This is a genomic window from Flavobacterium quisquiliarum, assembly GCF_019308285.1.
Classification (GTDB): Bacteria; Bacteroidota; Bacteroidia; order Flavobacteriales; family Flavobacteriaceae; genus Flavobacterium; species Flavobacterium quisquiliarum.
On the sequence record NZ_WWEM01000035.1, the window covers coordinates 173,015 to 230,685 of the forward strand.

General features: G+C 33.9%; 45 protein-coding genes (2 of these 45 running past the window's edge). 28 read left to right on the forward strand and 17 right to left on the reverse strand.

All coding sequences use genetic code 11. From position 1 onward, the window contains the following. Nucleotides 1-664, reverse strand: the 5' portion of a protein-coding gene (locus tag GSY47_RS18110) for a DUF58 domain-containing protein (RefSeq protein WP_179003948.1). Its footprint begins 263 nt before the window's first position; the window shows 664 of its 927 coding nt (coding positions 1-664); it begins with the start codon at nucleotides 662-664; the stop codon falls past the left edge of the window. Beyond that, on the reverse strand, nucleotides 661-3,228 hold the full coding sequence (locus GSY47_RS18115) for a M1 family aminopeptidase (RefSeq protein WP_179003947.1): 2,568 nt from the start codon (nucleotides 3,226-3,228) through the stop codon (nucleotides 661-663). The genes GSY47_RS18110 and GSY47_RS18115 overlap by 4 nt, the downstream gene beginning before the upstream one ends. Nucleotides 3,229-4,178: 950 nt before the next feature. Between GSY47_RS18115 and GSY47_RS18120 the strand changes: the two genes are divergently transcribed. Genes GSY47_RS18120 through GSY47_RS18135 form a run of 4 tightly spaced genes read left to right on the forward strand, consistent with a single transcriptional unit; the run spans nucleotide 4,179 to nucleotide 9,075 of the window. Beyond that, nucleotides 4,179-5,099, forward strand: coding sequence for a DUF4625 domain-containing protein (locus tag GSY47_RS18120; protein WP_179003945.1), 921 nt, complete (start codon nucleotides 4,179-4,181; stop codon nucleotides 5,097-5,099). Nucleotides 5,100-5,114: 15 nt separating this feature from the next. Beyond that, entirely contained in the window at nucleotides 5,115-5,585 is a 471-nt protein-coding gene (locus tag GSY47_RS18125; protein ID WP_179003944.1) for a DUF4625 domain-containing protein, read from the forward strand. A gap of 10 nt (nucleotides 5,586-5,595) precedes the next feature. Continuing rightward, on the forward strand, nucleotides 5,596-7,803 hold the full coding sequence (locus GSY47_RS18130) for a TonB-dependent receptor (protein WP_246611351.1): 2,208 nt from the start codon (nucleotides 5,596-5,598) through the stop codon (nucleotides 7,801-7,803). Nucleotides 7,804-7,854: 51 nt separating this feature from the next. Beyond that, entirely contained in the window at nucleotides 7,855-9,075 is a 1,221-nt protein-coding gene (locus tag GSY47_RS18135; RefSeq protein WP_179003943.1) for a hypothetical protein, read from the forward strand. Between the two features lie 322 nt (nucleotides 9,076-9,397). Here GSY47_RS18135 and GSY47_RS18140 read toward each other — a convergent pair whose 3' ends face one another. Both GSY47_RS18140 and GSY47_RS18145 read right to left on the reverse strand, forming a co-directional pair. Next, complete coding sequence (locus GSY47_RS18140) at nucleotides 9,398-9,979, reverse strand: DUF4082 domain-containing protein (RefSeq protein WP_179003942.1); 582 nt, start codon at nucleotides 9,977-9,979, stop codon at nucleotides 9,398-9,400. A gap of 40 nt (nucleotides 9,980-10,019) precedes the next feature. Beyond that, a complete protein-coding gene (locus GSY47_RS18145) occupies nucleotides 10,020-10,559 on the reverse strand; it encodes a hypothetical protein (protein WP_219071498.1) in 540 nt (179 codons plus the stop codon). A gap of 194 nt (nucleotides 10,560-10,753) precedes the next feature. Here GSY47_RS18145 and GSY47_RS18150 point away from each other — a divergent pair, with 194 nt between their 5' ends. Further along, nucleotides 10,754-11,461, forward strand: coding sequence for a LytR/AlgR family response regulator transcription factor (locus tag GSY47_RS18150; RefSeq protein ID WP_179003940.1), 708 nt, complete (start codon nucleotides 10,754-10,756; stop codon nucleotides 11,459-11,461). Continuing rightward, complete coding sequence (locus tag GSY47_RS18155; RefSeq protein ID WP_179003939.1) at nucleotides 11,458-13,539, forward strand: ATP-binding protein; 2,082 nt, start codon at nucleotides 11,458-11,460, stop codon at nucleotides 13,537-13,539. The genes GSY47_RS18150 and GSY47_RS18155 overlap by 4 nt, the downstream gene beginning before the upstream one ends. Before the next feature lie 240 nt (nucleotides 13,540-13,779). Here GSY47_RS18155 and trxA read toward each other — a convergent pair whose 3' ends face one another. Continuing rightward, nucleotides 13,780-14,097: a thioredoxin gene (gene trxA / locus GSY47_RS18160; protein ID WP_008466289.1), complete on the reverse strand. Its 318-nt coding sequence runs from the start codon at nucleotides 14,095-14,097 to the stop codon at nucleotides 13,780-13,782. Between the two features lie 232 nt (nucleotides 14,098-14,329). Between trxA and GSY47_RS18165 the strand changes: the two genes are divergently transcribed. The 4 genes from GSY47_RS18165 (at nucleotide 14,330) to GSY47_RS18180 (ending at nucleotide 20,363) form a co-directional block, all read left to right on the forward strand. Continuing rightward, nucleotides 14,330-16,804 carry an AsmA family protein gene (locus GSY47_RS18165; protein ID WP_179003938.1) on the forward strand — a complete coding sequence of 825 codons (2,475 nt, stop codon included), beginning with the start codon at nucleotides 14,330-14,332 and terminating at the stop codon, nucleotides 16,802-16,804. 96 nt (nucleotides 16,805-16,900) lie between these two features. Beyond that, nucleotides 16,901-18,136, forward strand: a complete 1,236-nt coding sequence (gene dcm, locus GSY47_RS18170) for a DNA cytosine methyltransferase (protein ID WP_179003937.1) — start codon at nucleotides 16,901-16,903, stop codon at nucleotides 18,134-18,136. Continuing rightward, nucleotides 18,133-19,446: a phospholipase D-like domain-containing protein gene (locus GSY47_RS18175; protein WP_179003936.1), complete on the forward strand. Its 1,314-nt coding sequence runs from the start codon at nucleotides 18,133-18,135 to the stop codon at nucleotides 19,444-19,446. The genes dcm and GSY47_RS18175 overlap by 4 nt, the downstream gene beginning before the upstream one ends. 143 nt (nucleotides 19,447-19,589) lie before the next feature. Further along, nucleotides 19,590-20,363 carry an HNH endonuclease gene (locus GSY47_RS18180; protein WP_179003935.1) on the forward strand — a complete coding sequence of 258 codons (774 nt, stop codon included), beginning with the start codon at nucleotides 19,590-19,592 and terminating at the stop codon, nucleotides 20,361-20,363. A gap of 31 nt (nucleotides 20,364-20,394) precedes the next feature. Here GSY47_RS18180 and GSY47_RS18185 read toward each other — a convergent pair whose 3' ends face one another. Next, entirely contained in the window at nucleotides 20,395-20,628 is a 234-nt protein-coding gene (locus GSY47_RS18185) for a hypothetical protein (RefSeq protein ID WP_179003934.1), read from the reverse strand. Nucleotides 20,629-20,958: 330 nt separating this feature from the next. Between GSY47_RS18185 and GSY47_RS18190 the strand changes: the two genes are divergently transcribed. After that, nucleotides 20,959-21,273 (forward strand): HPF/RaiA family ribosome-associated protein, encoded by a 315-nt coding sequence (locus GSY47_RS18190; RefSeq protein WP_179003933.1) that lies wholly within the window; start codon nucleotides 20,959-20,961, stop codon nucleotides 21,271-21,273. Nucleotides 21,274-21,369: 96 nt separating this feature from the next. On the opposite strand, the gene GSY47_RS18195 is transcribed toward GSY47_RS18190, so the two are convergent. Continuing rightward, complete coding sequence (locus GSY47_RS18195) at nucleotides 21,370-22,023, reverse strand: hypothetical protein (RefSeq protein WP_179003932.1); 654 nt, start codon at nucleotides 22,021-22,023, stop codon at nucleotides 21,370-21,372. A 255-nt stretch (nucleotides 22,024-22,278) separates the two neighbouring features. Between GSY47_RS18195 and GSY47_RS18200 the strand changes: the two genes are divergently transcribed. From GSY47_RS18200 to GSY47_RS18220, 5 genes are all read left to right on the forward strand, one after another. Continuing rightward, a complete protein-coding gene (locus tag GSY47_RS18200; RefSeq protein WP_179003931.1) occupies nucleotides 22,279-22,767 on the forward strand; it encodes a nuclear transport factor 2 family protein in 489 nt (162 codons plus the stop codon). A 263-nt stretch (nucleotides 22,768-23,030) separates the two neighbouring features. Then, nucleotides 23,031-24,413, forward strand: a complete 1,383-nt coding sequence (locus GSY47_RS18205; protein WP_179003930.1) for an ammonium transporter — start codon at nucleotides 23,031-23,033, stop codon at nucleotides 24,411-24,413. Nucleotides 24,414-24,639: 226 nt separating this feature from the next. Next, nucleotides 24,640-25,317 (forward strand): tRNA (guanosine(46)-N7)-methyltransferase TrmB, encoded by a 678-nt coding sequence (trmB, locus tag GSY47_RS18210; RefSeq protein ID WP_144215838.1) that lies wholly within the window; start codon nucleotides 24,640-24,642, stop codon nucleotides 25,315-25,317. Between the two features lie 41 nt (nucleotides 25,318-25,358). Continuing rightward, nucleotides 25,359-25,997 carry a LysE family transporter gene (locus GSY47_RS18215; protein ID WP_179003929.1) on the forward strand — a complete coding sequence of 213 codons (639 nt, stop codon included), beginning with the start codon at nucleotides 25,359-25,361 and terminating at the stop codon, nucleotides 25,995-25,997. Between the two features lie 173 nt (nucleotides 25,998-26,170). Then, nucleotides 26,171-26,497: an MGMT family protein gene (locus tag GSY47_RS18220; RefSeq protein ID WP_179003928.1), complete on the forward strand. Its 327-nt coding sequence runs from the start codon at nucleotides 26,171-26,173 to the stop codon at nucleotides 26,495-26,497. Nucleotides 26,498-26,621: 124 nt separating this feature from the next. Here the strand turns inward: GSY47_RS18220 and GSY47_RS18225 are convergent, their stop codons facing one another. Together GSY47_RS18225 and GSY47_RS18230 are read right to left on the reverse strand one after the other, a co-directional pair. Continuing rightward, on the reverse strand, nucleotides 26,622-27,947 hold the full coding sequence (locus GSY47_RS18225) for a sensor histidine kinase (RefSeq protein WP_179003927.1): 1,326 nt from the start codon (nucleotides 27,945-27,947) through the stop codon (nucleotides 26,622-26,624). Between the two features lie 132 nt (nucleotides 27,948-28,079). Continuing rightward, nucleotides 28,080-29,432, reverse strand: a complete 1,353-nt coding sequence (locus tag GSY47_RS18230) for a sigma-54-dependent transcriptional regulator (RefSeq protein WP_179003926.1) — start codon at nucleotides 29,430-29,432, stop codon at nucleotides 28,080-28,082. A gap of 114 nt (nucleotides 29,433-29,546) precedes the next feature. Between GSY47_RS18230 and GSY47_RS18235 the strand changes: the two genes are divergently transcribed. From GSY47_RS18235 to GSY47_RS18245, 3 genes are all read left to right on the forward strand, one after another. Continuing rightward, nucleotides 29,547-30,836 (forward strand): efflux RND transporter periplasmic adaptor subunit, encoded by a 1,290-nt coding sequence (locus GSY47_RS18235; protein WP_317197940.1) that lies wholly within the window; start codon nucleotides 29,547-29,549, stop codon nucleotides 30,834-30,836. Nucleotides 30,837-30,942: 106 nt separating this feature from the next. Then, nucleotides 30,943-31,650, forward strand: a complete 708-nt coding sequence (locus GSY47_RS18240; RefSeq protein ID WP_135221442.1) for an ABC transporter ATP-binding protein — start codon at nucleotides 30,943-30,945, stop codon at nucleotides 31,648-31,650. Nucleotides 31,651-31,782: 132 nt separating this feature from the next. Then, nucleotides 31,783-34,212 carry an ABC transporter permease gene (locus GSY47_RS18245; protein WP_179003925.1) on the forward strand — a complete coding sequence of 810 codons (2,430 nt, stop codon included), beginning with the start codon at nucleotides 31,783-31,785 and terminating at the stop codon, nucleotides 34,210-34,212. 70 nt (nucleotides 34,213-34,282) lie between these two features. Here the strand turns inward: GSY47_RS18245 and GSY47_RS18250 are convergent, their stop codons facing one another. Continuing rightward, entirely contained in the window at nucleotides 34,283-35,881 is a 1,599-nt protein-coding gene (locus GSY47_RS18250) for a L,D-transpeptidase family protein (RefSeq protein ID WP_179003924.1), read from the reverse strand. A 420-nt stretch (nucleotides 35,882-36,301) separates the two neighbouring features. Between GSY47_RS18250 and GSY47_RS18255 the strand changes: the two genes are divergently transcribed. The 3 genes from GSY47_RS18255 to GSY47_RS18265 all read left to right on the forward strand — a co-directional run bounded on the left by GSY47_RS18255 (nucleotide 36,302) and on the right by GSY47_RS18265 (nucleotide 38,260). Continuing rightward, a complete protein-coding gene (locus GSY47_RS18255) occupies nucleotides 36,302-37,432 on the forward strand; it encodes an Mrp/NBP35 family ATP-binding protein (protein WP_109191476.1) in 1,131 nt (376 codons plus the stop codon). Nucleotides 37,433-37,507: 75 nt separating this feature from the next. Then, on the forward strand, nucleotides 37,508-37,747 hold the full coding sequence (locus GSY47_RS18260; protein ID WP_057116000.1) for a NifU family protein: 240 nt from the start codon (nucleotides 37,508-37,510) through the stop codon (nucleotides 37,745-37,747). A gap of 195 nt (nucleotides 37,748-37,942) precedes the next feature. Continuing rightward, on the forward strand, nucleotides 37,943-38,260 hold the full coding sequence (locus GSY47_RS18265; protein ID WP_091490641.1) for a 2Fe-2S iron-sulfur cluster-binding family protein: 318 nt from the start codon (nucleotides 37,943-37,945) through the stop codon (nucleotides 38,258-38,260). Nucleotides 38,261-38,358: 98 nt separating this feature from the next. Here GSY47_RS18265 and GSY47_RS18270 read toward each other — a convergent pair whose 3' ends face one another. The 4 genes from GSY47_RS18270 to GSY47_RS18285 all read right to left on the reverse strand — a co-directional run bounded on the left by GSY47_RS18270 (nucleotide 38,359) and on the right by GSY47_RS18285 (nucleotide 43,032). After that, nucleotides 38,359-38,760, reverse strand: a complete 402-nt coding sequence (locus GSY47_RS18270; protein ID WP_179003923.1) for an SMI1/KNR4 family protein — start codon at nucleotides 38,758-38,760, stop codon at nucleotides 38,359-38,361. Between the two features lie 188 nt (nucleotides 38,761-38,948). Beyond that, the gene (locus tag GSY47_RS18275) at nucleotides 38,949-39,938 is read right to left on the reverse strand and encodes an aspartate-semialdehyde dehydrogenase (protein ID WP_219071499.1); all 990 of its coding nucleotides are present in this window, start codon (nucleotides 39,936-39,938) and stop codon (nucleotides 38,949-38,951) included. Between the two features lie 176 nt (nucleotides 39,939-40,114). Beyond that, the gene (gene mscL / locus GSY47_RS18280) at nucleotides 40,115-40,492 is read right to left on the reverse strand and encodes a large conductance mechanosensitive channel protein MscL (RefSeq protein WP_179003922.1); all 378 of its coding nucleotides are present in this window, start codon (nucleotides 40,490-40,492) and stop codon (nucleotides 40,115-40,117) included. A gap of 68 nt (nucleotides 40,493-40,560) precedes the next feature. Then, complete coding sequence (locus GSY47_RS18285; RefSeq protein WP_179003921.1) at nucleotides 40,561-43,032, reverse strand: bifunctional UDP-N-acetylmuramoyl-tripeptide:D-alanyl-D-alanine ligase/alanine racemase; 2,472 nt, start codon at nucleotides 43,030-43,032, stop codon at nucleotides 40,561-40,563. Between the two features lie 132 nt (nucleotides 43,033-43,164). Here GSY47_RS18285 and GSY47_RS18290 point away from each other — a divergent pair, with 132 nt between their 5' ends. After that, the gene (locus GSY47_RS18290) at nucleotides 43,165-43,770 is read left to right on the forward strand and encodes a hypothetical protein (RefSeq protein ID WP_246611352.1); all 606 of its coding nucleotides are present in this window, start codon (nucleotides 43,165-43,167) and stop codon (nucleotides 43,768-43,770) included. Here GSY47_RS18290 and GSY47_RS18295 read toward each other — a convergent pair. Further along, nucleotides 43,765-44,469, reverse strand: a complete 705-nt coding sequence (locus GSY47_RS18295; RefSeq protein ID WP_179003920.1) for a porin family protein — start codon at nucleotides 44,467-44,469, stop codon at nucleotides 43,765-43,767. The two genes, GSY47_RS18290 and GSY47_RS18295, sit on opposite strands and share 6 nt — an antisense overlap. A gap of 225 nt (nucleotides 44,470-44,694) precedes the next feature. On the opposite strand from GSY47_RS18295, the gene GSY47_RS18300 reads away from it, so the two are divergent. The 4 genes from GSY47_RS18300 (at nucleotide 44,695) to GSY47_RS18315 (ending at nucleotide 50,993) form a co-directional block, all read left to right on the forward strand. Continuing rightward, nucleotides 44,695-45,048 carry a hypothetical protein gene (locus GSY47_RS18300; RefSeq protein ID WP_179003919.1) on the forward strand — a complete coding sequence of 118 codons (354 nt, stop codon included), beginning with the start codon at nucleotides 44,695-44,697 and terminating at the stop codon, nucleotides 45,046-45,048. A 157-nt stretch (nucleotides 45,049-45,205) separates the two neighbouring features. After that, entirely contained in the window at nucleotides 45,206-47,413 is a 2,208-nt protein-coding gene (locus GSY47_RS18305) for a TonB-dependent receptor (protein WP_179003918.1), read from the forward strand. Between the two features lie 237 nt (nucleotides 47,414-47,650). Next, entirely contained in the window at nucleotides 47,651-49,759 is a 2,109-nt protein-coding gene (locus GSY47_RS18310) for a prolyl oligopeptidase family serine peptidase (protein ID WP_179003917.1), read from the forward strand. Between the two features lie 238 nt (nucleotides 49,760-49,997). Beyond that, a complete protein-coding gene (locus GSY47_RS18315) occupies nucleotides 49,998-50,993 on the forward strand; it encodes a Gfo/Idh/MocA family protein (protein WP_179003916.1) in 996 nt (331 codons plus the stop codon). 209 nt (nucleotides 50,994-51,202) lie between these two features. On the opposite strand, the gene GSY47_RS18320 is transcribed toward GSY47_RS18315, so the two are convergent. Both GSY47_RS18320 and dnaE read right to left on the reverse strand, forming a co-directional pair. Then, a complete protein-coding gene (locus GSY47_RS18320) occupies nucleotides 51,203-52,123 on the reverse strand; it encodes an outer membrane beta-barrel protein (RefSeq protein ID WP_179003915.1) in 921 nt (306 codons plus the stop codon). Nucleotides 52,124-52,301: 178 nt separating this feature from the next. Then, nucleotides 52,302-56,831, reverse strand: coding sequence for a DNA polymerase III subunit alpha (dnaE, locus tag GSY47_RS18325; RefSeq protein WP_179003914.1), 4,530 nt, complete (start codon nucleotides 56,829-56,831; stop codon nucleotides 52,302-52,304). A 661-nt stretch (nucleotides 56,832-57,492) separates the two neighbouring features. Between dnaE and leuC the strand changes: the two genes are divergently transcribed. Then, nucleotides 57,493-57,671, forward strand: partial view of a 3-isopropylmalate dehydratase large subunit gene (gene leuC, locus GSY47_RS18330; RefSeq protein WP_179003913.1) — the start only. Its footprint extends 1,216 nt past the window's final position; 179 of the gene's 1,395 nt are visible here — the first part of the coding sequence; it begins with the start codon at nucleotides 57,493-57,495; the stop codon falls past the right edge of the window.

Genomic DNA, 57,671 nt, shown 5'->3' on the forward strand with positions numbered 1-57,671 from the left:
ATAAAACTACTTTATGTTTGTTGTGTTTAAGATGCTGTAAAGCGTTGAAAAGCTTTTCATCGTCTTCCGTCTGAAACATATCGGTAAACAAAATAATCATCGAACGACGGTGCATTTTCTCTGCTATTTGATGTAAATACGTAATCGTATCAGTCGTTTTTTTGACTTTTGGCTGAACCAATAATTCTTCCAATTTATTCAAAAGCATTCTATGATGACGATCGCTTCCTTTCTCTGGTGCGTAATATTCGTATTTATCCGAGAAGACACTTAAACCCACGGCATCGCGCTGTTTCTTTAAAATATTCATTAAAACCGCCGAAGCCAAAACCGCAAAACCAATCTTCTTTTCATAAAATGGTTGATTCGATTTCAGTTCCGGATAATGCATTGACGACGAATTATCGACAATTAAATGACAGCGTAAATTGGTTTCTTCCTCAAAACGTTTTGTGTACAAACGATCGGTTTTAGCAAACAATTTCCAATCGATATGTTTGGTGCTTTCGCCTGCATTATAGACTTTATGCTCCGCAAATTCAGCCGAAAATCCATGAAACGGACTCTTGTGCATTCCCGATATAAAACCTTCCACAACCTGGTTCGCCAGCATTTCGAGATGCTGAAAACTGGAGACTTTCTCTATTTCCGATTCAATTTTCATTCGGTTTCCTTTTTAATATTTTGTGCTTTATAAAGCAAATCTGTCGCCTGAAACAATTTACGCTTCAAGATCGGACTAAAATTAGGGTTTTCTTTTAAGAATCGCTGTACTTCATCAAAAGCAAATTTCGATGAATATTTCCCAACCGTATTATCCAACCAGTCTTTCGGAAAAAAAATATCTCCTGTTCGCTGAATTTCATCAACCAAATCTAATGAAAATCTAATATATTTCTGCGCACTTTCCTGACGAAGCGGATGATGAATATTCGCCAATCCAACAGAAACCCAGGATTCTTTTTCACGGTTTGCATCGTCTTTTAACGATTCCATAAAAGCATTTCGAACCGATTCGTCTTTGGATAATGAAGGTAATAAAAACTCAAAACGCTTTTGTTTATCCGGATTGGTGAAAGATGTTCTGGTTTTCTCCAAAATCTCATCGGCTTTTGGATGTTTGAAAATAGCCAGATTCATGGCCATATTGGTATAATCGTCTTCATTTAATTTCAAATTCGGAATCGAGATTTCTCTATTCCAAACCTTATATAAACTGGCTTTCGCCGAATTTGAATACGCAATCGAACTAAATAATCCGAATAATGTCTTTTTGATATTAGCAGATAAATTAGCCTGCAAACGTTCATTCAAAATACCTTCAAGCTGTTTCTGAACTTTATTCTGTTGTTTTTCGGTAAAAAATCTCCAATAAATTGTATTCAGACTATTTGAGGCAATTCTCAAAACCAATTCGTTTTGTTCTGTTTCAATCGCCTTTAAAAAACAGTCAAAAGCCTGATTTGGAGAAACATTCCCAATCAATGTATTTTCATAAAGATTGCTGTAACTCGAAGCTCTTGCAACCTCATCTTTCAGCGTAGCAATATAATTTAAATTATTCCCGTCAAGCGGAAAAACTCCGTATCCAAAACCGTTATAATTGTACAAAACGGCAAGCGGTTTTTCAAGTCCGACAGCTTCTTTTACAAGGGTATTTTTGTCATTAATATTGACCGATAAAATCTTTACCTCTTTAGCATAAACTAAACCAATCTGAAAAACCTGAGGCCAGACATTCTCTGATTTATCCTCGGCTTGTTGTTGAATTTCAAAACTCTTAATTCGGTTTTTAGAATCGTATTCGACTTTATCTGTAAAAATGGCTCTTCCGGATTTGTTTACCCAAACCTCGCTCCATTTTTTCATATCAAGCGGAGTTTCGGCATCGAGAAGTTCTACTAGATTATTCCAATCGGCGTTGTCGTTGGCGTATTTCTGAATGTATTTTTGAATTCCTTTCTGAAAAGCTTCCTTTCCCATCGAAGCTTCTAGCTGACGCATCATAATGGGTGCTTTGTTGTAAATAATCGCACCATAAAGCGAACCTGCATTTTTTAAATTCGCCAAATGCTGTTTGATAGGATGTGTTCCCAAAGATCGGTCTTCCGCGTAAGCGCTCGGATAATGCGCCGTGAAAAACTGCAGATTATGATTGACTTTTGGAAAAATTGGATTCATAATTTTATCCGCCATGAAGTTGGCAAAAACCTCTTTCATCCAAACATCGTCAAACCATTTCATAGTTACCAAATCTCCAAACCACATATGCGAAGTTTCGTGCGCGATCAATTTTGCACGATTTAGTTTTTCGCTGTCGGTTGCACTGTTATCCAAAAACAAAGTTGATTCTCTGTACTGAATTGCGCCGACATGCTCCATTCCGCCATATTGGAAAACCGGAATTGAAGCAAAATCTAATTTCTGAAACGGAAATTTACGATCAGTATATTTTTCTAAAAAGTCTAACGATTGCTGATGTAAATTAAAAATAGTATCAGCGCTTACACGAAATTTCTCCGGGCTGTTTTCACGATATAGCATCGTCATTTCTAAACCTGGTTTTTGGGTCGCGCTTTTAAATTTTCCGGCTACGAAAGAAAATAAATAAGTACTCATTTTGTCTGATTCTCCAAAGGTATAAGCTTTAAAATCTCCTTTTTCGAGTTTCTCTACCACATCGGCTCCAGCCAAAACCGACCAGTCTTTTGGCACAGAAAGTCTTAATTTATAAGTTGCTTTTAAATCGGGCTGATCGAAACACGGAAACAATGTACTTGCGCGATCCGGAACTAACAAAGTATACAAGAAATCATCATTTCTGTTTAAGGACAAATTCCCGGCGATAAATGAAATGGAAATTGTGTTTTTTCCTGAAACCAATGCTGAAACCGGAATTACGATATGACCGTTTTCATGAACAATCGAAAGCTTTTTCCCGTTGGCTTCAACCGTTTTTATGTTAGTAGTTTTTTCTTTAAAATCAAAAAGTAAGGGCTGACTTAAATCAGATAAATTCAGATTTACGAATAACTGAGAATTTATATTCTCCACTTTTTGATTCGGAATTTCGAAAAACAAAGTGTACTGAAGATCTGAAATCTGTTTTTTACGAAAGTGCGCCAACTGCTCTGAAACACCATTTTCAAATAATTCATTTTCTTTTGACTGCGAAAAAGCATTGGAAATCAAGACAACAAAACAAACAAGGCTGTAGAAAATTTTCATTTTTAAGGAATATAAGATTTGCTAAAAGTAGCAAAAGCATTGATTTTTCGCAAACAATTACTGCAACAACATTGCATTTAAAAATAAGATTTCTATATTTGCAACACTATTGCATTAATTCTGATTTTAAATGAGTCGGAAATAATCTTAACGAATGAAAAAGAAACTTAAAATTATTAATCTCTTAATGCCTTTAATTGTATTGTTTGCAATACTTTTTCCGGCTGTCCATTCGTACGAGCATATTTTAGATACTCATTCGTCAAAAGAAAAATTAGAATTTTCTGTTTCCGAAAAACCGCAATTTAAGGCCAAACTGCATTCGTTTCATAAATGTTCGATTTGTGATTTTAAGTTCAGCGCGGTTGGTACGTTTGAATTTAGTGTTTTTCAGTTTTTCAAAAATAATCCTGTTGTAAAACACCTTACTTTTTACAACAAACCGCATTTTGCATTTTTTAAGGGCTCCTTATTTTCCCTTCGAGCCCCGCCTTTTACATTTTAGTATTTTTTGTGTTCAGTTTTGCTTTGGCGATTCGGCTATTTAATTGTTTAATGATTTTAAAATCTTAAAACATTAAAAAGCTACTCCATTCGTTTTAAGCAATTAAACAATTATTGATATTGATATTGTCATTATTATTGATCTCTGCTTTTTCTGCACAAAAGAACTCCCCTTTTTATCGATTAACACATTCAAACTAAATCCTAATTCAGGTCTAGTTACGGCTTTGCTGTTTTAAGCATTTGTTTGTTCTCGCAAAGTCGCGAAGACGCAAAGTTTAGAACCATTTTCTTTGCGCCTTCGCGACTTTGCGAGAGCTAATCAAAGAAAACCTTAAAGAAAAAATCTTAACCTAATGTCTTTAGCGTAAAAGCTTAAAGGCATTAAAAAACTCTTTCGTAACCCAAATACTCCTTATAAAATGATCAAAATCAAATCAGAAAAAATGAAAACAACAAAACTCATTCTGGCTTCGCTTTTTGCTTCCATTGCTTTTACAAGCTGTAGCAACGACGATTCAGAAAAAGAACAAGCCATTCCAGCTATTGACAAAATTGAACTGGGTCTAGGCAACAACGAAACAGCAACTATTGGTCAGGATTTCCATTTTAATGCTGAAATCATAGCTTCAGATAAAATCGAAAATGTTCAGGTTAAAATTGTACAAAAAAGTACCGAAACGTATTCAAAACCCTGGTCGCATGAAATTACCTGGACACAATATGCAGGAGCAAAAAATGCAATAGTGCATAAACATTTTGATATTCCTGAAGATGCTGTAGAGGGAAAATACGATTTCATCATTATCATAAACGATCAAAACGGAACGAAACTGGAAATCAAGAAAAACCTAACGATTTATAAGTTAGAAAATATTCCCGTAAATCCAGTGGCTTCGATATTTACGCTTTTTATAAACGATTCTTTTATGTACAGAAAAGGCAAGTTTTCTGATGAGACTGTTAAATATAAAAACAATGATATTTTCAGTTCACAGGTAACGCTTGAAGGCGTAAAAGGCGACGGAATTATGTATTTGCTTTTGATTAATAAAAACACCAAACACAATCCGGAAAGTGTGGATCAGATTGATTTTAGCAAAGTGATTGTATACGATGTTTTTGAACATAAAAATATGACGGAAGCTGGTCAGTTTTCCAACATTCCGTGGGACGGGACAAAGTTTTTGAGAGAAACACCAAAACTTACAATCGGCGCATCTAAAGACAATAATTTACCTGTCCCGCAGGATTTGGTAGCCAATAAATCCTGGGCTTCCGGCAATTACACTTTCTTGGTTTTGTATAAAAATACGACTTACAACATCAATTTTTCGCAATCTCTTGAACTTCCATTTGCACTTTAATTCCAATCAAAAAATATGAAAAAAATAAAGTTTCTCTTTGGTGTTTTGGCTCTTGCTTTTATTTCATCCTGCTCCAGCGATAATACAGAAATCGATACGGAATATCCTGTAATTGATATTACCGGATCGAATGCTTTTCCTATTCAATGCAGTACAATTGAACGCGGTCAAACTATCACATTTAAAGCCACTTTTAATGACAATGTTTCTTTGGGTTCTTACAGCCTTGACATTCATCACAATTTCGATCATCACACGCACAGTACAGAAGTGACGAACTGTGAAATGGAAGCGGTAAAAAAGCCTGTAAAACCAATGCTTTTCATCAACAATTACACAATTCCAAATGGTGTAAAAAGCTACGAAGCAACGACACAAATTACCATTCCTGCAGATGTTGATCCCGGAGATTACCATTTTATGATTCGCCTGACGGACAAAGAAGGCTGGCAAACGCTGAAAGGTTTAAGTATTAAAATTTTATAAGATCAGATTAATGAAGAATGCCCTATCCATGTATTGGAAATATTGTTTTTTACTTATCAGTTTATTGGTTTCAGCGGAAGCTTTTTCTCAAAATCAGCCTTCTGAAAAAAAACAGGAAATCAAGGAACTTGAAGAAGTTTTAATCAGTAATAATGCTGTCCACAAAAGCAAAAAAGAAGAATCGCTGAATGTCGAAACTGTAAACAATAGTTTTATTCAGCGTAATCTTGGCGGAAGCCTGATGCAGTCTTTACAGCGATTACCGGGCGTTAAAACTATTTCGATTGGTTCTGGAGGTTCTAAACCGCTTATTCGTGGTTTGAGTTTCAATCAGGTTATTGTGGTGGAGAACGGTTTGAAACACGAAGGCCAGCAATGGGGTGCGGATCACGGACTGGAAATCGATCAATATGCAGTTAATCGGGTAGAAATTATAAAAGGCCCTTCTTCATTTATCTATGGATCTGATGCTGTGGGCGGTGCAATTAATATTAAACCGCTTCCTCTTCCGTCTCAAAACACTTTTGGCGGAAGCGTTGATCTTACCGGAAAAAGCAACAATGCACAATTTGGAAGTTCAATCAATTTATTCGGAAGAAACGAAAAATGGTTCTTTGATTCGCGTGTGACCACAATGGATTATGGCGATTATCGTGTTCCGACCGATGTGGTTCATGTCTATAGTTACGCTGTTCCGTTATACAAAAATCATCTGCGAAATACGGCTGGACGTGAACTTGATTTTCATTTGAGTACTGGTTATTTGGGAGAGCATTTTAAATCGGTTTTCTATTTCAGTAACGTGCATACCAAAAGCGGATTTTTTGCGAATGCGCACGGACTCGAACCTAGAAATGTAGATCTGGAATTACACAATAAATCGAGCCGTGATATTTTGATGCCGTATCAACAAGTCAATCATTTGAAAGTTAGCAATACGACTTCTTTTCAGTTGGGAAATCATGCTTTTGAGACACAGATTGGTTTTCAAAATAATTTTAGAAGAGAATATAGCCATTATGTTAATCATGGTTATATGCCTCCAATTTATCCTGAAGATATGTACGCCCCGCAAGATTTGGAACGTCAATATGATAAAGATGTATGGTCGTTTTCTGCTAAAGATGAATTTAGAATTGATAACCATCAAATTACGGTTGGTTCGAATGTGGTTTTCCAGCAAAATGAAATTGGCGGATGGAGTTTTTTAATTCCGTCTTTCACACAATTCAACGCGGGTTTATTTGCTTATGACAAAATGGAACTGAATGAAAAATGGTTTTTAAACGGCGCTGTTCGTTACGATTACGGAAAAATCAACATGAAATCCTATTACGACTGGTTTCAAAGTCCCGTTTCTGAAAACAATCAGATGGAAATGGAATATTTACAGCGTTCTCAGGATTTGACTAAAAATTTCAACAGTTTTACGTGGTCGGTTGGAGCAAATTACAATCCGGGAAAACTTTCGCTTAAAGCCAATTTGGGTTCCAGTTTTAGAATGCCGATTGCCAAAGAACTGGCTTCAAACGGCGTCAATTATCATTATTTCCGATTCGAAAAAGGAAATCCGAATTTGGATGCAGAACGTTCCTATCAACTGGATTTGGGAATGGAATGGAAAGACCAGAACTTCTCTTTTCAGTTTACTCCGTTTGCCAATTATTTTCCGAATTTTATTTATCTGAATCCAACGGCAGCGCATGATATTTATTACGGCGCAGGAAATCAGGTTTTTGAATACGAACAAAGTAAAGTCTTTCGCTACGGTGCAGAATTGCAGACAAGATATTATTTCCTGAAATCTCTGAGCGCAGAAATCGGTGCCGAATATCTTTATTCAGAACAAAAATCAGGAAGCAAAAAAGGATATACGCTTCCATTTTCGCCACCGCCTTCGGTTTTGTTTGGATTGAATTACGAACCTCAAATCTCCTTTTTAAAAGAACCTTATTTTTCTGTTGATTATCGTTTTACGGCACAGCAAAACCATATCGTTCCACCGGAGAAAAAAACGGCTGAAAGTCATGTTTTTAATCTGGCCTTTGGCTCAAAAGTAAAAACAGGAAAACAGGATATCAGCATCAATATTCAGATCCAGAATTTATTTAATACAAGATATTTAAATCACACCAGCTTTTACCGACTTATCGAACTTCCTGAAGCGGGAAGAAACATTATTGTTTCTATGAAGATTCCGTTTTTGGTTTCTCGATAAATCCGGCAATTCAAAACTCAAATATTTACAAATTTTTAATCCTTTATTACAATGAAAAACAATTTTTACAAAGCACTTTTTTTATTCACACTGTCGCTTTTTGCGGTTTCGTGTAGCAATGACGATGATAATCATGATGATCACGATCACGACCATGATTCGGCAGAACATACTTATGTTAGAATTTTACTTTCTGACGAAAAAACTACAGAGTTAACGCTTTTTGATCCCTCAGAAGATAAAATCAGTTCTTTTACGGCTAAATTTCCAAAATCCTCTTTGTACACTACAGAATCGGGACGTTTTGCGGGAATCATTCACAGAGATAATAATTTAATCGAAACTTTCGACAGCGGACTTGAAATGCACGGCGACCATATTGACGTAGATGATGTTCCGAAATTTGGTTTCTTAACTGGAAGTGCTCAAAAACCAACACATTTTAAAAGTAAAATTGGCGAAGTTCTGACATTCAACGACGGAGACGGAACGCTTTCTGTTGGAAAAGAATCTGAGATCAATAAATCTGGTGCGGTTTTCAAAACTGTAAATGCTGGTTTATTGGCACATCACGGTGCAATGGCGACTTTTACAAACGGAACTTATGCTATTACTGAAAAAGATAATTCGGTTACAGGAACACTTCCTGAAAAAGTAAAAATCATTGACAACACCGGAAAAACACTTTTTGATGCTAAAATTCAAACAAAAGGAATTCACGGAAATGCTTCAGATGGCGTTTATGCTGTTTTTGGTTCTTCAAGCGGCATTTTGGTAGTGGAAAGCAACGGAAACCAGAAGTTAATCGATCATCCGGCAGATTTTGGAACAGCTTGGTTCGGAAGTATTTTGGAAACGGCTTCTGCTGGAAAATTCATTGGTTATACTGCCGCAAAAGGTGCTTATTTAATCGATGTTGTTGCTGGCACAATAAAACCAATTATTGCCAACACGACTATTATGCAGTGTAAAGTAAGTTATGATCTTAAAAAACTGGCTGTTCTTTTACATTCAGGAGATCTTAAAGTTTTCAACATCAGCAGTCAGCAAGTAGAAAAAGAAATTAAAGCCACTACCGCAACGGCAACAGATGCAACATTAAAACCTCAAATGGCTGTTACAGACAAATTTGCTTACATCACTTCGCCAACAACCGGAGAATTATTGCAGGTAAATCTTTCTTCATCTGAAATTAAAAAGACAAAGGTTTCTAGCACGCCTTATATGATTACGGTTATTGGGTATGAAAACAGCGAAAGCCATAGTCATTAATTAATTTTTGGGAAAAAGAGGTTGTCCCAAAAGGCAGCTTCTTTGCAATTAGTCAACAAGTAGTTTTCTAACCGCAAAGTGCGCTAAGACATTTCAATCTGAAGCGCAAGCAATATCTAAATATTAAGTTCGCGAAGCTTTATCTAGACAAAGCTTTGCGAACTTTTAATCTAAAGATTTACTCCACAAAACTTTGCGTACTTTGCGTAAATCTCAACGTACTTTGCGTTATAATTAATTTGAAAAACTCTTAGCCAACGAAAAAGGCCTGACTCCCGTCAAACCTTTTCCTTTACTAATTCAAAGCTATCCAAAAAAAGAATTATTCTGTTTGTTGAAAATCAAAGCTTAAATCTCCTGCATTATAATTTGAAGAAACATTTGTTGGGAAAGTCTGTGCTGTTCCAGAAATCCATCTGTATTCATCAATCCTAATGTTTCCGGCAGTTATTGGGTACGTAACATTGGTAAGATCTGCTTTGTTCTTTTTGTACCAATCATTGGAGTTCATGGTAATCAGGTATTTTTTATCTTTATCTAAAATCAGTTCGCTGATTTCTTTTTTCACCTCAACATCTGCTGTTGCGACATTTAAAGTCTCAGAACGCAATACTGCTTTTGATGTATAATCCCAGATTGTTACTCGAACGCTGGGATTTGTCGCGGGAAGTTTCAGCGTAATGGCTTTAATCTTCCCTTTTACTGTTGGCGTAAATGCCAAACCGAATTCGTAATCACCAGAATTAATAAAGTTACTTACAGTACTAAAACCTGTCGCTGTATAATAAGCCGCTAACGGATTTTCGGTATCATATGTTGGTGTTTTGTCTTTATCGTCACTGCTGCAGGAAATGGCTAAAGCAGCGGTTAATATAATTGTAAAAATAGTTTTAAAAGCTCTCATGATATTTATTATTGATTTTTATTGGTTTAGTTTGAAATAATTAAGGCTGAATTTTCAAATAAGCGCAAACTTCTTCGTAACTCATTTTAGAATAATCCACTTTAGCCGTTTTTGCAGTTGCTGCCTGAACTCCACCCGGAATCAAAATATAACGCCAGTTTAAAGATGTTGGGAGTCCCACTGTAGTTCCATCTCCAACATGTTTAAATCTGAACAATTTAATTTTCTGAAGGCTTAAAATAGGTGTAACCGTATTTACTGCCCCTCCTGCAGTTGATGTGTACGGAAGCTGATAAGTTCCACTTCCGAAAGACATATAAACAAGTACAGTTCCTTTTGCTAAAATATCTGCTGATAGTTCCGGAGCATTAATAATAGTTGATAATCCTGAAGTTCCGTCTATAGTTTCTGCAACTGCTACAGGAGCTGTCATCCATGAACTATAAATAACATTAGCTGTTCCTGTCGCTCCTGGTGCACCATCTACTCCGTCTACTCCATCTTTTCCGTCATCACTACTGCATGAAATTGTAGAAATGGCTAATAAAAAAATCGTAATAATGGTTTTTGAAAATTTCATAACAAATTGGTTTTAAAAATTTAATTAAATAGTTCTTTTTTAATTCAATAGCTTTATTTTTGCAAAAATCAATCAAGGCATTTTTTTCCCTTTTGATTTAATTACAAAGCAAATTTGCGTCAATAAATTCAAGCTAAAAACAGCCAATAGACGAACAACATTTTAAATAGACGGACAACCTAAATTCAGTTTGAATGATGAAAAAATACTCTTGTATTATTGTTGACGATGACGAAATAGACAGACTTATGGTGGTTTCTTATGCTAAGAAATTTCCAGTTCTGGATATTTTAGGTGTTTTTGAATCGGCTGAAGAGGCAGTTACTTTCTTGGAAAAACAAAAAGTAGATATCTTGTTTCTCGATATTGATATGCCAGGGTTAAACGGAATTGAATTTAGAAAACAAGCCCTTGAAGTTCCTGTCTGCGTATTTATAACCGCACATCCAGAACACGCTGTAGAAAGTTTTCAAATTGAAACGCTTGATTTTATTGTAAAACCGCTTAAACTGGATCGTTTTACCCAAACCATAAATCGTATCGAGGAGTTTATGGAAATCAAACTGAAAGCTTCTTTGTTTGAAGCCAGCATTGGCGGTGATACTATTTATATCAAAGAAGGCCACGAACAAACCAAAGTAAAACTGCACGAAATCTTATATCTGGAAGCCTTAAAAGATTATACTTTGGTAGTTACAGAACGAAAAAGGCATTGCGTACTTTCGAGTATTGGAAATCTTTTAAAAGAAGAGCATTTTCGATCGTTTGTTCGTATTCATAGAAGTTATGCGGTGCAGAAACAATATGTTCAAAAAATAAACTCAAACGAAATTATATTGAATAATGAAGCTATTATTCCTATTGGAAGAAGTTATAAGGAAAACTTAAATCTAATAGCATGAAAAAATTACTGTTCCTGCTTTTAGTATTCTCCCATTTTAATGCTTTTTCGCAGCAGGAACCTAATTTGGCCCGTTATACCAGTGTAGATGAAAAACTTAAAGTCTGGCTGCAATACACAAATAAAATTTTAGAAGCTGAAGATTATTCTAAACTTATAAACGCAGCTGAAAAGGGAATCACGATTTCTAAAAATAACTACTCTTACTTAAGCCGATTTTATCTGCAGAAAGGAATGGGCTTTGAATTTACCAACAACCAATATCAAAAGGCTTTGGTAAATTTTGAACAAGCTTGGAAGTATGCCCGAAAAGCCAAACATCTCAAAAACGAAACTACCGCTTTAATGCGGCTCAATTATGTTTATTATTCCGTTCAAGATACCGTAAAAGGTAAATCTCTCATCAAATACATTAAACAGGTTCTAGATACTACAAAAAATACTTATACAAAATCTGTATTAAATGGAAGCTTAGCAGAATATTATCAAAATAATGCTGAATACGAAACCTTTATTAACTATCAATTAAGAGCGATTTCATACAAGAAATTACTCCAGAAAAGTTTAGCCAATGAGGAAAACATTGGTATATCATATCTCCAGATTGGAAGTGCTTATACCAAAATGAAACAGTTTAAAAAGGCAATTGAGTATTTTAACGAAGTGAAGCCTTATGTAAAGAAATCTCCTTACGTAGAAGCTTATTTATGCAATTATTATCTCCAGAGCTATGTCGTTTTAAAAGAAAAAGACAGTATTCGTAAATATTATAATCTCATTTATACCTATCCAACGGCAAAAGACTCCCTTTTCATCAATTTAAGTTTTGCCAACAGAAGCATGTCTGAACATTTTGCAGAGCAAGGCAATATAAATAAAGCTTATGATTTTGCCCGAAAATCGGTTTCCTATGCAGAAAAGTCAAATGATCCTGATATTATAATGGAAGCCAATACCAATTTCGGAAAGGTTTTAAACGAAAAGGGCGAACATAAAAAAGCAATCGAAGTATTGAAAAAAGCCTCTACAAAGGCTTTAAAATACGACAAAGAGTCTTTTGTTATGATTAATAAAAAACTGTCTCAAAGTTATGCTGCTTTGGGACAATGGAAAGAAGCGTATTATTATAATGAAATTTACAGCAAAAATAATGATGAAATGATGGAGCAGTCGGCTAAAAAAAATATTGCAAATGCCGAAGCTCGTTTTCAAAACAAAACCAAACAACAAAAAATAAAGAATCTCTCTACCGAAAATGCTATTAAAAACATTCAGATAGAAGAAGCCAAACAACAGCGTATTTTCTTAATTTCTGGAATCGCCTTGGTTTGCATTATCGGATTACTGTTATTCAAACAAAATCAGAATAGAAAAAAAACGAATTTAAAACTTCAGGCATTAAATCAAGAATTGGACGAAGCCAATAAAATTAAAGCTCGATTCTTTAGTATTTTGAATCACGATTTAAGAAGTCCTATTTCGAATCTGATCCATTTCCTGCATCTTCAAAAAGAAAATCCTGAACTGATTGATGAAGAAACAGCTCTAAGAATGCAGCACAAAATTACTACTGGAGCCGAAAATTTGTTATCATCGATGGAAGATATTCTGCTTTGGAGCAAAGGACAAATGGATAACTTTAAACCTCAGTTTAGAAAAATTGCCATTTCTACTTTGTTTGAAGAAACCGAAAAACATTTTTCAAGTATAGAAAATATCGAAATCTTATTCGAAAATCCTGAAAACATCTCTCTAAAAACAGATGAAAACTATCTAAAAACCATTATCCGAAACCTTACGGGAAATGCCATAAAAGCTTTGGACAAAACTCCAAATGCCAAAATCATCTGGAAAGCCTGGCAGGAAAACGGAAAAAACTATCTTTCTATTACCGATAATGGTCCAGGCGGCACACAGGAAAAATTCAAAGCTTTATACGATGAATCGCAAGTTATTGGAATCAAATCCGGTTTAGGTCTGCATTTAATTCGGGATTTGACATCGGCTATTAATTGTAAGATAGAAGTCTGCTCCAAACCAAATGCCGGCGCTACTTTTACTATTATTTTTAATGCATAAATTTTTAAACACATAGAAACATAGTATTTCTTTGTGCGTAAAAGGCGTTTCACTTAATTTGAATACACATAGCTTTATACATAAAATCTAGCCAAACTAATTCTATGTTTTTTAAAACAAATGAAATGCCTTTACCAAGTCTCTAAAAACTATGTTTCTATGTGTTTAAAAAACTTTACCCCAATAAAAAAGGCTTGACTTTCGTCAAACCTCTTTTATATAAACTGTAACCTTAAAAGATTACAATAAAGCGTCTAAGCTATCTGCGTAGGCTTGTTTCGGAGCAACTCCTACTTGTTTTCCTACTACTTCACCATTTTGAAACACCAAAACAGTTGGTATGTTACGCACACCATATTTTGCAGCAAATTCTTGGTTAGCATCTACATCTACTTTACCAACAACTACTTTACCAGCATATTCCTCACTTAATTGGTCAATGATTGGACCAACCATTCTACAAGGACCACACCATGCTGCCCAAAAATCTACCATTACTGGTTTATCTGATTTTAAAACTACTTCATCAAAAGTAGCATCTGTTATTGCTAATGCCATAATATATTTAGATTAAAATTAGGTCTGAAATTATTAACTTTCAAACTACAGTACAAATTTAGAAATTAAAAATAAATCAAACACCATTACTAAATTAGTTTTCATTATAAATGTATTGTCATTAATTATCAACTTCCCTAATGTCAATTTACAATTTATTTTACTGAAAATCAACCAAATAAAATGTTAATCTTTTTTGTAGTATCTTTAATACTCCAAAGATGTTATTCAAATGCAGCAAATTTTACTTCAAATAAAATCCTTTCTTCAATCTGAGCCTTTTAAAAAATACGCCAAGCGTTTTGGCTTTTTTATTCTCGGACTCATCGCCATTCTTCTGCTTGCCTGCGGTGCTTTGTCTATATATTTCAATCAAAACAAAATAGAGATTATAGCCAAAGTCAATCATAAAATCAATGAGAATATCAACGGTCAGTTTCATATTACCGACTTCCATTATAAATTTCTAACTGGTTTCCCGAATTTTACTTTAGCTTTAAGCGATGTAGAACTCAAAGACAATCAATGGAATCTACACAAACATACTTTATTGAAAGCCAAAGAAATTGAAGCCCGTTTAAATATTTGGAGCTTGTTAAGTCATGAAATCAATATTCATAAAATCCTAATTAATGATGCTGTAATTAATATCTACAAAGCCGAAAACGGATATTCTAACACCAATATTTTTAAAGCTAAGAAAAAGAAAACAACTTCAAAAGGCGAGAAACCCGAAACTACAATTGATGAAGTAAACCTCAACAATGTTCATGTAATTATAGACAATCATCTCGGACATAAATTATTTGATTTTGATGTAGCCAGTTTAAAATCGAAAGTGGATTATGATGACGAAAACTGGCAGACCAATTTGTTTTTAAAAACCAAGATTAATAGTCTGGCTTTTAATACCGTTCACGGAAGTTTTGCCAAAGAAAAATGGCTTGAAGGAAATTTTGATATTTCGTATGCAGAAAAACATCAAAAAATTGACATCAAGACGCAACAACTTAAAATTGGTGATGACCGATTTGATATTGTTGCCTTTTTTAATATCGGAAAAAACAATTCGCTGTTCGGCATCAATATCGGGACTGATATTTTATGGCGAAGTGCTTCAAATTTGCTTTCTGCCAATATCAGTTCAAAACTGAATCAGTTTGATTTGAAAAAACCGATAAAAGTCAACTGCGATATTAAAGGGGATTTGAATGTTGAAGGAGATCCGAAAATTGTGGTTCAGGCCGATATCCGAAACAACGAACTGACCATTCCAGATGGTTTGTTTACCAATTGTAGTTTTAAAGGCATTTTTACTAATAATTTTAAACCTGAAAACGGATTTAATGATCCGAATTCGGCTATAATTTTAAAAAATTTTAAGGCCGAATACCAAACCATTCCGCTTACCATTGCACAGGCAGTTATTAATAATCTCGAAAAACCCATTGCCACCGGAATCGTAAATGCTGATTTTGACATTTCGAAACTAAACGGAATGACGAACGAAAAAATCCTGCATTTTGAAAGTGGTCATGCCAAAGCCAACTTAAATTTTCAGTTTGATATTGTTGATTTATACATCAACAAACCACGTTTTACAGGCGATGTCGATATTAACAATGCTACTTTCGATTATCTGCCAAAAAACATTCATGCCGAAAAAACGGCTGTACAATTATCGTTTACAGAACAAGCACTTTACATCAAGAAAATCGCTTATAAACACAAAAACAATATTATCCGCATTGACGGAAAAATCGATAACTTCCTGAATCTGTATTACGACGCACCCGAAAAAATGGTCGTAAACTGGAACATTTATTGTCCCAATATTGATGTGAAACAATTTTTGGGCGTTTTAAAAACTTCTCCAGCACAAAAAACAGTTCAGAAAAAAACTGTAAAAAAACAAAATATCAATTTTACCAATCAGTTAAAATCGGTTATAGATAAATGTACTGCAATCATTAACCTCAAAGCCGATAAAATCACATACGGTTCGCTTACCGCAACCAATACGCAAGCAACTTTACAAATGCTGGATTCTAAATTACTGCTCAAAAATGGAACTTTGCAGACTTCTGGTGGCAATATTACATTTAACGGGGCAGTTCAGCCAAGCGGTAATCAATACATTTTTAGTTCGAATGCTCAGGTAAATCAGGTAGACATTGCCAGTTTCCTGAGATCTTTCCATAATTTCGGAATCCAATCTTTCAGTCCAAAAAATATTCGAGGCCGATTAACTTCCAACGCTAATGTTACCGGTTTAATGAGCAGTAAAGGCGATTTGATTGTGAATTCAATGAGAGGGAAACTAGATTTTAATGTCAATCAAGGCGCTTTACTCAACTTTGAACCCATTATGAAAATCGGTAAATTTGCTTTTCCGCTTCGTGATGTCGAGAATATTACGTTCAGCGATTTATCGGGTTCGCTGAATCTTCGTGGCGAGCAAATCGATGTAAACAAACTCACCATTAGTTCCAGCGTCCTAAACTTCGACATCGACGGAATTTATTCTTTCGGGCGAGGCACAAATCTGGCGCTTACCATTCCGCTTCGAAATTCTAAAAACGATGTCAATCTCGCCACTAAAGCAGAACGAAAAGCCGTTCGCGAGCGTGGGATTGTTTTGCATTTGATTGCTTATGATAATGAGGGAAAAATTAAGGTTAAGTTTGGGAAGAAGGATAAAGAATAGAGTCAAAATTACCATTTATCAAATCCCGTTTGTGGAAAACATTATTCCTAATTTTAGATTATTATTCCTAAATTGCACCTTCAATTTTAGCTAAAAATGACGGGAGAAGAAAAGATCAATATTGATGAATTTGATAGTAAAAAATTTAAAAATCGCTTTGTCGAAGAAGAAGATAACCGAAAAGCTGTTTTAACACATTATCTACATAATTATCGCAATGGGATCAAAGATCATTTTGAAAAAGAAGCTACAGAATACTTAAAACAAATTGTTGAATATAAAAATGAAGAAGAAAATATAAATATCCTTTCTGATTCTGCATTACAACAATTACTTTTTGAAGTGGAAGATGTTCCATTTCCTACTCCTGAAAATTACACTTTTAAATTTATAGATCTATTTGCAGGAATTGGAGGTTTTAGAATCGCACTTCAAAATGTTGGAGGAAAATGTGTTTATACAAGCGAATGGAATGTTGATTCACAGAAAACATATCGCTCTAATTTTGGAGAAGTGCCATTTGGTGATATTACTAAAGAAACTACAAAAAATTATATTCCTGATGATTTCCAAGTTTTATGTGCTGGATTTCCTTGCCAGGCCTTTTCAATAGCTGGATATCGAAAAGGATTTCATGACACTAGAGGAACTTTGTTTTTTGATTTGGAAAAAATTATCGAAACCAAAAGACCTAAAGTAGTTTTTCTAGAAAACGTAAAAAATTTAGTTTCTCATGATAAAGGAAATACTTTTAAAGTAATCTTAGAGATATTAGAAGAAAAACTTGGTTATAAAGCATATACAAAAGTGCTAAACTCTTCGACTCATGCAAATGTTCCACAAAATAGAGAAAGAATTTTTATTGTAGCATTTGACAAAAAGCAAGTACCAAATCATGGAGATTTCAAATTCCCTGAACCAGTACCTTTGACAAAAACTATTCACGATATTTTAGAAAAAGGAAAACAAGCTGATAATTTATATTATAAAAAAGAGCATCAATATTATTCTGAACTTGAAAAAACAATAACTTCAAAGGACACAATATATCAATGGAGAAGAGTTTATGTTAGGGAAAACAAAAATCAAGTTTGTCCAACTCTAACAGCAAATATGGGAACAGGAGGCCATAATGTGCCTTTAATTCTAGATGATTATGGTATAAGAAAATTAACTCCTAAAGAATGTTTTGCTTTTCAAGGTTATCCAGTGGATAAGTATATTTTACCAAGTATTGCAAACAGCAAATTATACATGCAGGCAGGAAATTCTGTTACGACTCCATTAATTGAAAGAATAAGTCAAGAAATTTTAAATGTTTTATCTCCATGAGCGTATGGGAACAATTTTCTGTTGAACAAAGAGATGAGTACATAAAATTTTTACAAGTTTATGGAGCATTATCCAATTTATTTCGTCAAAAACAAGGAGACTTAATACCATATCTTGATTCTAAATTTCAAGAAACCGTTTTTACAAAAATTTTCAACAGTCAAAATGTTGATATAGGCAATACACCACATGATGTCCTTTCTGTTTTTGGCAATGACCGAATAGGAATCGGGCTAAAAACTTGGATGGGAAGTAAACCTTCTTTTCAGAAGGTTATGCAGCTCAAGCGTTATCAAAATGATATTAATGCGTATCGTAATGATTTGCATTCATTAGCTTATAAAATTTCTGAGATTAAAAATCAAAGAATGCAAAGTGATTATGAACGCTTAGGATTATCAGAAGACAAAAACATTTATCATTACATAACTCGTGACCAAGGCATTTTTACAGTAAATGAATGTGCATATCCATTAATTGATGTAAATAAACTTAAAGATTTTAGCGCAACAACTTCCGCTCTAACTTGGTCTGATGGAAACAAGGATTATAGATACACATTTGCTGATTCTCAAATATGGCAAAAATTTGACTCTGGCAAATACAATACCCTAACTCTCAATAAATTTGATGTAAAAATTATCGAAGATCCTTTTTCATTTTTACTGAAAGCATACTTCGATCTTATTGAAACAACAAAAGTTTCAGAACCAGATGTAATTGAAGCTTACTTACCATTATATTCTTATCAATCTAAAGAAGTAGAAGAAAAATCTGGGTTAAATGCTTGGAATGCTGCGCCTAAAAGCAAAGGAAGTAATACTCCAAGGCCTTTAAATGAAATTTATGTCCCAATTCCTAGAGAATTTCACAAAAAGCATCCTGATTTTTTTACACCCAATATCTTTGAATTTGAAAAAATTAAGGAAGATTATAAAGGTCCTTCCAATGAAAAACCTGAAGTTCGTTTTGTATTAAAACTCCCAAATGGAAAAACAATTCCTGCTTTAGTTACTCAAGACAATATGAAAGGCTTACAATCAGGAAGTAATACTTTAAAAGATGAAAATGGCAAAAGATATGGGCAATCTGCATTAGGACAATGGTTGCTTGTAGATGTTTTAGGCCTAAAAGAACGAGAACCCGTAACTCGTAAGTGGCTAGAAAAGAAAGGAACAGATTCTGTTCGTTTATGGCGTAAAAAGAACGATTATGATGTAATTAATATAGATTTTGCTCCTATTGGATCTTTTGAATTGTTTATGAAAGACGAACCTATTTCAATTGATGAAGATAATTTTATAGTTTAGAAATAACTTTATTTAAATCAAGAGTTTTAATCATCATTTTCAATTATTATAAATTCAAATAGTTTATAGAGAATCCCAATCTCAAAACAAATTTAACTTTAGTATTAATTCTATATATTTACTGAAGACAAATTTATTCAACAATGCCACCTAAAAACCTCTGGACACGAGAAGAATTAATCGTTGCCTTTAACTTGTATCTTACAATTGAATTTGGAAAAATACATTCTGGAAATCCCGAAGTAAAACGACTAGCTCAAATTATCGACAGAACACCAGCCGCAGTAGGAATGAGACTAGCAAATTTTGCAAGTATAGATCCATTTCATCAACAGCGAGGAATTGGTGGTTTAAAAAATGGAATGAATCAAGTTCAGCCAATTTGGGATGAATTCTTCAATAATAAAGAAGAATTACTTTTTCAAAGCGAAGAAATCTTAGCTAAAAAAGAAAATACATCAATTGAAAACAAATACAAAGACATTCTTATTGATTTAAAAGATATAAAAGGAGACACTAAAATTCGTGAAGTAAAAACCAGAGTGAATCAATGTGTTTTTAGAAAAATAGTTCTAGCAAATTATGCTAATAAATGTGCTATCACTGGTATCGATATTCCAGAATTATTACATGCGAGCCATATTATACCTTGGTCTAAAAATGAAGAACACCGTTTAGATCCAGAAAATGGAATTTGCTTTTCTATGCTTTACGATAAGGCTTTTGATAAAGGATTAATTGGAATTAATACAGATTACAAAATATTATTTTCTGAAGCATTAAAAAAGAAAAGCAAGAGTGATTACTTTCATAAACATTTTGCTTCAATTGAAAATCAAGAGATACTTAAAGCGCAAAAATATCTACCAAAAAAAGAGTTTTTAGAGCATCACTTGGATACAATCTTTAATAAATAAAAAGCCACTTCACAGTGGCTTTTCTCATTTTCTATTCAACCTCCAAATAAGGATCCAAAATCTCGGCCAATTTATTCAGCCAATAAAAACTATCTTCAAGGCTTATGCTTTCTTGCTGCAGGAATTCTTTTTCGTGCATTGCATTAAGCGCAAGAACATAATTTACTTGCCGAATGCTTTTCGCCATACTTTTGGAATCAATTGAATTGTTGAAGAATTCAGTTAACCTCAATTCGGTTTCTTTGGAAAGGGTGTTTGTACTCATAATCTGAAAATTTAGGAAATATAAAACCCACATGGGTTAGCTGTCCTACGCCTTTCAGAGCGTTGCGGTTGTTTCCAATACCGCCAACATACCACGCGGGCAAATCTTTTTTTGTTTTCATAGTCTGAAAGTTTTAGGACTCCAAACATACAAAAACAAAATATAAAAAGTAAGTTTTTTCTTTATTTTAACTTAAAAATCCTAAGTAAAAATCGAAATTACAAAATTGAAAAACAATTGCTTTAAAATTTCATAATATTTCCTTAACTCGCTTGTCTTTTACCTTTAAATTGGATAAGTTTGAGTATGAATCATTAAATATTATGCATTATGAAAGTACAAATCAACACCGACAAAAACATTGAAGGAAGTGCAAGGTTAGAAAGCTATTTTGCTGCGGAAACAGAAAAAAGCTTAGGACGTTTTCAAGATAAAATTACTCGCGTAGAGATTCATTTTGGAGACGAAAATGGAGAAAAATTCAGCTTGCATGACAAAAAATGCGTAATCGAGGTACGTCCTGTAAAATTACAGCCAATCACTGTTACAGATCATGCCGAAACCCTTGAAAAAGCATTTAGCGGTGCTTTGGCAAAGGCAAAAAAGTCGTTGACTACAACTTTCGAAAAAATAAAAGAACATTAATATAATAAATAAGTTGCAAAGTGACAAAGTGACAAAGATTCTAAGTTTTCTTGGAACCTTTGTCACTTTGTTGCTTTATTTCTATGCCACTTTCATCTAAGATTTTGGCAGAGGTGCTCCTACCGCAATATCACATCTATGTCCTGGTTTTCCATGTGGCGGATTCATTCCCTCTGCTACTGTATTTTCTGTACCTTCTGTACTCAACAAAGCAGGAACAGGATTTGCAGCCGGCGGAGGTGTAACTGTAAAATTCTGTGAAACCGATCCGCTTTGAGCTGCACTTGAAGTCGCAGTTGTTTTTGGCGCAGGCGAATTTAATGGTGCTCCTACTGGAATATCACATCTATGTCCTGGTTGTCCGTGAGGCGGATTCATGCCTTTTGGTGTTTTAACTTGTGTTGTAGTAACTACCTGTTGCTGCGTTGGATTTACTTGAACCGTTTGACCTTGCTGTGTTTGTACTTGTTGTGTAGGCGCAGAATTTAGTGGCGCTCCCACTGCAATATCACAACGATGTCCTGGCTGTCCGTGAGCTGGATTGATCCCTTTTGTTTCTCCCATAACAGAATTTGGGTTTGTCATTGGAGCTTGTACAGCTGGCGTCGTCGCCTTTGTAGTGTCTTTTGCAAGTCCTAATCGCACCAATTCAGAAGTCGATGTGCTTTGCTGTGGCTCTAATTCTTTTTTGCAGGAAACAAATAATAAAGCGGTTATAGCGAGTGAAGTTATAAGTAGTTTTTGATTCATGGGGAAAGTATTTTTATTGAAAATCAAATATAATAGTTTTTGAGCGATTAAATTACATGAGGAATGTTAATGATAATTAAAGACAAGATTTTAAAATTGTTTTGATTTCGAAATCCAGATAGATCATCAGCAATTTATTTCATCCTGATAAACAACACGTTTACGATCGCAAATACTAGATAAAAACTTCCATTTTCTTATATTCCTTATATGGTTTAAAAAAATTTATACCTTTAAACTCAAATAGTATATCTCATGAAAAAAACACTTTTACTTCTTTTATTCGTTGCTTCTTTTGCAAACGCACAAACAGACAAAAACAAAATCAATCAAACTTTAGATGCTTGGCATAAAGCGGCCGGCGAAGTAAAATTTGATGCTTATTTCAATACTTTAGCAGACGATGCCATCTACATTGGAACTGATGCAACAGAAAACTGGACGAAAAAAGAATTTGCAATCTGGGCAAAACCTTATTTTGACAAAGGAACAACTTGGAACTTTAAAGCTTTAGAACGTCATATCTTTTTTGACAAAACTGGAAAAATTGCTTGGTTTGATGAATTGTTAGATACACAAATGAAAATCTGCCGTGGTTCTGGGGTTTTGGTAAAAGTAGGTAATGAATGGAAAATCCAGCATTATGTTTTATCAATGACGATTCCAAATGATGAGGTTGATGCCGTAACCAAAATCAAAGCACCAATCGAAGATACTTTGATAACAAAGCTTCAAAAGAAATAAAACATTTCACCTGTTTCTTTTTATAAACATAACTTTTCGAGCACCTTACAAGCCGAATTAAGAAATTAATTTTAATTAATTCGGCAAAAACGGTGCTTTTTTGTAACTTTAAAATAAGATACTGTCAAAAAAATGATGTGTATTTTAAAAAATCGATCAAAATAAAACCCACACCTCTAATTTAACAGCCTTCAAAACGAGAATATTTATTTTTTTTTAACTTTGACCCCAAAAAAAATAGGGTTAAACAAAGTATTTTAAAAATGAAAATAGAAAAACGCTGGATTATTTCCTTTATTATGATCAGTGTCGTATGCACAATTGGTGCATTTTGGCCAACAGTAACAGAAAATAGTTATGTTTTATCAGAATTCGGAACAACAGATCATATTGTTCCTGCCGATGTTGCCTGGATGCTTACTTCAAGCTGTTTAGTTTTAATCATGACACCTGGATTATCTTTCTTTTATGGTGGAATGGTAGGAAAGAAAAACGTTATTTCGACTATGCTTCAGAGTTTTATCTGTTTGGGAGTTGTAACACTTTTATGGGTTGTGGTTGCTTTTAGTTTAGCGTTTGGAGAGCCAGTTGGTTTTGGTTCTGGAGATCATTTTTACAGCTTTTTCGGAAATCCGACCACTTTTGCTTTTATGGATTATGTAGGCGTTCTACCTCATAAACAATTGGCAAACACGATTCCGTTTATGCTTTTTGCTTTGTTTCAAATGAAATTTGCGATCATTTGTCCTGCAATCATTACAGGTTCTTTTGCAGAACGTGTTCGTTTTATCTCTTACTTAGTCTTCATTAGTTTATTTACGATTTTCATATATGCTCCTTTATGTCACGCTGTTTGGTATCCAACGGGTGTTTTAGGAAGTTATTTTGGTGTTAAGGATTTCGCAGGAGGAACTGTGGTTCACATGAGTTCCGGTTTTGCAGCTTTGGCAGGTGTTATTGTTTTAGGAAAAAGAAAAAACAGCCAGCATATTCCAACCAATATTCCGTTTGTGTTATTAGGAACTGGAATGCTTTGGTTTGGTTGGTTCGGATTCAACGCTGGATCTGCTCTTGCTGCCAACGGAACAGCCGCTATGGCTTTTGCAACAACCACTACTTCATCGGCTGCTGCTATGTTAACTTGGATTTTCTTCGATAGAATGAACGGAAGAAAAGTTTCTGCTTTAGGTGCTTGTATTGGAGCTGTTGTGGGTCTTGTTGCCATTACTCCAGCCGCAGGATTTATTTCAGTACCAGAAAGTATGTTCTTCGGATTTGTGACGGCTTTGGTTTCTAACACGGCTGTAAACTGTAAATATTCTAAAAGATTTGACGATACTCTTGACGTTTTTGCCTGCCACGGTGTTGGTGGAATTATGGGAATGATTCTTACGGCTATTTTTGCTCACGGCGAAAATGCAAGTTTATTACACGGAGGATGGAATGTTTTCGGACACCATATGATGGCCTTAGTTTTAGTTTCTGTCTTTACTTTCTTCGGAGCTTATTTCTTATTTAAAGTAACGAACTTCATTATTCCATTGAGAGTTTCGGAAGAATCAGAACATATTGGACTGGATTTATCTCAGCACGATGAATCTCTAGATCCAAAAGCACAACCAATTACAGAACCACATTACGGTTAAAAAATATTTTTTTTTCAGCCACGAATTCACGAATTATTTTAAAAATAAAATTCGTGAATTCGTGGCTTTAAAATTTTAAGTACAGATTTGAAAATCTTTTTAATCTTTATAATCTGTGGCAAAAATAAATAAAGTACAATTCGTGAATTCGTAGTGAAAAACATTTAAACCTTCTTAAGCCGTTTCATTCGTTTATATTCCTTAATTTTGCCAAAAATTTTTAAAAGTGGGAAGCAAAAATAAACTTAAAAGATTCAGAGAAAACGAAACATTTCAAAACGTTTTTCAACCAACCAGAGAAGAAGTTGTAGGCGATTTAATGCCTTTAAAAGGAAAATGGAACTCTGACTTCTTTAAAAATGATAATCCTTTAGTTTTAGAGTTAGGATGTGGAAAAGGAGAATATTCTGTTGGATTAGCTGAAAAATACCCAGACAAAAATTTTATCGGAATTGACATTAAAGGTGCTCGTTTTTGGCGTGGTGCTAAAACTGCTGTTGAAGACGGTCTTCATAATGTGGCTTTTGTACGTACTCAAATCGAATTGATCAATCATATTTTTGCCGAAGGCGAAGTAGATGAAATCTGGATTACTTTCCCAGATCCGCAGATCAAATACAAAAGAACGAAACACAGAATGACCAATTCTGAATTCTTGAAATTATACAAAAAGATCCTTAAAAAAGATGGTGTCGTAAACTTAAAAACTGACAGCGAATTTATGCATGGATATACACTTGGTTTACTTCACGGAGAAGGGCACGAAGTTTTATATGCGAACCATAATGTTTACAAAAATGAAGGAAGTCCAGAAGTTGTCACTTCAATTCAGACATTTTATGAGAAACAATATCTAGAAATTAACAAGGCAATTACGTATATTCGTTTCAAAATTAAAGACTAATTTAATTTTGAAAACAACCTTTTAACCACACAAACTGCTGAATGGTATATCTTGCTCCATTACTTTCAGGTTTCATTGCCGCTATTATTGGGATTATTCCTCCGGGATTAATCAACATGACGGCAGCTAAAATAAATCTGAAAGAAGGAAAAAAGAATGCCTTATGGTTTGTTATTGGTGCGGTTCTCGTTATTTTTTTTCAGGTTTATGTTTCGGTTCTTTTTGCAAGAGTTATAGATAATAGACCAGATGTGGTAACCTTGCTGAGAGAAGCTGGTTTTTTTATCTTTTCAATCTTAACGATTTACTTTTTGTTTATTGCCAAAGATCCTAAAACCAAGAAAAAATCGAAGATTAAAAAGAGCAGTAAAAAAAGTCGTTTCTTTTTAGGAATGCTGCTCTCTGGATTAAATTTCTTTCCAATTCCGTATTACGTTGTGGTAAGCGTTACTTTGGCTTCCTATCATCTTTTTGCATTCGAAAACAATATCATTTTTACTTTTGTATTAGGATCTGTTTTGGGATCATTTGCTGCTTTGTACAGTTACATTGCTTTCTTTGGAAGAATCGAAAAGAAAACTGATTACTTAATGCGAAACATGAATACTATAATAGGGACTATTACGGGTGTTATTGCTCTTGTAACACTTTTTAATATTTTAAATTACTATTTCGGTTAATTTTATATCGCCACAAATTAAAAGGATTAAAATGATTTTTTTACTTTGTGATAAAGGTTTTTCACGCAGATTTTGCAGATTTAAGCAGATCTAAAGATTTTTTTGATTTAATTTTAATCTACATGAAACCAATTTTCAAATAATCATTTTAATCTGTGGCAAAAGAATAACTTATGGCTGAGGAAAATTTTTTCGAAAGAGTTTATGTAATCGCAAGACAAATTCCTTACGGAAAAGTAACTTCTTATGGTGCAATTGCAAAAGCTTTAGGAACTGCAAGATCGGCAAGAATGGTTGGCTGGGCCATGAATGCCTGTCATAACATGGATGATGTTCCCGCACATAGAGTCGTAAACCAAAAAGGTCTTTTGACTGGGAAACATCATTTTGACGGAACCAATTTAATGCAGCAATTATTAGAAAACGAAGGAATTAAAGTCGTAGACAATCAGATTGTTGATTTTGAAAAACACTTTTGGAAACCCGAGATTGAATCGTAAAAAACTCTGTATGACTTCCTGCAAGGTTTCCAAAACCTTGTAGATCTATACTCTTCTATTTCTCAAACTAATCTTTAAAATATGATACCTACAAGGTTTTGGAAACCTTGCAGGAGAGCTAAATTTAAATCAAACAAATCACAAAATCGGTTTTTTCGGCATCGGTTTGGTAGCTTAAATAACCGCCGTGTGCTTCAATGATGTTTTTAGAGAGCGTTAAGCCAATTCCTGCGCCATCTTTTCTGGTCGTAAAAAATGGAAGAAAGACTTTATCACGAATTTCAGGATCGACTCCTCTTCCATTATCTGAAATCACAATAAAAAAACGATTGTTTTCAGTATAACTCGAAAGAATCAATTTCTTTTCTGTCTTTTCTTTTAAGGCATGAATACTATTCGTAATCAAATTAATAATTACCTGCTCCATTTGGTTTTTATCTATCATAATCGAACGAGAGCTATGAATTTCATTAATCAATTCAATTCCTTCCGCTTTTATAATCGGATTCATGATTCGGAGACAATCTTCAAACAAAGCATTAATTGGAGTCATTTGTTTGTTTGGTGTTGGAAGCATGGCCAGTTTTCTGTAATTCTCCACAAAAACCTGCAAGTGGTCACTTCTGTTTATAATGGTCGAAATACTGCTTTTAATATCTTCAAAATCGTCTTCTTCTAATTTATCCTGATCGACAATATGAAGAAGATTCTGCGAAAGCGCACGAATCGGCGTTAGCGAATTCATTAATTCATGTGAAATAATTTTCATTAAATTAATCCAAGCTTCTTTTTCTTTTTTCTCAATTACACGCTGAATACTGTCTAATAGAATGATGAAATATTCTTTGTTATAAGTTTGTGTACGCGAAGTCTGAAGCATAAAAGTCTGCAGATCCTGATCTTCTATTTTAATCGAAATTGCGGTTTTAAGTTCTGCAAAATCAACATTTTCTATTTCGTTGCAAAGTACAGGAAGATAATTTTTTAGGTATTTCCAATGACCAACTTTAGGGACTTTAAAGAGATTTGAAAAGCAGTCATTCATGATAAAAATCGACCAAGAATCGTTTTCTTTTTCTAAAATTAAAGCAGCAGTGTCAATACTATTTAAAATCGATTGATAAATTAACTCTTTGGAGATCTGCTCTTGTCTCTGAACTTTTAAGGTGTCATACAAACGATACAAGCTATTGAAATTGTCTTTCTTATGTTCTTCTGGAAAATAGGTTGAAAAGTCATCATGTAATATTGAATCGATGGTTTTATCATAGAATAATAATTGGCTTTTGACAAAAAAGTACATTTCAAAAAGGAAGACCAAAACAAAGAAACCAACCAAAAGCGCATTGAATCGAAATCCTTTGTACAACAACAAAACGCTGCCAAGAAAGAGCGCTATTACAAACAGAACCCTCATAAATAGTGCGTTATAAAACTTCCAATTCTTCATGTTTATTTTCTTTTAGCCACAGATTAAAAGGATTAATAGGATTATATTTTCTGTCTGTTCAATTCAAATAAAATACACAACGCTAAAAAATCATTCTAATCCTTTTAATCTGTGGCAAAACTTAATTTACGTTTAATTCTTCAGATCGTACTTTTCAATTCTGCGGTATAAAGCTGCTCTCGATAATCCCAATTCCTCAGCTGTTTTACTGATGTTACCGTTGTGCTTGAATAAGGCTTTTTCGATAGCACCTTTTTCCATTTCTGATAAAGGATTTTCATCGTTTTCTTGAATTTCTTCAAAGTCCAAAATATCTAAATCCAATACAGAAATTGTATTATTTTCGGCCAAAATTAAAGCACGTTCGATTTTGTTTTCCATTTCACGAACATTTCCTTTCCATGGATATCTTTCTAAATAAGGAGCTGCATTTTCTTCAAAATGCCAATTTTCTTGATTGTATTTTTGGGCTATTTGCTCGAGAATAAAATTGGCCATGGGTACAATATCATCTTTTCGTTCTCTTAAGGAAGGCAGATTAATTTCCATTGTATTGATTCGATAAAGCAAATCTTCACGGAAAGTCTTATTTTTTACTTCGGTTTTAATGTCGCTGTTTGTGGCTGCAATCACACGAACATTCAAAGGTCTTGGTTTGCTCTCTCCCAAACGTGTCACGGTTTTGGTCTGTAAAACATGAAGCAATTTGGCTTGCAAATGCAACGGAATATTTCCGATTTCATCTAAAAAAATGGTTCCGTTTGCAGCATTTTCAAAACGGCCGGGAGTGTCAATTTTGGCATCGGTAAAAGCACCTTTAGCATAACCGAAAAGTTCACTTTCGAATAAATTATCACTTAAAGATCCCAAATCTACATGTACAAAAGGCTGATTTTTTCTTTCGGAATGCTGCTGAATAAACTCCGCAAAAACATATTTTCCTGTTCCGTTTTCACCTAAAATCAGAACGTTTGCATCGGTTCTCGCTACTTTTTCGGCAATAGAATAAGCTTGTTTTATTTTGGCAGAAGTTCCAACGAAATATTTCTTTTCAGATTTGCCGTCATTTTCAACAGCTGTTTTTTTACTGTTTTTTCTGCTTTCGACAACTGCTTTATCAATCGTTTCCAGTAATTTTTCATTATTCCATGGCTTTAAAACATAATCAAAAGCGCCAATTTTGATGCTTTCTACTGCTGTTTCTATTTTGCCAAAAGCTGTCATTAAAATTACAATTGTATTTGGCGAAAGCGTTTTAATTTCTTTCAACCAATGAATTCCTTCGCGCCCGTCTTCAAAACCAATTCGATAATTCATATCCAGCAAAACCACATTTATTTCATTTTCGGCCAAGATTGAAATGATTTTTTTAGGATTATTTTCTGTAAAAATCGTTTCAAAATGTTTTTTGAGAATCATTTTTGCCGAAAAAAGAATTTCTTCCTGATCGTCAACTATTAATATTTGGGCTTGTTTTTTTCGCATAAGATATTTTTTCTGTCCGCTTCCGAACGGTCAACTGTTCATTATCGAACACTACTTTTTTTAAGAGGCTTTAAAACACTCTTTAAAATCAACACTTTACAAATAATAATTTTTATGGCACAGTATTTACCTATTGATTATCAGCAAAATATTAAAAAAATGGACAAGATAATTCCTCGTAAAAATAAAAAATTTAGATATCTCACAATAGCAATCGTTGCTTTTTTAGTTTTAGTGATTATCGTCGTTTTTGCATTTAATACTAAACGAACTTTAAATGTAAAGACTGAGGAAATCACAATCCAAAAAGCAGAAAAAGCTTTTTTTGAAGATTTCGTTGTTTTTCAGGCAAAAGTTGAGCCATTAAACGTAATGCTTGTAAATGTAACCGAAGGTGGTTCTGTAAAAGAAATTTTTGTGGAAAATGGCGCCATGGTTACCAAAGGACAATCTCTTGCTCGCTTATACAATCCAAATACAGAATTGAATTACCTAACGCAAGAAACCGCTATTATCGAGCAGATCAACAATTTAAATACAGGAAAATTAAATATCAGAAACCAAGAATTAAACTTAACCAAAGATTTTGTCCTGATTGAGCACGATTATAACGACGCCAAAAGATTATACGATGTAAATGCTAAACTTTTTGCTAAAGATGTAATCTCCAAAAACGACTGGAACACTTTTAAAGAAAGTCTTCGCTTTCAGGAAGAACGTAAAAAAACCATTCAACAAAGCATTCAAAAAGAAAAACAAAGCAATCAGGTTCAGATTTCTCAAATTAACCGCTCGATTCAGACAATGGAAAAGAGTTTGGAAATCCTTAGAAACAACAAAAAGAATTTCTTGATTACAGCACCCGAAACGGGAAGATTAACTTCTTTTGAAGCAGTATTAGGTCAAAATTTTCAGGCAGGTCAAAGCATTGGTAAAATCGATTCTAAAAAAGGCTACAAACTTTCTGCCGATGTAGATGAATTTTATCTGGAAAAAGTGAGAGAAGGCTTAAAAGGCCAAGTTGAATTTAAAGGTAAAAATCTTGAAGTTTTGGTTACCAAAGTAATACCGGAAGTAAAAGGCGGACATTTTACGGTTGAACTAGTTTTTACTTCTAAAGAAGAAATTGCTTTACAAGATGGACTCAGCTTTGGCGTTAAACTAATTTTATCTGAAAAAAACAAAACATTAGTAATTCCAAAAGGAAGTTTTAATCAGGAAGCTGCAGGAAAATGGATTTTTGTAGTAAAAGGAAATAAAGCCGAAAGAAGAAACATAAAATTAGGACGTGAAAATCCTTCTTATTATGAAGTTCTGGAAGGCTTAAAAGAAGGCGAATCTGTCATTACTTCTTCTTACTCGGATTATAAAGACATTGAAGAGCTTTCGCTTCAGCAACAATAAACACAAAAAAAAAGAAATACCTACAAGGTTTTAAAAACCTTGCAGGAAAGACATCAATCATCAATCAAAAAACGATTTTAGTAACATTTCAAAACCTTAAAAAATTATGATCACTATTCAGAATTTAACCAAAGTTTTTAGAACAGAAGAAATAGAAACTGCTGCTTTGAGCGGTATCAATTTAGAAATAAAAAAAGGAGATTTCTTAACCATCATGGGGCCTTCGGGCTGTGGAAAATCGACTTTATTGAATATCATCGGACTCTTGGACAGCGCAAACGATGGAAGCTACAAATTGCTTGACCAAGAAATGATTGGTCTAAAAGAAAAAGGAAGAGCAAAAGTGAGAAAAGAAAATATTGGTTTCATTTTTCAGAACTTCAACCTGATCGACGAACTTTCCGTTTACGACAATATCGAATTACCACTTCTTTACAACAATGTAAAAGCTTCTGAAAGAAAGCAAAAAATCGAAGCTATTGCAGAGAAATTGAATATCTCACATCGTTTGAAACATTTTCCGCAACAACTTTCAGGAGGACAACAACAGAGAGTTGCCGTTGCAAGAGCTTTAGTTAATGACCCAAAAATTATTCTGGCCGATGAGCCGACTGGAAACTTAGACAGTAAAAATGGTAATGAAGTAATGGAACTTTTAACCGATTTACACGCTAAAGGCGCTACAATTTTGATGGTTACCCACTCTGATTATGATGCTTCTTTTTCGCAGAGAACCATTCATATGAAAGACGGAGTTATATTTTCTGAAAAGTTAAATCAACGAAATGTTGATGTTTTTATGGACGCTAAATAATTAAATGATGATTAAAATTATTGTTACGGCACTCATAGTTCTGGTAGAACTTGTCTGCAAAATATTTACAATTCTTTAAAACCAAAACGGTTTCTAAAACTGCCATATTAACTAATAAAAGTATACATCAAAATGATTTTTAACTGGTTTAAAATATTTATATATCATTTAAGACAAAGCAAATTGTTTTCGTTTTTAAATGTTTTAGGACTCAGCATCGGAATTGCTTCTGTCATTTTTGCTATTCTATATTGGAATAACGAGCATGCTTATGATCAATGGAATCCAGGAAAAGAAAAGATTTATCAAGTCTTGAATAAAATTGGAGCAACGGGAGATATCTGGGCATCAAATTCGATTCCGTTTGGAGAAACTTGTAAAACTACAATCCCCGAGATTGAAAAAGTATGCTTTTTTAATAGCTGGTATGATGAAGATATCATCAAATATCAGGGGCAAAAATTACTGGTGAAAGATATTATGATTTCAGATGAGAATTTCTTTGATTTCTTTCCTTTTGAGATCGTAAATGGCGCTAAACAAAACATTTTAAAAGAGAAAAATAGTGTTGCTATTTCTGATGAACAAGCAAAACTTCTTTTCAAGAATGAAGATCCTATAGGTAAATCCATTTCATTCAACAACTTAACTTTTACTGTAAAGGCTGTTTATCGTATTACCACACCTTCTTCTATTGAACCATCGTATGTTTTTAGCGGTATCAGAAAAGATAGCGACGCAAATAGCTGGGGAAATTTTAATTACGGTTTATTAGTAAAAATTAAAGACGGCGCAAGCCCAGATGTTGTTTTAAAGAAAATGCAAAATGTAAATTTTGTCAACCGAACATTAAAAGATGCCAAAGAAAGCGGACAAACTGTAGAACAATATGTAAAAGAAAATGGTGAAATTAAAGTTATTATTGACCAATTAAAAACAGCTCGTTTACATGGTACAAAAAGCTCTGGAGGCCAAAATTTTCCTGAAGGAATTGGTAATTTGAAACTTTTATATATCATGGTTGGTTTGTCTATCCTGATTTTAGTTTTATCATTGGTTAACTATATTAATCTAGCAACTGCCTCTGCTATTAAACGTGCTAAAGAAGTTGGCGTTCGCAAAATTGTAGGAGCTTCAAAAAGCCAAATTATCAGACAGTTCATTTTTGAAACTGCAATAATTGTTACCCTAGCGATTTTGTTTGCTTTAGCAATTGTAGAGCTTTCTTTACCTTATTACAACACTTTTTTGAAGAAAACTTTGACTATGAATGGCAGTGAATTTTACCTGCAGCTCATTTTAATATTTGGATTAGTAATCATTCTTGCGGGTATTTTCCCTGCCATTTATATCTCAAATTTCGAAACTTTAAAAGTTTTAAAAGGTAACTTTTCAAGAAGTAAAAGCGGTATCTGGATTCGTAATTCCATGCTAATTTTTCAATTCGGAGTTGCCGCATTCTTTATTATCGGAGCACTGATTGTAAATTCTCAAGTAGATTATATGATGAATAAAGATCTTGGTTTTAGTGGCGACCAAGTAATTTCGATTCCTTTTAATACGATAGACAGAAGTAAAAGAACACAAGAATATTTAATTGCAAAACAAGAAATACAGAAAATATCAGGAGTTGTAAATGTTTCTACTTTTGCAGGCACTTTTGGAAACAACAGCGGTTCCAGTTCTGGATTTACACATAATGGCATTTTTGTACAGCCAAAAAATATTGAAATGGATTATGGCTTCCTTGACATGATGAAGATTAAAGTAGTTAAAGGACGTGATTTGTCTCCTCAATTCGCTTCTGACACCGTAAGCAGTATGTTAATCAATGAAACACTTGCTAAAACATTAAACCTGAAAAACCCAGTTAATACAATCATAACTTCTGGGTGGAGTATAGGCGACGGAAATCTGAAATTTAAAATTGTGGGAGTTGTAAAAGATTTCAATTTAATGGGGTTGCAAAATAAAATTCCTCCAATGGTTTTTATAAACTTGAGCACTTTAAAATGGAATAACTTTAATAATGTGCTGGTAAAGGTTTCTCCAGATAATTTAACAGAAACGTTAGAAAAATTGAAATTATATTGGGAGAAAAACGTAAATCCAGATTATCCTTTTGACTATCAATTTGTTGACAAAGGTTTTGCAAAAACTTATGAAGAGCAAATCAAGCAAAAAAACCTATTTTTTATCTTAAATTTGGTCGTAATTATAATTGCAATCTTCGGATTGTTCGCTTTGGCATCATTTTCGATGGAGAGAAGATTGAAAGAAATAGCCATTAGAAAAACATTAGGAGCAGAAACTGATATTTTATTGAAAGAATTATCAAAACAGTATATTATTTTCTGTTTGATAGGATTTGGAATCGGGATTGTTCCTGCTTATATATTATTACAAAAATGGCTTGAGGATTTTGCTTTTAGAATTGGAATATCATCCGTTCCTTTTGGTATTGCATTGATCTCACTTTTGTTTCTGACTTTATTAATTGTCTTAACGAAAGCATTTCAGGTAACCAAAATAGACGTTTTAAAATATTTAAAATACGAATAAGCTTGTAGACCATTTTTTTTAGAACCCGACAGATTGTATTTTTAAATCTGCCGGGTTTTTTATTTTTTATTTATTTCATGGTTACAGAATCTGAATAAAGAAGTTTATCCAAACTTTCGTCTCGGCTATACACGTCTGGGAAAAAGTTAATTTCGCCATTATCCTGAACCCAAGCTGTAAAATAACCTATATAAACTGGGATTTTATGTTTCAACATACAAGTTGTTTCTTTTTCACCGCTCATCGCTTTATCAATTTTATCTACCGGCCAGTCTGGATCATCTTTTAAAATAGCCAATGCCAGATTTTTTGCTTCTTTTACATTAATACAGCCATGACTAAAAGTACGGTTTTCAAACTCGAACAAACTCTTCGCTGGCGTATCGTGCATATAAATATCATTTGGATTTGGAAACATAAATTTCACCAATCCTAATGAGTTTTTAGGCCCTGGTTTCTGTCTTACTTTCCCGCCGTTCCATTCCATATTATGATCTGCTAGATAATTTTTATCTCTTGCGATCTGGAGCTTCAATTCGTTTTGAATAATACTGTTTGGCACATACCAATACGGACTGAAAACAATTCTATCCATCATACCGCTAAATATTACGGTTTCACTGAGTCTGTTCCCTACAAAAATATCCGAAACGAGCGCATATTTTCCATCTTTCACATAAAACATTCTAAACGACGGAATATTCACCATTACATATTCGCTGGCTTTGGATAAATTGGTCGGAATCCATCTGCATCTTTCCATATTCAGCATTATGGTTTTAATTCTTTTGCCAATTGGTTCATTCATTTGATTGATGTGATCTCGCGTTATGGCATAATTTATTTTAAGATTGTATCGTTTTTTATAATTTAAAACTCCGGCCATTAACTCCTCATCATATATATCGCTTTGAGAATCACGTTTAAGATCTCCCTCCACAAACAAACGATTTCTAATTTGTTTTATGGCAACGGCAGTATCATCTGGTCTTAAGTCTTTATAATTAAGACTGTCAATCGTAATTTTCTGCCAAAGATTGTCGGTTTCTATTTTACGGAATTTCTTTAAGGCATCTTTCAGTTTATAATATTGGCTAAACATAAGATTATCATCTTCATTTAATCGATTGGCATCGACAAGTAAAGAATCTAAAATTTTAGAATACGAAATACTTTTAGCAGGCAAATACCATCCTATTTTCTTTAAAGTAGCGGGATCTACGCCAGAATAAACATTGCTCGCATAAAAAATATACATGCTGGTTAAGAGTAATTCGGTATCCAATTGAGGCGGTTCAATGTTATCACTTTCATTAAATGCCTGATCAATCACCTCTTTATAAGGCATTTCACTGTTGATCCCCTGATCTTTGAGCACATTTACTTTCTGATACAATAATGCTCCAAATTCAGTGATGCTTTTATCATCATACCAAATCGATTTGTATTGCTTGGTTTTGTAAAGATCCTCAACGTCTTTCTGATATTTTTTGAGCTTGGGATATTTTTTAAAGAAAGCGTTTATCGATGCTGCATCGATAGTAATTGCAGTAACATATTTAGTGTTTATTGATGCTTCTTTGCTTTTTGTTTTGACTGGAAATGAATGAAATGAAAATGCAAAAAAGCTGACTGCAATAATAATTGTAGAAAAAGTAAAATTTCGCATATTTTTAAAGTTTAAGTGATAGAAAATAACTTTTGAAAAAAATACGGAAAACCCAATAAAGATTCCGGAAAAATAAGTTTTCACATACTTTTTTAATAACTGGAAACCATCAATTTGGGTACTCAAATATAGCGAAGTTTTATGAGAATCCTTTTTAAAAAGGAAGAAATTTTATACAAAAACATAAATACACTTCAAACTAAAAATTTGTTATAATTAGAATTGTTAGAGTAAAATTTAAGCTAAAAATGTCTAAAAAATCATTCTAACATAATTTTGAATAATCTCTATATCAATAATTACAATTCAAAATCGCTTAATTCCGAACTTAATCTGTTATCTTTGCACCCTGAATTCGGTTTAAATAAGTATAATCTTTAAAAAACTGATTTCTAAGAATAGAAAAATAGCCCAATTACAATGAAACTAGATAGAAAAGAAATTCTGAAAGCATTAGAAACCATTACTATTGCTGGAGAAGGAAAAAATATGGTTGAAAGCGGCGCTGTAACCAATGTGATTACTTTTGGCGATGAAGCTGTTGTTGACCTTGTATTGCATACTCCTGCAATGCACATCAAAAAAAGAGCAGAAGACGATATTAAGAAAACAATTCACGAATTAATATCTCCTGATGCAAAAGTTAAAGTAAATATTAAAGTAGAATCTCCAGAGAAACCTGAAATTAAAGGTCGTGCAATTCCTGGAATCAAAAATATTATTGCTGTTGCTTCTGGAAAAGGTGGAGTAGGAAAATCTACTGTAACAGCAAATTTAGCGGTAACGCTTGCAAAAATGGGCTTTAAAGTTGGTGTTTTGGATGCTGATATTTATGGTCCTTCAATGCCGATTATGTTCGATGTTGAAAACGAAAAACCAGTTTCTATCACAGTTGACGGAAAATCAAAAATGAAACCTATTGAAAGCTACGAAATCAAAATGCTTTCTATCGGATTCTTTACTGCTCCAAGTCAAGCAGTAATCTGGAGAGGTCCAATGGCTGCAAAAGCATTAAACCAAATGATTTTTGATGCAGATTGGGGAGAATTGGATTTCATGCTTCTTGATTTACCTCCTGGAACTGGAGATATTCACTTATCTATCATGCAGTCACTTCCTATTACCGGAGCGGTAGTAGTAAGTACGCCACAAGCCGTAGCTTTAGCAGATGCTAAAAAAGGAGTGGCAATGTTTATGCAGGATAATATCAATGTTCCTGTTCTAGGAATTATTGAAAACATGGCATACTTTACGCCAGAAGAATTACCTGAAAATAAATATTATATCTTTGGACAAGAAGGTGCTAAAAACTTGGCACAAGATTTAGAAGTTCCATTTTTAGGAGAAGTTCCAATTGTACAATCTATTCGTGAGGCTGGAGATTACGGTCGTCCGGCAGCATTACAAACTGCTTCACCAATAGAAAAAGTATTTGAGGAAATTACTCGTAATGTGGTGCAGGAAACCGTAAACAGAAACGAAAGTTTACCAGCAACTGAAGCCATTAAAATTACAACTATGGCGGGTTGTTCAGCAGTTAAAAAAAATTAAATAATTAGATAATGAGATAATACGTCAAGGAGATAGTTATCTAATTGACACATTTTCACAATTGACACATTAATTATGACAACAGAAGAATTAACAAATAATGTTTTATTGGCCTTAGACGAGATAAGACCATTTTTGAAATCAGACGGTGGAGATATTTCATTGATTTCGATTGAAGATGATAAACATGTAAAAGTTCGCTTAGAAGGAGCTTGCATTAGCTGCAGCGTTAATCAAATGACTTTGAAAGCCGGAGTTGAAACCACAATAAAAAAATATGCACCACAAATTGAAACTGTGGTAAATATCATGTAAACAATTTAATTGTTTTCGACTTTGTGTTTTCCGCATTTAGATAAAAATTCTGGCATTTAGAATTAATGCTTCCGAAAGTCTTTTTCATTGATATTGCATTATAATAAGCCAAAAACAGAAATCGAAAAGTTAAAATTAATTATAAGAATTTGAACACGTTTTCAAATTCTAAAAATAAAATTCCAATACTAAAAAATGGATGTATTAATAAAGATTAAAGATCGAGAAGGAGTTATACACGAATTACAGGCTCCTACTGATATGGCAATGAATATAATGGAGTTATGCAAAGCATACGAACTTCCTGTTGAAGGAACTTGTGGCGGAATGGCCATGTGCGCTTCCTGCCAATGTTATGTTCTAAATGATGTTGCATTACCAGAAATGGGAGACGATGAAGAAGCAATGCTTTCTGAAGCATTTTATGTAAAGTCTAATAGTCGTTTAGGGTGTCAAATTCCAATTACTGAAGATTTAGAAGGATTGGAGTTAGAATTGGCTCCAGAATACTAAAATATAAAAAAGCGAGAATTTTTGATTCTCGCTTTTTCTATTTATATGCACACCCGACAGATTTTAAAAATCTGTCGGGTTTCTTATGTAAAGTATCTTTATTCCGCTATTAATTCCTTTATGTTTTCAGCCACTTTTTCCAATGCTCCAGTTTCATGATACCAGAAGTAAATTGATTCACTCAACTTTTTGCTGTCATTATCCATCGGAATAAGAACTAATTGATCGCCGCAGCAATTGCTTGCAATAGCAATTGCTGTGGAGGGAAAGTTATTCCATTTTCTCGCCTGTTTCGTTTCTAAAACGATATGATTACAAGTTCTGCTTATTCTTTTTTTATCAGTCTGATCAAAAAAAGGATATAAATTCCAATCATCATATTCTGTTGCAGCCTCTCCTCCATTCTCCTTTATCATTTTTTCTTTGAATAAAGGCGGAAATTGAACCTCTAATTGTTCTTCGGCTTCAATTATATATTTGGCATCTACTGGAAACGGCATAAATTTTTAATTTATATTAATCTAACAAAAGTAACCTTAAATTGATTAACCACATTGTTAAACCCGACAGGTTTTGAAAACCTGTCGGGTTCCTTGTAAAATTATACACCTATAATTAATCAAAAAAACCGTAATCACAGTACTGCAATTACGGTTTTCTCTTTATAACAATTTTATTTAATCTCAGATTATACCAAACCTGCTTGAATTAAATATTCAGCGATTTGAATCGTGTTTGTGGCAGCACCTTTTCTTAAGTTATCAGCAACAATCCACATATTTAAAGTATTTGGCTGGCTTTCGTCACGACGAATTCTTCCAACAAAAACATCATTTTTACCTTCTGCATATAATGGCATTGGATAAGTAAAGGTATCTAAATTATCTTGTACCGTTACACCATCTGTATGGTGTAAAATTTCGCGAACTTCGTTTACATCAAAATCATTAGTAAACTCAACATTTACTGCTTCGCTATGTCCGCCTACAACAGGAACACGAACGGCTGTAGCCGTAACTCTAATCGTATTATCAGCAAGAATTTTTTGAGTTTCACGAACTAATTTCATTTCCTCTTTAGTGTATCCGTTATCTTCAAAACTATCGCAGTGAGGAATTGCATTTCTGTGAATTGGATATTTGTAAGCCATATCACCTTGAACTCCTGCGTACTCATTTTCTAATTGTTTTACCGCTTTTACACCAGTTCCTGTAATCGATTGGTAAGTAGAAACAATGATTCTTTTGATATTGTATTTTTTATGCAAAGGCGCTAAAGCCATCACCATCTGAATTGTAGAACAGTTTGGATTAGCGATGATTTTGTCTTCTTTAGTTAAAACAGCAGCATTGATTTCTGGAACTACTAATTTTTTAGTAGGATCCATTCTCCATGCAGATGAATTATCAATTACAGTAGTTCCTGCAGCAGCAAATTTTGGAGCCCACTCTAGAGAAGTATCTCCTCCGGCAGAGAAAATGGCAATATCTGCTTTCATATCTACTGCTGTCTGTAAACCAACTACTTTATATTTTGTTCCTTTATATTCAATTTCTTTTCCTACTGATCTTTCAGAAGCAACAGGAATTAATTCTGTAACAGGAAAATTTCTTTCCGCTAAAACTTTAAGCATTACTTCGCCAACCATTCCGGTAGCACCAACGACTGCAATTCTCATTTTTATATTTTTAAATAATTCAATAATCTAATTTAGTAAGGCAAAAGTAAGTATAATAAAAGTCTCTGCAAGGTGATTCACAAAAAATAACAAAATGTTACAAAACAAACATTTTGTAAAAAAACCGCCTCTTTAGAAGGCGGTTAAGTTAGACTTAGTGTAGCGGTATTATATTTTTATTTATTTTTCAATAAATCTCTAATCTGTATCAATAATTCTTCTTGAGTTGGTCCAGCTGGAGGCGGTGGCGCAACATCTTTCTTTTTAGCGTGGTTCATCGCTTTAATAATCAGAAATAAAACAAAAGCAACGATAATAAAGTTAATTACTGCCGATAGAAACAATCCGTACTTTACACCTCCAAAAGCGGTTAATTGTTCAATTGTCGACAAGTTCGCAGCATCTAAAGCTGGTTTTAACAACAATGGCGTAATTACATCTTCAATAAATGAACTGACGATCTTACCAAAAGCTGCTCCAATAATTACACCGACAGCCAAATCGACTACGTTGCCTTTCATTGCAAATTCCTTAAATTCTGAAAAAAATCCCATATCGTATCTATTTATATTTATAATAAGTGAATCCCGAAAATACGTAATTTTCTTGAAATTTCTTAAAATTATCTAAAAAATACCCGTTTTACTCTTTGTGAAATACTGGTCATAATCTCGTATGGAATTGTTTTTAAAGCCACTGCCATCTCAATAACCGTTGGGCTTTCGCCGAAAATAATTACTGGATCACCTTCTTTGCAGTCAATTTCTGTTACATTTACCATTAGCATATCCATGCAGACACTGCCTACAATTACCGCTTTTTGATTCTTTATCGTTACAAATCCAACTTCATTTCCCCATAATCTTGAAATTCCGTCTGCATAACCAATCGGAATGGTGGCAATTTTAGTTTCTTTCTCTGCCATAAATCGACGTCCATAACCTACACTATCTCCCGAAGGGATAACACGAACCTGAGAAATAATCGATTTTAAAGTCCCAACGTTTTCTAAATATTTTTGTTCTGCCGGATCATTGGAAACTCCGTACAAACCAATTCCTAAACGCACCATATTGTATTGTGAATTCGGGAAATTGCTTATTCCAGAAGTGTTTAAAATATGTCGGATTGGGTTTACATTTAATTCATTCATTAAACGCGAAGACAATTTCTCGAATAACGCAATTTGTTTATGGACAAAATCATAATATTTCGGATCATCACTTGTAGCCAAATGCGACAAGATACTTTGAACACGAACAGTTGAATTTCCTTTTAAAGTTTCAATCAATTCTTCAATTGTATTTTCTTCAAAACCTAAACGATGCATTCCTGTATCAATTTTGATATGAATTGGAAAATTTTTTAATTTCTTATCTCGGGCAATTTTCAAAAATGCATTCAGCCCTTTTATACTGTAAATTTCAGGTTCTAATTGATATTGAATTATCGATGGAAAACTGGTAGATTCTGGATTTAAAACCATAATAGGCAGTTTTATTCCGCCATTTTTCAATGATATTCCTTCATCGGCGAAAGCCACACCTAAATAATCTACTTTATGATGTTCTAATAATTTTGCAATTTCTAATCCTCCATTTCCATAACCAAAAGCTTTTACCATTACCATCATTTTGACATTTGGAGCCAGTTTTGATTTAAAGTAATTAAAGTTGTGACTAATGGCGTCCAGATTAATTTCCAGAACTGTTTCGTGCGTTTTCTCTTCTAGAAGCGAAACAATTTCTTCAAACTCGAATGACCTTGCTCCTTTTATTAAGATGGTTTCATTTTGAAAATTCAAACTTTCAACTGATTCAATAAAATCAGCTGTGTTTTGAAACATCCTACTGTTCGGAAATTTAGCTGCAAATGAAGAAATGGTTGCTCCGATACCAATTACACGATTAATTTTATTATCGGCAATTAACTGCGCTACTTTTGAATATAATTCTTCATTTGAAAATCCGCTTTGGAAAATGTCTGATAAAATAACCGTTTTTGAAGCACCTTTTTTTGTTTGACTCTCTAAGAAATCCAAAGCAATTTTGAGAGATTGAAAATCAGAACTGTAGCTGTCATCGATTATACTGCAATTGTTAATTCCGTTTTTCACTTCTAAACGCATTCTAACTGGATAAAGCATCTCAATTCGGCTTTGAATGGTGGCTTGATCATAATTAAAATGCAATAAAACCAACAAGCACGAGATAGCATTTTCTATAGAAGCCGAATCGCTAAACGGAATTTCTAAATCAAAAACTTCATTCTGATATTGATATTGAATAAACGTGTGATCATTTTTACTTTCTTTTTTCAGAATAAAAACGTCTGCCGTTTTATCGGTAAAACTCCATGAAAAAAGCTTTCGCGGATGCATCATATATTCTGCTACAAACTGCGTCAAACATGAATCTACAATTTCGGTTTTTTGATAAATAATGATCGGGCAATCTTTAAACAAAAGCAGTTTTTCGTCAATCTTCTGCACTAAATTTAAAAAGCCTTCATCGTGCGCAGAACCAATATTTGTTAAAACACCAATATTAGGCTTAATGATTTTTTCCAGTTTTGCCATTTCGTTTACTGTCGAAATTCCAGCTTCAAAAATCCCTAAATTGTGTTTTTCGTTAATGGCAATTACCGAAAGTGGCACGCCAACCTGTGAATTGTAACTTTTAGGACTTCTTATAATATTATAGTCAGGACTCAATAAAAAATTAAGCCATTCTTTTACAATGGTTTTTCCGTTACTTCCTGTCAATCCAATAACTGGAAAATGAAAAAGGTTTCTGTAATAGGCTGCAAATTCCTGCAATGCATCCAGTGTATTTTCTACAACAAGAAAATTAGCTTTACCGGACAGTCCTTCGGGAATGTATTGCACCACAAAATTCTGAACTCCTTTTTCTATTAAATCGGGAATAAATAAATGAGCATCGTTGTTAACGCCAGCCAAAGCAAAAAACAAAGTTTGAGAGCCATTTTGCAAAGAACGGCTGTCTATCGAAATATGATCAATGAAAACATCAGTTTCCAAACCAATCCATTTGGCGTTAAGAACTGAAATCAGGCTTTTTAAATTTAGGCTCATTTAGAAATATCTTTTTTTCAAAATTAAGATATTAAAGATAGAAAAGAGTTGTGATTTTCTTAAAAAATAAAGCCTTTTAGCTTCGTTGTTTATATTTCTGTATATTTGTTTTTACACACAAATTTCCGCGTTTTGAAAAAAATACTTCCACTTTTCTCTTATATATTACACCCGATTTTTATATCGTTGTATGCCACTTTGTTTTATTTGTTCTGTAAAGGAGACCTTTTTAGCACACAAGAAAAATACTTTGTTTTATTACAGATTTTGGTGATTAATGTAATTGTGCCCATCTTGTTTTATCTGTTACTTAAATCAACTGGCCATGTAAAAACGATCATGCTCAGTCAAACTTCAGAACGTACTATTCCGTTAATTCTACAGTGTTTTTTGTATATTTTATTGGTAAAAAGAAGCATTGTAATTATTCGTTATCCAGAGCTTCATTTCTTTTTTCTAGGAGCTTTATTCAGTGCAATTCTTGCTTTAGTTTTTACTCTTTTTAAAATAAAGGCAAGTCTGCACATGGTTGCTATCTGCGGTTTTGCCATTTTTGTAATCGGTTTGAACATTCATCTTCAAATGCATAATCCGTACTGGCCGGCTTTACTGATTTTATTGTCGGGGGTTGTAGCATCATCGCGTTTAGAAATGAATGCACATACGTCTAGAGAAATATTAATTGGTTTGTTTGTTGGAATAATGCCTCAGCTATTGTTTTTATACTTATGGTTATAAAATATAAAAAATCAATCCCGCATTTAAGGTCTTCATATTGATTTTTTCTCCAGACAAAGTGGTTGCCGAATTAAACAACGGACTTAAACCGTAATACAAATACACATTCCAAGTATTATATCCTGCAGCAAGATATGGTCCGTACTGAAATTTATTAATAGCTGCATTATTATTGATTCGATACGTTTTCTCGCCGTCATCTAAAATGGAAGAATCGGAGAACACATAACTCAATTTCACACCTCCGTAAATACGCCAGAACTTAGTACTTTCATAAGTTGAATTACGCCATCTAAACTCTATCGGAAGATCTACAGAATATTGTCTGTAACGATTAGAAACAAATTGCCCAGAATCGTTTACACCATAAATAATATTACCTGCTCCGTCTTGAGAAATGGTTAAGTTTTGATAATAGTTTTGATAACTCAATCCTAAACCTGCAGCTATTGCAATCGTTCTTGATTTATTAACTGGCATATCTCTCAAAAAACCTCCAGAAAGCCCTAAAGAGAATTTATTCTGTTTGAAAGCAATCGGAATATCGGTAAACATATTGTAAGTTACAGAAAAATAAAATTGGTCTTCTCGATACAAAGAATCTATTTTTACTATTGGTTTTACTTCAGGCTTAACCTCTTCTTGTGCAAAAGAGCTAAAAAAAGTGAGTAAAAACAGGCAGCTAAAAATAATTCGCATATCGTAAAGTTGGTTTTAAAAGAGGATTTTAAAATAAACGCATTGCTGCACTTATTTATTTCATATACAAATATACTATAATGCTTTTTTTAGCAGTGCTAAGAAATACAAATATTCTTATTTTACTTGCTAATAAAATTAATTGCTGCATATTTTTCAATAAATCGACCGGAAGAGCCAAAAAATAAATGAATTTTCTTTTTATGTTTTATACCTTTGCTGGAAATGAAGAAAAAGCAGCTCATATTAAGTCTTTCGTTTGCTGTCACAATATTGTTCTCAATATTGTTTCAGTCGATACATAGTTATGAGCATATTGTAAAACAGCTTTCAGAAAAGCAGTGTCATCATAATTACAATGATCCTAATGGAGAAATAACACATCAGCATCATGATTATGATGTTTGTTTTGTTTGTCATTTTGCTTTTGAATCATTTGTTATCCCGCAGGATTTCTCCTTTCAATTTCATTCTTTTGATAGAGAAACTCCCTATTTCTTTCCTGTTTCAGAGAAGATTTTTTCCGTTTCAATTACCTCCTATTTCTTACGAGGTCCTCCTGTTACTATAGTTTCTTAAGTTTTCGTTTTTCGAAAAAATCACATTTCTTTTAATTCAAATTCAAAAAACATTGAGTTTTCTAATCCTGTTTCTATAATCGGGATCAGAATGCTTTATTGTTGGTTTTATTTTTTATTCGAAGAAAAAATCAATTTAACTATAGTATCATTTTCAAATGAAAAAATTTATAATTGCCCTTGTTTTAGGGTTTTCGGGCATTCTTTCTGCTCAAAATTCGGTTTCTGGTATTGTAACCGACAATCAAAATAATCCATTGCCTGGTGTTTCTGTTTATGCACCTGAAATTCACAAAGGAACCACTACAGATGCAAACGGAAAGTACGAATTAAATAATCTTCCAAACGGAAGTCTTAGACTTGCTTTTACTTATGTTGGATATGCCAATCAGAATAAAACTATCTCAAAATTACTGAAGCAAAATACTTTAGATATTACTCTTGAAGAATCAATTTTAGAGATGGACGAAGTAGTGGTTTCTACTCCATTTAATAAATTACAATCGCAGAACGTAATGAAAATTGAACACGAAAGCATCAAAACATTACAGCAAAAAGGAACCTCAACTTTAATTGAAGGTTTGGCGACAATTCCCGGAGTTTCACAAATTTCAACCGGAACTTCTATTGGAAAACCTGTAATTCGTGGGCTTAGCGGGAATCGTGTTTTAGTATATTCTCAAGGAGTTCGCATTGAAAATCAGCAGTTTGGAGACGAGCATGGTTTAGGCTTAAATGATGCCGGAATCGAAAGTGTTGAAGTGATTAAAGGGCCAGCTTCTTTATTATATGGCTCTGATGCTTTGGGTGGGGTTTTGTATTTTAATCCTGAAAAATTTGCTGATGCAGGCGACTTTAAAGCTAATTTCAGTCAAAAATATTTTACCAATACACAAGGAAGCAATTCTTCTATCGGATTAAAAACTTCTACAGATAACTGGAAATTTTTAGCTCGCGGAAGTTACAACACCCATTCTGACTACAAAATTGCTGACGGTGACCGTGTAACAAACTCACGTTATAACGAAACTGATTTTAAAACTGGAATTGGATACAGCAACTCCACTTTTTCTAGTGTTTTAAGATACAATTACAACAAACTGGACATTGGAATTCCTGAAGATGGAATTGCTGCACAATCCTCAAGCAAAGACACACAGTTTCCAAGACAAGGAATTTTCAATCATTTGTTGAGTTTAAACAACGTTATCTTTTTTGAAAACTCAAAATTGGATGTTGATTTAGGTTACATTGCCAATGACAGAAGCGAATTTGAAGACAGCAACGAAGCTTCTCTTCATATGAAATTGAATACTTTTAACTACAATGTTAAATATCATTTTCCTAAATTCGGAAAAATCGAAACTATTGTAGGGGTTCAGGGAATGCATCAAACGAATAAAAATTCGGGAGAAGAATATTTAATTCCAGATGCTACGACAAACGATTTTGGTGTTTTTGGAACGGCAAATTACGAATGGGACAACAGCGTTTTGCAAGCTGGATTACGATTTGATAATAGAAACATTACTTCAATCGAACACGGAACTGAAGGTGAAGAAGGATATTTTCTGCCACTTGACAGATCTTTCGACAGTTTTAATGCTTCTTTAGGTTATAAAACAAAATTGGCTGAACCATTGACTCTTCGTTTAAATGTTGCTACAGGATTTAGAGCTCCAAATTTGGCAGAATTAACTTCAAATGGTGTTCATGAAGGAACTAATAGATACGAAATTGGAAATGCAAATCTGAAAACAGAACAAAATGTTCAAACTGATTTGAATTTAGAATATAAGAACACTCATTTCGAATTTTTCGTAAACGGATTTTATAATCATGTAAACAATTATATCTACACATCTCCAACAGGAGAAGTTTTAGAGGACAATGATGTTTTTGCTTATGTTCAAGATAATGCTCAATTGTACGGAGGTGAAGTTGGATTACACTTTCATCCGCACCCATTAGACTGGTTGCATTTTGAAACAAGTTTTGAAACGGTTACTGGTAAAAAAGAGAATAAAGATTATCTTCCATTAATTCCTGCCAACAATTGGAACAACACTCTTAGAACTGAATTTAACATCAAAAATTGGCTAAGCGAAGGTTTTGCTTCATTAAATGTTTCTTCAACTTTCAGTCAGGATAATGTGAGCGGTTTTGAAACAGCTTCTAAAGGATATACTTTAGTAAATCTTGGTTTTGGAGGAACAGTAAAACTAGGTAAAACTGCTTTCGACATTAACTTAAACGGAAACAATTTATTTGATAAAAAATATATTGCACACCTTTCAAGATTGAAAACAGACGGTATTCCAAATATTGGAAGAAACATCGTTTTAGGTGTTAATTTCAACTTGTAAAATTTTATTTAACCGCAAAGTATTGCGCAAGGTTCGCTAAGTTTTATTTTATAAAATAACGATTAAAAGAATCTCGCAAAGACGCCAAGTCGCAAAGAAATTTTAAAACTTTACGCTTCTGCGGCTTTGCGAGATTAATTTTGCGTGCTTTGTGTAAACTCTTTGCGCACTTTGCGGTTAATAACATACCAATCTCACAAAAAGTGCTATTTTTGTTACAACAGATAAAAACTAACTATGAAAAAAACTTTTTTATTAATGGCAATCACAACTGCAGGAATTTCATTTGCACAAAACAAAATCAAATATCCCGAAACCAAAAAAGGCGAAACTGTTGATATATATTTTGACACCAAAGTAAGCGATCCTTACCGTTGGCTTGAAGATGATAAATCTGCCGAGACTGGTACTTGGGTAAAAGCTGAAAATGATGTAACGTATGCTTATTTAGATAAAATTCCTTTTCGCAATGAACTTAAAAAACGAATGGAGAAGCTTTGGAACTATGAAAAAATTGGCGCTCCATTTACAGAAGGAAAATTTACCTATTATTCTAAAAACAACGGACTTCAGAATCAATCTGTAGTATATAGAAAAGGAAAAGATGGAAAAGATGAAATTTTCCTTGATCCAAATACTTTCTCTAAAGACGGAACTACTTCTCTTGGAGGTTTAAATTTTTCTAAAGACGGAAATAAAGCAGCTTATTCTATTTCAGAAGGCGGAAGCGACTGGAGAAAAGTTATTATTATTGATGCTCTGTCTAAAAAGGTTTTAGAAGATACTTTAGTTGATGTTAAATTCAGTGGCGTATCATGGTACAAAAATGAAGGATTTTATTACTCTAGCTATGACAAACCCAAAGGAAGTGAATTGTCTGCCAAAACAGATCAGCATAAATTATATTTCCACAAACTGGGAACTTCTCAAAAAGAAGACAAAGTAATTTTTGGTGCAGACCAAAAAAGAAGATATGTTGGTGGTTATGTTACTGAGGATGATCGTTACTTGATTATTACTGCAGCTAATTCAACTTATGGGAATGAGCTATATATTAAAGATCTGACTAAACCGAATAGCCCAATTGTTACAATCGTTGACAACTTTAATAGTGATAGTAATGTAATTGAAAACGAAGGCAGTAAACTATTTATTGAAACAGATTTTAATGCACCTAATAAGCGTATTGTAACCGTTGATGTGTCAAATCCGAAACCAGAAAACTGGAAAGATTTCATAAAAGAAACTGAAAACGTATTGACCCCTTCAACTGGCGCTGGATACTTTTTTGCTAATTATACAAAAGATGCTGTTTCACTTGTATTACAATATGATTATAACGGAAAATTAATTCGTGAAATAAAACTTCCTGCTGTAGGAACTGCTGGTGGTTTTGGCGGAAAAAAAGAAGAAAAGATTTTGTATTACAGTTTTGCCAACTACACGACTCCAGGAAGTATTTATTCTTTTGAACCAAAATCAGGCAAATCTGAAATTTATCAGAAACCAAAAGTAGATTTCAAAAGCGAAGATTATGAATCAAAACAAGTATTTTATACTTCAAAAGACGGCACTAAAGTTCCAATGATTATTACCTATAAAAAAGGAACAAAACTAGATGGCAAAAACCCAACAATTTTATATGGTTATGGCGGATTCAATGTTAGTTTAACACCAAGTTTCAGCATTGCAAATGCGGTTTGGATGGAAAACGGAGGAGTTTATGCTGTTGCCAATTTAAGAGGTGGTGGTGAATATGGGAAAAAATGGCATAATGCAGGAACTAAACTTCAGAAACAAAATGTATTTGATGATTTTATCGCTGCTGCGGAATATCTAATTGCTCAAAAATATACTTCTTCAGATTATTTAGCTATTCGTGGAGGCTCTAATGGAGGATTATTAGTTGGCGCAACAATGACACAACGTCCTGACTTAATGAAAGTAGCTTTACCAGCTGTTGGAGTTATGGATATGCTTCGTTACAATGCATTTACTGCAGGTGCTGGATGGGCATTTGATTATGGGACTGCTCAGGATAACAAAGAAATGTTTGAGTATTTAAAAGGATATTCTCCTGTTCATAACGTTAAAAAAGGAACACATTACCCTGCAACAATGGTAACAACTGGAGATCACGACGATCGTGTGGTTCCAGCTCATAGTTTCAAATTTGCTTCTGAATTACAGGAAAAACAAGCAGGAGACAATCCAGTTTTAATTAGAATTGATGTTAAAGCAGGTCACGGTGCAGGAAAATCTGTTGCGGCTACAATTCAAGAAAATGTAGACATTCAGGCTTTCACGCTTTACAATATGGGTTTTAAAGCTTTGCCTAAAAAGTAAACCTTTAAGCTATTTTTTTTTAGCCACGAATTCACGAATTTATTTCTGAATATCGTGGCTTTTTTTGTTTCACGCAGATTTCGCATTTTTTTGCAGATTTAAGCTGCTTTAATTAATAAAAATCTCTGTGCATCTGCTTAAATCATTTTTAATCTGCTTGAAATAAATTCGTGAATTTGTGGCTAACTTTTTTAAATAAACCATTTACACTAAATTTGAGAAACTTAAAACTTAAACCATGAAAATTATAAAATGGGGAATTATTGGCTGCGGTAATGTAACCGAAGTAAAAAGCGGCCCAGCATTTCAAAAAGCTCCAAATTCTGCTTTAGTCGCCGTGATGCGCCGAGACGCTGCATTAGCGGAAGATTACGCCAAACGCCATAATGTTCCAAAATGGTATTCGAATGCAATTGATTTAATAAATGATCCAGAAGTTGATGCAGTTTATATTGCCACTCCTCCATCTTCTCATAAAGAATATACTATTTTGTGTGCCAAAGCTGGAAAACCAGTTTATGTAGAAAAACCAATGGCATTAACTTTTGAGGAATGCAACGAAATGATTAGTGTTTGTAAAGAGCATAATGTTCCTTTGTTTGTTGCTTATTACAGAAGAGCCTTACCTCGTTTTCTAAAAATAAAAGAATTAATCGACAAAGGCAAACTTGGAGTAATCAGACATGTAAACTGTGTTTTGTACCATCCGTTCGAAGCACGTTATGATGATGAAATTAATCTTCCATGGACCGTTTTACCACATATTTCAGGCGGAGGAATCTTTGTTGATTTGGCTTGTCACACTTTAGATTTTCTTGATTTTGTTTTAGGACCAATAAAATCTGTTCGCGGTCATGCAACATCTCAATTAAAAGCTTATCCTGCTGAAGATGCCGTTTCAATGTCATTCTTATTTGAAAACGGAATTCACGGATCTGGAATCTGGAATTTTGCAAGTTTTGAACGCTATGATAACACTGAAATTGTAGGCGATAAAGGAAAAATTTCATTCTCCACTTTTGGAAATGATCCAATTCATATTCAATATGCAAATGGAGAAAAAGAGAGTATTACTATAGAAAATCCGTTACACATTCAACAGCCGTTTATAGAAACTGTAATAGCTGAATTATTAGGAAAAGAAAATGCATCTCCATCAAAAGGTATTTCGGGTTCAAGAACAACTTGGGTTATTGATCAGGTTTTGAAGGAGTTTAGAAAGTCTTCTAAATAATATGAATTGCCTCCTGCTTTAGCTGGAGGAATTAAAATTTCAATAAGCAAAGGCTTTAGCCAAAAAAATGTTCGGCTAAAGCCCTTTCCCTTCCAAATCTATTAAAACCTCCAGCTAAAGCAGGAGGCAATTCATAGAAAATGATTTAAAATAAAAGAGGATATTCTTTCGAATATCCTCTTTTTTAAAACTATAATAACGGAATAAAATTATAGGCTGTATTTGATACCTAAAGTTAATCCTAAACCAGAAATTCCAACGTAAGAGCTTAATTCATCTGTTGGTTTTGTTGAATCAACACCATTTGGATTTGTTGCTGCATTATTCGAATTCACATCTAATCTGTCTCTGTAATTTGTATGGATTTGAGCTGTAGTTCTAGTCGCTAAAGCATCTTGACCATTCATTTTAAACTCAGTAGTTTCTTTTGTTTTCCCGTGAACAGTAAAGTTGCGATATTCTAATTCAGCAAAAGCAGAAATATGTTTTCCTAACTTGTAAGAAGTACCTAAAGCAGCTGAAAAACCAATAGTTGGATTTGGCTTAACTTTATCTACACTATGAACAGCAGCAGTTGCAGGATTAGCAACACCTGTTGGTACGATTGCATCAGTAGTAATTTCTAAATCACCATGAACTGGAACTAAAACGCCAACTTTAGTATATGGCTCAAAACCATGAGCTTCACCTAAAAACATTACAAGTGCCGGAGCAAGATCAAATGCTGTAATTTGACCAACCGATTTAAAATTATAAACAGGCTTTCCTCCCGAAACAAAAATTGCATCTGTAGTAGTTTGCGCCATTTTCTTATCATTACTTGTATAGTAATTTACTCCTAACTCAACTCCTAAACGTGTTGAGAAGCGGTATCCCGCCGTTACACCAGTTCTAAAACCTTGTCCAAATGAACCTGTAACACTTTTCTCAGAAACTAATTTCCCACCTACGTAAGTTCTATCTAAAGCTGGATTTCCTCCAACTGTTGGAAACTCAGTAGAAGCTGTTTGGTTAAAGTAAGATCCACCTAATTTAAAATACCAGCTTTCTGGTTTGTCTGCTTTTTCTGTTTGCGCCATCATGGTCATTGAGCAAACTAATAATCCTAATAAAAATAGGTTCTTTTTCATAATTCTTGGTTTAATTGATTTATACAAACTTAGAACATTAAACACATTCTTACAATTTGTAAAGTTAGACTTGGAACGAAATCGTTGTAATTTTGAGCAATATTACTAAAAAAGTATTATGCGTGCATATTTTTAACATAAAAAATTAACATGTGTTTAAAATTTAACTGTTAATTTTTTAGTTCAATTTAAAATTAATCTGCATTTTCTCCAATTCCTGCAACAATTCAGCTGAAATTTTGACCTTTATACGACGACTCGGCATCGTTAATTTGGTTACAACTTTTATCTCTTCAACTTCATTTACCTCTTGAATCTTAGTGTCCTCCATCGCACTATCCTCATTTTCAGCTTCAAAAACAGCATCGTCGGTTTCAAAATCTGTTGGAGTTTCTACTTCGACCAATTTCTTGATCTTTTCTAATTCCATGATTTCAAAAGTCACAGAATTATCACCTTTATTTTCAGCAAATAAATGACTCAATTTATGAATAAACTCTGGATGCAGATCCTTGATGTTCAGCAACAAGATTAATTTTTTAGCGAAAGCTTCTAAAATATCCTGCAGTTGACGAATCTCTACAAACTGCATTCTAGGATCTGATTTTTTACCTGTGTCATGATTTACCCATCCGTCTTTTATCAAAATTTTCAAAAAGGCAAAATTGTTCTGAATTAAGAAATGGCGGAATTTCAGATATTCTTCTCCAAAAATCTTAAACTCGTAACTTTCGTCATAACCTTCTAAATTGAATGCCGCCCAGCCTTTTCCATTTTTGGCTACACGATGCTGTACGTTATTTATAATTCCAGCAAAATGTAAATTCTTTCCAACATATTCATTCATGCTTTTTAAGGCTTCTAAACGAGCGTTGCAAAAGTATTTCATCTCGAATCTAAAATCATCAAGCGGATGCCCTGAAATATAGATCCCTACAACCTCTTTTTCTTTGGCTAATTTTTCCATTGTACTCCAATCTTCACACGGAGGCACAACTGGTTCTGCGATTTGTACTTCACTGGCTTCTCCAAATAAACTTACCTGAGAAGAGTTTTCATTTTCCTGAAACTTCGATCCGTAACGCATCGCTTTTTCATAGAATGTAATTCCGTCTCCATCATCATGGAAATATTGCGCTCTTGTTGTTCCTTCAAATGAATCAAAACCTCCAGCCAATGCTAAGTTTTCAATCGCTTTTTTGTTAGCCGCACGCAAATCAATTCGCTTTGCCAAATCAAAAATTGATTTATATCTTCCGTCTTTTCTGTTTTCTACAATGGTTTCAACCGCTCCAGAACCTACACCTTTAATCGCTCCCATTCCGAAACGAACTGCGTAGTCATCGTTTACGGTAAATTTATAGTATGATTCGTTTACATCTGGTCCAAGAACTTGTAATCCCATACGTTTACATTCTTCCATGAAGAAAGAAACTTGTTTGATATCGTTCATGTTATTCGAAAGTACCGCTGCCATATATTCGGCAGGATAATGCGCTTTCAAATAAGCTGTTTGGTAGGCAATCCAAGCATAACAAGTCGAGTGCGATTTGTTGAAGGCGTAACTCGCAAAAGCTTCCCAGTCTTTCCAGATTTTCTCTAGAACCTTTGCATCGTGACCTTTTGCTGCAGCTTGTTCAACAAACTTTGGCTTCATTTTATCTAGTACGTCTTTTTGTTTCTTACCCATCGCTTTACGCAAAACGTCGGCCTCACCCTTTGTAAATCCTGCCAAAGACTGAGACAAAAGCATTACCTGCTCTTGATAAACGGTAATTCCGTAGGTTTCAGATAAATATTCGGCACAGGCATCTAAATCGTATTTAATTTCCTCGTCGCCATTTTTTCTTCGAACGAAAGACGGAATATACTCCAAAGGTCCCGGACGATATAATGCGTTCATGGCAATTAAATCTCCAAAAACCGTTGGTTTAAGATCTTTCATGTATTTCTGCATTCCAGGTGACTCATATTGGAAGATTCCAACAGTTTCTCCTCTTTGGAAAAGCGCATACGTTTCTTCATCGTCAATTGGGAAAGTATCGGGATCCAGATCAATTCCTGTTCTGTATTTTACAAGTTTTACGGTATCTTTTATCAGCGTAAGAGTCTTCAGACCCAAGAAGTCCATTTTCAACAATCCGGCACTTTCAGCAACCGAGTTGTCAAACTGCGTTACATATAAATCCGAATCTTTTGCAGTGGTAACCGGAACGTAATTCGTAATATCCGATGGTGTAATGATTACCCCGCAGGCGTGAATTCCCGTATTACGCATTGATCCTTCAAGGATTTTTGCTTGCTGAATGGTTTCTCCAGCCAAATCATCTTCATTGGCAATGGCGATTAATTCTTTTACATTATCAAATTCGTCCGAACGAAGGGCTTTTTTGACTTCTTCTTCACTCTCCGAAATAAAACGCGCCAGATTCCATTTTGAAGGCATCATTCCTGGAATCAGTTTTGCGATTCTATCGGCTTCAAATAAAGGTAAATCCAATACACGTGCCGTATCACGAATTGCCGATTTGGTTGCCATTTTACCATAAGTGATAATCTGCGCAACCTGTTTTTGACCGTATTTGTTGATTACGTAATCCATTACACGTCCACGACCCTCATCATCAAAGTCGATATCAATATCGGGCATCGATACACGGTCAGGATTTAGGAAACGCTCAAAAAGCAAGTCGTATTTAATTGGGTCAATATTGGTAATTCCGAGACAGTATGCAACGGCAGAACCCGCTGCAGATCCACGTCCTGGACCAACCGATACATCCATTTTTCTTGCTTCGGCGATGAAATCCTGTACAATTAGGAAATAACCTGGATATCCTGAGTTTGAAATCGTCATTAACTCAAAATCCAAACGCTCCTGAATCGATTCGGTAATTTCGCCATATCTTCTTTTGGCACCTTCCATAGTAAGGTGTCTCAGGTATTTATTTTCTCCACGTACACCACCGTCTTCTTCATCTTCGGGAACCATAAATTCGTCAGGAATTTCGAATTTCGGAAGCAATACATCTCGATACAATGAATATCCTTCCACCTTATCAATAATTTCCTGAATATTGATAATGGCTTCTGGCAAATCTGCAAAGAGTTTTTTCATCTCGTCTTGCGACTTAAAATAGTATTCCTGATTTGGAAGTCCGTAGCGGTAACCACGTCCACGTCCAATAGGTGTTGCCTGCTTTTCACCATCTTTTACACAAAGTAAAATATCGTGTGCATTGGCATCTTCTTTATTTAAATAATAAGTATTATTGGTAGCAATTAATTTGACATCGTGTTTTTTCGAAAACTCAATCAGGGTTTTGTTTACACGATTTTCATCCTCTTGATTGTGGCGCATTACTTCCAGATAGAAATCTTCGCCAAATTGTTCTTTCCACCAAATCAACGCTTCTTCGGCTTGGTTTTCTCCAATGTTCAAGATTTTACTCGGAATTTCTCCGTATAAATTCCCAGACAAAACCATGATATCTCCTTTGTATTGTTCCACAATCCTGCGGTCAATTCTCGGAACATAATAAAATCCGTCGGTGTAAGCAATCGAAGCCATTTTGGCCAAGTTATGGTAACCCGCTTTATTTTTAGCCATCAAAACAACTTGATAACCATTGTCTTTTTTGCTTTTATCTAAATGATTTTCGCAGATATTAAATTCGCAACCAACAATTGGCTTCACTTCGGTTTCTGTTGGTTCCTCTCCAGCTTCAACTAGAGCTTTATTTTTTCCAGAAGCCGCTTTGTTGTGGTTCATAACAGCGCTCACAAAATGAAAAGCTCCCATCATGTTTCCGGTATCAGTCATGGCTACGGCCGGCATTCCGTTTTTAGCTGATGCCGCAACAATATTCCCAATTCCGATAGTCGATTGAAGTACTGAAAACTGCGTATGATTGTGCAAATGCGCAAATTTTGCTGCTTTAAAATCGGCTTTATCTTCTTCTGAAACAACCGTCTCCTTGCCTTCTCCGGCTAAAGCTTTAAGTTGCTCTCTGATTTTATCAGAAGCTGCTTTTAAATTGATGTGTTTTAAACCAATTAATTTAAAAGGTTCTGGATTTTGTTCTTGAAAATCTTTGAAATATTCCTTCGGAACGTCTAATTCTTCTTTAGTAAAAACTTCCCTTCTAACCAATTCCAAGAAACAACGCGTAGTTGCCTCAACGTCGGCAGTTGCGTTATGCGCTTCCGCGAAAGGCTGATCGAAAAGATAGCTGTGTAATTCGGTCAAAGTTGGAAGTTTGAATTTTCCTCCACGACCTCCAGGAAGCTGCAATAACGAAGCGGTAACTTCGGTACAAGTATCCAGAACCGGCATAGAACTCATTTGAGACTCCACTCCCAATCTATGGAATTCCGCTCCCATAATATTAACGTCAAAACCTAAATTTTGTCCAACGATAAATTTGGTTTTGCTTAAGGCAATATTGAATTTCTCTAAAACTTCGGCCAAAGTGATTCCATCGGCTTCAGCCAATTCAGTTGAGATTCCGTGAATACGTTCAGCATCATACGGAATATTAAATCCTTCTGGTTTTACCAAATAATCCTGATGCTCAATAAGCTGTCCCATCTCATCATGAAGCTGCCACGCAATTTGTATACAGCGGGGCCAGTTATCAGAATCGGTTATTGGGGCATCCCAGCGTTTTGGTAATCCGGTTGTTTCGGTATCGAATATTAAATACATAGAATGAAAATACAAAAATTAAACTCCAAATCCAAGGCTTTTCCAATATAAACACCTGATTATATGGAGTGTAAAAAATTGCTCTATGAATTTTGGAGGAAGTTCAAATTTACGCTTTTTTTGGAGATTGAAAACGGATAAATTCTTAAAACGACATTCTTATTTATTCATCAGATTTTCTCTTAAAATTCATGAAATTTCACAAAAATACACCTCTTGGATGTCGTAGTATTTTGATCTTTTATTGAATCTAAATAATACTCAAAAAACTCCTTTAAAGGCTTTAAAAAACGCCAAAAGCATTCTTTTTGCAAAGATTTCAAAACTAACAATTATTACTATTTTTATCCATTTTGTTAGATTTTTTCAATCAAATTCTTATATTTTATATTGATTTTGAGATAAATTTGCAAACTATTAAAACAAAAAACAAACAAGAAAAATTAAAGCCGAAAAAGAAAAAGCAAATCCGTTTCTTAATCATTTTTCTGTCAAAATTTAATCTACAAAAGCGGTTTCGCAATTTGTAAATTAGTTTGGGTATCGTATATAATGAAATATCGAAATTGACGCTTTTTGATCTTTTTTTACTTTTGTTTTGCTATTATAATGAACAGGGAATTGCTGTGGTTATAGAAATTACAATTAAAAAAAATAAAAAATGAGTAAGACATTATTTGACAAAGTATGGGATTCACATGTAGTGCGTAAAATTGAAGATGGGCCAGATGTGTTTTTTATTGACCGCCATTTCATTCATGAAGTTACGAGTCCTGTTGCTTTTTTAGGATTAAAATCAAGAGGCGTTAACGTTTTATACCCACAGCGTACTTTTGCAAC

Excerpts from the sequence above, each read along its gene's own strand:
- GSY47_RS18115 (WP_179003947.1), bottom strand. The coding sequence starts at position 3,228 with ATGAAAATTTTCTACAGCCTTGTTTGTTTTGTTGTCTTGATTTCCAAT.
- GSY47_RS18120 (WP_179003945.1), top strand. The coding sequence starts at position 4,179 with ATGAAAACAACAAAACTCATTCTGGCTTCGCTTTTTGCTTCCATTGCT.
- GSY47_RS18125 (WP_179003944.1), top strand. The coding sequence starts at position 5,115 with ATGAAAAAAATAAAGTTTCTCTTTGGTGTTTTGGCTCTTGCTTTTATT.
- GSY47_RS18130 (WP_246611351.1), top strand. The coding sequence starts at position 5,596 with ATGAAGAATGCCCTATCCATGTATTGGAAATATTGTTTTTTACTTATC.
- GSY47_RS18135 (WP_179003943.1), top strand. The coding sequence starts at position 7,855 with ATGAAAAACAATTTTTACAAAGCACTTTTTTTATTCACACTGTCGCTT.
- GSY47_RS18140 (WP_179003942.1), bottom strand. The coding sequence starts at position 9,979 with ATGAGAGCTTTTAAAACTATTTTTACAATTATATTAACCGCTGCTTTA.
- GSY47_RS18145 (WP_219071498.1), bottom strand. The coding sequence starts at position 10,559 with ATGAAATTTTCAAAAACCATTATTACGATTTTTTTATTAGCCATTTCT.
- GSY47_RS18150 (WP_179003940.1), top strand. The coding sequence starts at position 10,754 with ATGATGAAAAAATACTCTTGTATTATTGTTGACGATGACGAAATAGAC.
- GSY47_RS18155 (WP_179003939.1), top strand. The coding sequence starts at position 11,458 with ATGAAAAAATTACTGTTCCTGCTTTTAGTATTCTCCCATTTTAATGCT.
- trxA (WP_008466289.1), bottom strand. The coding sequence starts at position 14,097 with ATGGCATTAGCAATAACAGATGCTACTTTTGATGAAGTAGTTTTAAAA.
- GSY47_RS18165 (WP_179003938.1), top strand. The coding sequence starts at position 14,330 with ATGCAGCAAATTTTACTTCAAATAAAATCCTTTCTTCAATCTGAGCCT.
- dcm (WP_179003937.1), top strand. The coding sequence starts at position 16,901 with ATGACGGGAGAAGAAAAGATCAATATTGATGAATTTGATAGTAAAAAA.
- GSY47_RS18175 (WP_179003936.1), top strand. The coding sequence starts at position 18,133 with ATGAGCGTATGGGAACAATTTTCTGTTGAACAAAGAGATGAGTACATA.
- GSY47_RS18180 (WP_179003935.1), top strand. The coding sequence starts at position 19,590 with ATGCCACCTAAAAACCTCTGGACACGAGAAGAATTAATCGTTGCCTTT.
- GSY47_RS18185 (WP_179003934.1), bottom strand. The coding sequence starts at position 20,628 with ATGAGTACAAACACCCTTTCCAAAGAAACCGAATTGAGGTTAACTGAA.
- GSY47_RS18190 (WP_179003933.1), top strand. The coding sequence starts at position 20,959 with ATGAAAGTACAAATCAACACCGACAAAAACATTGAAGGAAGTGCAAGG.
- GSY47_RS18195 (WP_179003932.1), bottom strand. The coding sequence starts at position 22,023 with ATGAATCAAAAACTACTTATAACTTCACTCGCTATAACCGCTTTATTA.
- GSY47_RS18200 (WP_179003931.1), top strand. The coding sequence starts at position 22,279 with ATGAAAAAAACACTTTTACTTCTTTTATTCGTTGCTTCTTTTGCAAAC.
- GSY47_RS18205 (WP_179003930.1), top strand. The coding sequence starts at position 23,031 with ATGAAAATAGAAAAACGCTGGATTATTTCCTTTATTATGATCAGTGTC.
- GSY47_RS18215 (WP_179003929.1), top strand. The coding sequence starts at position 25,359 with ATGGTATATCTTGCTCCATTACTTTCAGGTTTCATTGCCGCTATTATT.
- GSY47_RS18220 (WP_179003928.1), top strand. The coding sequence starts at position 26,171 with ATGGCTGAGGAAAATTTTTTCGAAAGAGTTTATGTAATCGCAAGACAA.
- GSY47_RS18225 (WP_179003927.1), bottom strand. The coding sequence starts at position 27,947 with ATGAAGAATTGGAAGTTTTATAACGCACTATTTATGAGGGTTCTGTTT.
- GSY47_RS18230 (WP_179003926.1), bottom strand. The coding sequence starts at position 29,432 with ATGCGAAAAAAACAAGCCCAAATATTAATAGTTGACGATCAGGAAGAA.
- GSY47_RS18235 (WP_317197940.1), top strand. The coding sequence starts at position 29,547 with ATGGCACAGTATTTACCTATTGATTATCAGCAAAATATTAAAAAAATG.
- GSY47_RS18240 (WP_135221442.1), top strand. The coding sequence starts at position 30,943 with ATGATCACTATTCAGAATTTAACCAAAGTTTTTAGAACAGAAGAAATA.
- GSY47_RS18245 (WP_179003925.1), top strand. The coding sequence starts at position 31,783 with ATGATTTTTAACTGGTTTAAAATATTTATATATCATTTAAGACAAAGC.
- GSY47_RS18250 (WP_179003924.1), bottom strand. The coding sequence starts at position 35,881 with ATGCGAAATTTTACTTTTTCTACAATTATTATTGCAGTCAGCTTTTTT.
- GSY47_RS18255 (WP_109191476.1), top strand. The coding sequence starts at position 36,302 with ATGAAACTAGATAGAAAAGAAATTCTGAAAGCATTAGAAACCATTACT.
- GSY47_RS18260 (WP_057116000.1), top strand. The coding sequence starts at position 37,508 with ATGACAACAGAAGAATTAACAAATAATGTTTTATTGGCCTTAGACGAG.
- GSY47_RS18265 (WP_091490641.1), top strand. The coding sequence starts at position 37,943 with ATGGATGTATTAATAAAGATTAAAGATCGAGAAGGAGTTATACACGAA.
- GSY47_RS18270 (WP_179003923.1), bottom strand. The coding sequence starts at position 38,760 with ATGCCGTTTCCAGTAGATGCCAAATATATAATTGAAGCCGAAGAACAA.
- GSY47_RS18275 (WP_219071499.1), bottom strand. The coding sequence starts at position 39,938 with ATGAGAATTGCAGTCGTTGGTGCTACCGGAATGGTTGGCGAAGTAATG.
- mscL (WP_179003922.1), bottom strand. The coding sequence starts at position 40,492 with ATGGGATTTTTTTCAGAATTTAAGGAATTTGCAATGAAAGGCAACGTA.
- GSY47_RS18285 (WP_179003921.1), bottom strand. The coding sequence starts at position 43,032 with ATGAGCCTAAATTTAAAAAGCCTGATTTCAGTTCTTAACGCCAAATGG.
- GSY47_RS18295 (WP_179003920.1), bottom strand. The coding sequence starts at position 44,469 with ATGCGAATTATTTTTAGCTGCCTGTTTTTACTCACTTTTTTTAGCTCT.
- GSY47_RS18300 (WP_179003919.1), top strand. The coding sequence starts at position 44,695 with ATGAAGAAAAAGCAGCTCATATTAAGTCTTTCGTTTGCTGTCACAATA.
- GSY47_RS18305 (WP_179003918.1), top strand. The coding sequence starts at position 45,206 with ATGAAAAAATTTATAATTGCCCTTGTTTTAGGGTTTTCGGGCATTCTT.
- GSY47_RS18310 (WP_179003917.1), top strand. The coding sequence starts at position 47,651 with ATGAAAAAAACTTTTTTATTAATGGCAATCACAACTGCAGGAATTTCA.
- GSY47_RS18315 (WP_179003916.1), top strand. The coding sequence starts at position 49,998 with ATGAAAATTATAAAATGGGGAATTATTGGCTGCGGTAATGTAACCGAA.
- GSY47_RS18320 (WP_179003915.1), bottom strand. The coding sequence starts at position 52,123 with ATGAAAAAGAACCTATTTTTATTAGGATTATTAGTTTGCTCAATGACC.
- dnaE (WP_179003914.1), bottom strand. The coding sequence starts at position 56,831 with ATGTATTTAATATTCGATACCGAAACAACCGGATTACCAAAACGCTGG.